Origin of the sequence: Pseudomonas putida (assembly GCF_028682635.1) — a bacterium.
In the GTDB taxonomy this organism is placed as follows: domain Bacteria; phylum Pseudomonadota; class Gammaproteobacteria; order Pseudomonadales; family Pseudomonadaceae; genus Aquipseudomonas; species Aquipseudomonas putida_AE.
Genome location: NZ_JANHLK010000009.1, coordinates 170,129 through 226,843 on the forward strand (window position 1 = coordinate 170,129; position 56,715 = coordinate 226,843).

The following is a 56,715-nucleotide window of genomic DNA, read 5'->3' on the forward strand; positions in this document are numbered from 1 at the left end:
CGCCCGCACCCACCACAGGCGCGAGGAACGCGCGATACCCAGGGGAATCGCCAGCAGCAGGCCGGCGATGACGGCAATGGCCACCAGTTCCAGGGTCAGGGTTGCGCCCTGAGCCAGTTTCGGCAGCCACTTGATGATGACTTCCCAGTTCATTGAGTGCTCCTCGCGAAGCCGCGAGCGGCGCGTTTTTCCAGGAAGTGCATGCCGGTCATGGCCAGGATGGTCAGGCTCAGGTACATGAACGCAGCAACCATATAGAAGGTGAACGGTTGCTTGGACACGGTCACGCCGATTTGCGCGTGACGCATGATTTCTTCCAGGCCGATCACCGAAACAAGCGCCGTATCTTTCATCAGGATCATGAACAGGTTGCCCAGGCCGGGCAGGGCGATACGCCACATCTGCGGCATGATCAACTTGGTGAAGATGCGAAATTTCGACAGGCCCAGGGCCACACCGGCTTCACGGTGGCCTTTGGGGATGGCAAGGATCGCGCCGCGAAACACTTCCGTGGCGTAGGCGCCAAAGCACAGGCCCAGTGCAATCACACCGGCAGCGAAGGCATTGAGCTCAAGGTCAGGGTTGCCGAAAAACTCGCCCAGGGCGCGCATCAGGTTGACCGTGCCGAAGTAGATCAACAGTACCCAGAGCAGTTCCGGGATGCCGCGAACCAGTGTCGAATAGGTGCCGCCAAGCCATTGCAACGGCTTGTACGGGGAAGTCTTGGCCAAGGCGCCGAGCAGACCGAGCACCAGCCCCAGGCACAGGGCCGAGAGTGCCAGTTTCACAGTCATCAGCGCGCCAGCGGCAAGCGCCGGGCCGAATCCGTAGAGGTCGATAATCATGGATTTCTTTTCAAATCGCGGCAGGCAATACCGTGAACCGGCGCCATCAGGCGCCGGTCAGGCAGGTCAGGATCAATAGATGCTGAACGGGAAGTACTTGTCGTTGATCTTCTTGTAGGTGCCGTCAGCAACGATTTCTTTCAGTGCGAGGTTCAGCTTCGCGCGGATCGGGTCGTTCTTGCGGACAGCAATACCGATCTTGTCGCTTTCTTCCACCGGGTCGCCTTTGAACTCGTAGGATTTGCCGGCGTCGCTCTTGAGCCACTCGTAGTTGACGTACTTGTCGGCCAGGATGCCGTCCAGACGACCGGAAGTCAGGTCCAGGTAAGCGTTTTCCTGGGTGTCGTAGAGTTTGACTTCAACGCCTTCCATGTTGTCTTCCAGCCAGGTACCCGCCAGCGTCGCGCGCTGTGCGCCGATCACTTTGCCTTTCAGCGAGTCCTTGTCGGTCTTGAAGTCGACGCTTTTAGGCGCGATGAATTGCAGTTTGTTGGAGTAGTACGGGTCGGTGAAGTCCACCGCTTGCTTGCGCTCGTCGGTGATCGACATCGAAGAGATCAGGAAGTCGAACTTCTTGGCGTTCAGGGCCGGGATGATGCCGTCCCAGTCGGAGGTCACGACGGTGCACTCGACTTTCATCTTGGCGCACAGGGCGTCGCCGATTTCCTTGTCGAAGCCGACGACATTGCCGCTGGCATCTTTGTTGTTGAACGGCGGGTAGGCCGCTTCGATGCCCATCTTCAGGGTTTCAGCCATGGCACCGGCGCTGAACGCCAGGGTAACGGCGGCGGCCAGGAAGACCTTCTTGAAATTCTGCATGCGGTTAGCTCCGTTAGCGGTTGCTGGACATGAATTGTTTGCAGCGCGCCGAAAGCGGGTTTTCAAATACCTGCTGTGGCGATCCTTGCTCTTCTACCAGGCCCTGGTGGAGGAACACCACTTCGCTGGAGACCTGACGGGCAAAGCCCATCTCATGGGTGACCAGCAGCATGGTGCGGCCTTCTTCGGCCAGTGCGCGGATGACATTAAGTACTTCCTGGACCATTTCCGGGTCAAGCGCGGAGGTGGGCTCGTCGAACAGGATGACCTTGGGCTGCATGGCCAGGGTGCGGGCGATAGCCGCGCGCTGTTGCTGGCCGCCGGACAACTGCGCCGGGTAGGCGTGGCGCTTGTCGGCGATGCCGACCTTGGCCAGCAGGGCTTCGGCGACTTCGATGGCTTCGGCCTTGCTCTGGCCGAGCACGCGGCGCGGGGCCTCGATGATGTTGTCGAGCACGCTCATGTGCGGCCACAGGTTAAAGTTTTGAAACACAAAACCTATTTCGCTGCGCAGGCGGTTGATCTGCTTGCCGTCGGCAGCGACCAGTTCGCCGTTCTTCGCGGCCTTGAGCTTGAGTTCTTCGCCGGCCACCAGGATCTGGCCCTGGTGCGGGTTTTCCAGCAGGTTGATGCAGCGCAGGAACGTGGACTTGCCGGAGCCGGAGGAGCCGAGGATCGAGATCACGTCGCCGTCGCGGGCGGTCAGCGAGATGCCCTTGAGCACCTCCAGCGAGCCGTAGCGTTTGTGCAAGTTGCGGATTTCAAGCGCGGGCGTGGCCTCAGCCATGTGCGTTCCTCATTGTGTATTCGCTCCTGCTGTTGGTCGCCTTCCTGGCGAGGCGGCCAAGCTAGCATAGCGTTTCAAAGGCAGCCAACAGCGCTACGGGCAGTAAACGGGTGGCATGTGGCAGGTTGTCGCATCGGCGCAGCAGACTGTCGCCCCATCAACAACCGAACAGCCGTTTGAACCCTGCTTTCAGATAAAAGCGTGGTGGCTGTCGCGTAAAAAAGGGCGCGATGTTGCCAGCTTTGGCGGGGGGTTGGAAGCGCTAACCGGCCAAAGGTGGCGGATCTGCCCTTTTATTGTGCGTCGAGGGATTTTGGGGTGTGTTTCCGGTGCGCTGGTTCGTCCATAAAGTGAGTCGCAGGGTAACGTTCTGGCAAAGTGCCATTAATATCAATGGCTTGCGATGACTGTCCGGTCCGGGCGAAATTCCCGGGTTAGAAGGGTTTGAAACATTTTGGCGCAAATATTGCGTGCAGATTCCGGAACGCCCCGTTTGTTTCTTTTTACAAGAAGGAACACAAGCGGGATGCACGCATTCGCTTTTCCTTACAAAGGTAGTTTCAATGAGCAGTACCCAAAGCTCTAACGGCCTCGAACAGGGGCTCAAACCGCGGCATGTCACCATGCTGTCGATTGCCGGGGTTATCGGTGCCGGCCTGTTCGTTGGCTCGGGCCACGCCATCGCTGCAGCAGGCCCGGCCGTGCTCCTGGCTTACGCGGCCGCCGGCATGCTGGTGGTGTTGGTGATGCGCATGCTCGGTGAAATGGCTGTCGCCTCGCCGGACACGGGCTCCTTCTCGACATATGCCGATCGCGCGATCGGTCACTGGGCCGGCTTCACTATCGGCTGGCTGTACTGGTGGTTCTGGGTGCTCGTCATCCCGTTGGAAGCCAACGCTGCCGCCACCATCCTGCATGCCTGGTTCCCTGGCGTGGACATCTGGGCCTTCGCCCTGGTCATCACCATGCTGCTGACCGTGACCAACCTGTTCAGCGTGAAGAACTACGGCGAGTTCGAGTTCTGGTTCGCCCTGATCAAGGTTCTGGCGATCATCGGTTTCATTGTGCTCGGCGTCATGGCGATCTTCGGTTTTCTGCCTGGCAGCCAGGTTAGCGGCGTTTCCCACCTGTTCGATACCCAAGGCTTCCTGCCAAACGGCATGGGCGCGGTGTTGGGTGCCATTTTGACCACCATGTTCTCCTTCATGGGTACCGAGATCGTGACCATCGCGGCCGCGGAATCGAAGAACCCAGGCAAGCAAATCTCCAAGGCCACCAACTCGGTGATCTGGCGGATCGGCTTGTTCTACCTCGTCTCGATCTTCATCGTGGTGGCCCTGGTGCCATGGAACGACCCGGTCCTGGCCAGCCTCGGCTCCTACCAGACCGTGCTTGAGCGCATGGGCATTCCGAACGCCAAGATGATTGTCGACATCGTGGTATTGGTCGCCGTGACCAGCTGCCTGAACTCGGCGCTCTACACCTCGTCGCGCATGCTGTTCTCCCTGGGCAAGCGCGGTGATGCACCGGCCATGTCAACCCGCACCAACAAGAGCGGCACGCCATACTGGGCAGTCATGCTGTCTACTGGCGCAGCGTTCCTGGCCACGTTCGCCAACTACGTGGCTCCGGCTGCAGTGTTCGAATTCCTGCTGGCCAGCTCCGGCGCCATTGCGCTGCTGGTGTACCTGGTGATTGCGATCTCGCAACTGCGCATGCGCAAGCAGCGCATGGCTCGCGGTGAGAAAATCGTGTTCAGCATGTGGCTGTTCCCGGGCCTGACCTACGCGGTGATCGTGTTCATCGTCGCGGCCCTGACCATCATGCTGTTCCAGGAAGCTCACCGCGTGGAGATCCTCGCGACCGGCCTGCTGGCCGTTATGGTCGTCGCTGCCGGCTTGCTGGTAGCGCGTCGTCGCAAACTGGAGAAGCGTGGCGCGGTAGTGCTGAGCTGATTCGTACCGCGTAATGCAAAACGGCCGCTGTCAGTGATGACAAGCGGCCGTTTTTGTTTGTGTCGATTGCTTTGTGTTCATTTGGCATGAACCCAGTCTTCTACGCGTAACCCCGAAACGCGCTCAAACTCCCGCAAGTTGTTGGTGACCACGATAAACCCGCGCGAGCGTGCGTGCCCGGCAATCATCTGGTCGTACGGACCTATGGGTTTGCCGGCCTTTGCAAGTTCGGATCGAATCATTCCATTGTGTGCTGCTGCTTCCTTGTCGAAGGGAAGGACTTCAAGTCGGGCGGCGAATCCCTCGATGACCGCCAGGTTTCTTTCGGGGGCTGCCGATTTTTCCGCGCCGTAAATCAGCTCCATCAACGTGACCGCACTGATGCACAGTTGGCCGTGATGACGGTTGAAGGCCTCCCGTACCATTTGTGGCTTGTTCTTGATGGTGAAGATGCAAATGTTGGTATCGAGCATGTACTTGATCATCAGAACGAATCACGCTCCTGATCGGCGGGTTGCTCGCGATCGGCCATGAAGTCTGCCGTAATGCTTTCGCCATCGAACCAACTGTCCCAGGTTTCACCAGCGGGCGTGATGATGCGGCTTCGACCGACGGCGACGACGTCGACTCGTTTCACGTCGTTCGGCATGGCTACAGCTTTCGGCAGGCGAACCGCCTGGCTTCGATTGCTCATGAAAAGAGTTGTCTGTTCCATCTGGGCCTCCTGCGCTTTTGCTGGCGCAATAAGTCCAAAGGATAGGTTTTGTTTTGGATATGTCAATGGGATATACGTTGTGGCTGACGGAAGGAGTGCGCTCGATTCAGGACCAAAAACGGCCGCTGTCAGTGATGACAGGCGGCCGTTTTTGTTTGAGTCGTAACCTTTACTCGGCTTTTTCTTCCGGCGCTTCCAGCGACTCGCGGTAGACATCCAGTGCAGCGCTGAAATCGGTGATGAACTGTGGCTCGCTCAACCATGCCTGGGCGGTCTCGCGGTCCATGCCGTCGGCCCACATGCGGTAGTCGATCAGCATGTCGGCGGCCAGGTGGGTGGCGGCCATGCCTTCGTCGTCGGCGTTTTCCATGTCCAGCAGTTCTGGATGGTCGATGATGATAAAGGCCAGGTTCGTCAGCAACACCGAGAGCATTTCGCTGCGGCTGACGGCTTCCGCGTCGCGCATTTTGCTGAACATCGCCAGGGTGTATTCCGGGATCGGCTCGGCGAGGTGGCCAAGGTCATCGTCCAGCGCGGCGGGTTTGCGGCCGTGGATGTTGATCTGCTTGGCTTTGGCTTTTGCGCGCTTGGCGCGTTTCTGTTGCTTGTTCAGGGAGGCCATGGGAACTCAGTTCGGTTTCTGTTGGGTTTGCGCAGCAATGGCGTCGGACGCCGCCACGTAGTCAGCCTGGAAGGCTGGGGATTCGATCCACGCCAAAGCGCCGGCTTCGTCGGTTTCGGTGGACCATTGGCGATATTCGATCAGCGCGGCGAGGATGAAGTCCATCGCGCCTTCTTCACCTTCCTGCTCGTACACCAGCTCCAGCAGCGGGTCTTCGAGGAAAGCCGTGCACATGGCCTGCTGGCTGAGCTTCTCGGCGTCGATCATTTTCTTGAACAGTTCGGTCAGGTCCACCGACTCGAAGTCGATGCGATCGTCGTTCGGGTCCAGCTCGACCGGCGCAGCAGCTCGCTGGGTGCGGTTCTGCTTGGCCTTGGCCTTGGCGCGGGAGGCGCGTTTATGTTGCTTGTTGGCGGAGGCCATGGGCGTCGTTCCGTAATTCGATTAAAAGGGCAGGTGACTCAGCGGCGAGGCACTGTCCGCCCGGGTGTGTCGGGGGCCAGCTCGCCGTTTTGCAGCCAGGACAGTGCAATGGGCCATAGTGTGGCTTGGTATGCGCTGCGAAAAAAGGCGAAATGACCAACTTCCTGCTCGCCGATGTCTTGGGGGGTAATGCGCAGGTGAGTGTTGGTGCTGGCGGTGAAGTAGCCGAGCAGGCGTTCGATGGCCGGGATTGTGCCGTAGGGATCGTCGCTGAGGCTGATCGCCAGGTTTTTCGCGGTGACGGCAGCGAAGTGTCTGACATGAATGTCCTGGCCGCTGGGACGCTTCTCGTAACGCGCGGTGGGCGTGCTCCAGTCGCGCACTACACCGGCTGGCGTGTCTTCCAGCCAGCCGAGGCGTTTGCCGGGAAAGTAGCCGCAGAGCATCGTCACCAGCGGCATCACCACATGCCACTTGCCAAACATCCGCCAGCGATGAGCGGGTTCATAGTCGCGCCAGTAAGCGAATTGCGCGCCGACCGTCACCAGGCGACGGATTAGCTGTCCGGACGCTCCCAGCCCCGCTGCACAGCCACCAAAGCTGTGACCGACCACATCGATCGGCTGACCTGGAAACTCACGCTGTGCGCGCTTGAGCATCGCCTCGAAGTCCAGGGCCCCCCAGTCGGACCAGGACGCCTTCAGTCCTTTCATCGATGCGGGCCGTGATTCGCCGATGCCGCGGTAGTCGTAGGTGATGACATCGAAGCCGTTGGCAAACAGGTAATCGGCGAAGCGCGAGTAGTGTCGGCAGCGCACCGATGTGGCGGCGTTGATGATGACGACTGCCCGGGAAGCGTCCGGCTCCGCATGCCGCCAGGTGAAGCCGCCAAGGACGAAACCGTCGGCGGCGGGTTGCTTGAACGGTTCGCCCGAAGCGCCAGTCGTTAGCGGCAGCTCGATTTGAGTGGGGGCGAGGGATGCCATGTCCTGCACATTCATTGGCGTCGGACCTTTGCGGGTAGCTGACAACAATAGTCTTCACGCCGCGTATGAACAATCCATCACGGTTCCTGATGAAGTCGCTCTTCAAGCACTGCCCGCTCTCGATCCAGTTCCGCGCGTAACTCTTCCTCGCTCGGCAGTACCAGTTGGTATTTGCTGGCAAATAATTGTTCGTTGCCCTCCAGCACTGAGTAGCGCACTACGGACTCATCCTTTTGCGCGCAGAGAATGATGCCTACAGTGGGGCCGTCTTCTTCTCCCCGCTTGAGGTCGTCGTACATGCGCACGTACATGTCCATCTGGCCTACATCCTGATGGGTCAGTTCACCACGCTTGATATCGAAGATGACGAAGCACTTGAGCAGGTAGTTGTAAAAAACCAGATCGATGTAGAAGTCCTTGCTCTCGGTGCTGATGCGCTGTTGCCGGGCGATGAAAGCAAAGCCTTTGCCCAGTTCGAGCAGGAAATCCTGCAACTGTTCGATCAGAGCCTGTTCGATCTCGCTTTCCTGAAGCCTGCCGGCACTGGGCAGGCCAAGGAATTCCAGCACAACCGGATCGCGGATGAAGTCCCGAGGGCTGGCCTTCATTTGCTGAATATTGGTGGTTGCTTCCTGAATGACGGGGCAGCGATCGCGGCTCGCCAAAAGACGTTCGTAGTACAGGGTATTGATCTGGCGCTCCAGCGCTCGGCTTGACCAGTTTTGGGTGGCAGACTCGTTCATGTACCAGAGGCGGGCGTTTTCGTTGTCGACTCTTAGCAGCCTGCGGTAGTGGGTCCAGCTCAATTCGTGACGCAGTGCGTCACAAATTGGGAACGCTTGGTAGAACAGGCGCATATACCGAAGGTTGGAGGCGTCGAAGCCCTTGCCGAATTCCGCTGTAAGTACCTTGGCCAAGGTCGAAAGCAATTGTTTTCCATACCCCGCCCGCCGGGCTCCTTCCTGCTCGAATTCGACAATATGCCGACCGATTTGCCAGCAGCTTTGCACTTGAATGGTATCGACCGCGCGCAATACCTTCTGTCGTGCCTGGCGGATCAGCTCACCAAGATTGCCAAGCAGTGAGGTGATTTGTGGGTCTTGTGTGTCATCGGGTACGAGGGCGCTCATGGAGTCTTCCGCAATAAGCTGAACAGGCAGAAGAGAATGGCAAGAGAGCATGGGTCGATGCTGCAGGGCGCAGCTGAAAAGACCGAAGGACCGGACTGATAGGCGTGAAGGGTGACGGAGCGATTCACGTAGTACGTTTCGTAGTGGCTCCAAGTACAAATCGTTCTAGAACACGACGACGGCGCCGGAAATCAAAATTGAGTAACGATTGGGTTCCATGGAGCCCGGGAGTCGTCATCATGAAATCTGTGAAGTCACTGTTCCTTCCCTTTGTCGCCATCGGTGTGTTGATGTTTCCGATTGCACCGCACGCTGCCAGCCTCGAGCCGATCGACAGTTCGGGCGTGCAGGTTCAACGGCAGGAACAAAACGGAATTACCTACCTGTCTGGCGGTATCGGTGAGGATGAGGCGAAAGCGATCCAGCAAACCACCGGTTACAACCTGCATATGACGTTCTCTGTCGGCGTCGAGAACAAATACATTCCGGACGTCGATGTAGTCATTCATAACGCGCAGGGACAGAGCGTGTTGACCCTGACTCAAGCGGGTCCGCTGGTTTACGTCCAGCTGCCTCCTGGCAAGTACACGGTGGTTGCGACCCGTGCTGGCGAACAGCGGCGTGATACCACGGATGTTGGCACGGGAACCGCGCGCAATCTGGTATTTCACTGGAATGGTGATGTCTAGCCGAGTGTAGGCGTGAGGCGATTTCGTCAGCGTTCAAATCCGCAAACAGCAGCTTTCACTGCTGTTTGCGGAACATCGCGCGCTAGAGTTTTCGGTTTGCCGGCGTGCGATGGATGGTTTGCTGAACAAACACCTGGGGGATGGAGTTAGCGGATACTGCGGATGTTGCCTTTGTTGCCTTTTACGGTGACGGATACTTTCTTGAAGATGAAGTAGTTTTCTTCGTTCACTTCATAGCGAGGGGCGACGATCAGGTCGGCGCCGGAAGATTTGACCGCTTTGTAGGCCGCAGCAGATTTAACCGCGCTGACGGGATCCAGACCAAGGCCGCTCAAGGCGCCGCTCTGACCGCCATAGCTGACGCCGTCGGCAAATTGGGAATCGCCGCCGAATTTGAGGAAACCGAACAGAACGTTGACCGAAGACTGGCCGGAGATCGCGTCACCGACAGCGATGTCCGCTTTCAGGTCGGCTTTGACGGTGCTGTCGATTGGCGAGGACGGCTGGCTGTTGTTGTAGCTGACGCAGCCGCTGGCGGTGGCAATGATTGTCGATAGGGCGAGGAACTTCAAAAGCGTGTTCAATAGCTGCTTCCTTACGTTTAAACGTGAATGCATGCAGGCAGATTGGCTGCTGCAGTATTTTCACCGGGTAAGCGTGTGCCCTCTATGAGAGGGATCCTAGAGCGCTGTATGAAGAGTTGGCACAAATCTAGGGAAGTAGTGCCTTGTAGGCGTAGGAATTTTCGTTTGCGATGAATTTGGTTAAATCCCGGGCATAAAAAACCCTGAATCTCGCAATTCAGGGTTTCGTTCACTCAGTGAAGGCCGGCGATCAGAGCGAGGCTACCAAGTGCGTGAAGGCAACGCGCAAGGGATTGGTTTCCACGCTCAGAAGCTTGATAGCCAGCGCACAGCAGACCACGATCAACATGGGCTTGATTAGCCGTGGGCCGACCCGAACAGCGGCGCGCGCACCCAATTGCGCGCCGATAAAGGCCGCCAGGGCCATGGCGATTGCGATCGGCCAGATGATCACCCCTTTGGTAATGAACACCGACAGCGAACCCAAGTTGCAGGAGGCATTGGCAAGTTTGGTAAAGCTCATGGCTCGCATCATGCCCAAGCCGCAGAGAAGAACGAACCCGACGATAAAGAACGAGCCCACGCCGGGACCAAATATGCCGTCGTAAAAGCCCAGTATCGGCGCCACGGTAAACGAAAAAAGCAGAATGCCAATTCTCTTGCGTCGATCTTCGTTGGCCAGCTTTGGAGATAGCGCAAAATAGATGGCCACCAGAATCAGCATGATCGGTACGCAAACTTCCAGATAGCGCTTATCGATAGAGCTGACGAGCAAGGCACCACTGGCACCGCCAACGAATCCGCAGATAACCAGGAAGCGGCCTTCTCTCCATTCGATCATTCCCTTGCGGGCAAAGGTAACTGTTGCCGATATGGTCGCCGAAGCCGCCTGGAATTTGTTGGTGGCTATCGCACTGATGGGATCGACACTGGCTAAAAGCAAGGCAGGCAAAGTAATCAGCCCGCCACCGCCGGCAATTGCATCAAAAAAGCCGGCGCAAAAAGCAACGAGCGCCAACATGTCAATTACATCCCAAGACATTACATTCCCTCCTTGTAGTTATTGCCCATTAATCCCATGACTGTTCGTTCAGGCAGCTCCGCTTCCGATTCTGCTCAGCTTCATGATCAGGGTATGTCGTCCATTTCCGTTAAATCAGACGGAGAGTTCAGACAGACTCGTGAGGCTGGCAAAAATGGCCGATGACCACACCTGAAACTTCTCGGCCTCGCAAGCGTTAAGGCGCTTGCTGGCGTGGCGATAGGGAGGTGGGGGGTTACTGACTTATGAGTTTCGTTCGGACGCTACGACGCGTGGCCTACTGCTCCACACCCCCCGGCACTACCGAGCTTTTTCTTGGGAACCGAGCATATTTTTACTATTTTTCCTCGCCGCCAGAGTCGAGCATGATCCAGCGAAACCAATAATAACTGACCGTTTCAGCGGTCGGCATGGGAGTAGCGTGTGCTCGATCTCAACTACTGGCAGCAGCGGGCTGCCCGGCAAACATTCATTTCAAATGCCTTGATCGCAGGGCAGCAGGTTGCGTGCGCTTCGGGTGCGACTTTCGAGGTGATCAACCCGGCGACCAACCAGCTGTTGGCCTGTGTCACCGCCTGCGGCGAGGACGAAGTGAACCTTGCCGTGCGCTCGGCTCGCCGGGCGTTCGAAGAGGGGCCGTGGGCCCGTATGGCCCCGGTGGAACGCAAGAAGATCCTGATCCGGCTCTCCGAACTGCTGCTGGCCAACCGCGAGGAGCTGGCACTGCTCGACTCGCTGAGCATGGGCAAGCCGGTCATGGATGCCTACAACATCGATGTACCTGGCGCGGCCCATGTGTTCGCCTGGTACGGTGAAGCCCTGGACAAGCTCTACGACCAGGTTGCGCCGACCGCGCGCAATGCCCTCGCCACCATCACTCGCGAGGCCCTGGGGGTGGTTGCTGCCGTGGTGCCATGGAATTTCCCGCTGGACATGGCGGCCTGGAAGCTCGCCCCGGCATTGGCCGCCGGTAACAGCGTGGTCCTCAAACCCGCCGAGCAGTCACCATTCTCCGCCTTGCGCCTGGGTCAGTTGGCGCTCGAGGCCGGCATACCGGAAGGGGTATTGAATGTTGTCCCGGGCCTGGGCGAAAGCGCCGGCAAGGCCCTGGGGCTGCATCCTGATGTGGACTGCCTGGTGTTCACCGGCTCGACCCAGGTTGGCAAGTACTTCATGCAGTACTCGGCGCAGTCCAACCTCAAGCAGGTCTGGCTGGAGTGCGGCGGCAAGAGCCCGAACCTGGTCTTCGAAGACTGCCAGGACCTGGATCTGGCCGCGGAAAAAGCCGCGTTCGGCATTTTCTTCAATCAGGGCGAAGTCTGCTCGGCCAACTCCCGGCTTTACGTGCAACGCTCTATCTACGATGAGTTCGTCGAGCGCCTGATCGCCAAGGCTCGGACCTGGATGCCCGGTGATCCGTTGGACCCACAAAGCAGGGCAGGTGCGATCGTCGATAGCGAGCAAGCCACCCGCATCATGAAGGCGATCGAGCAGGCACGGGGTGAAGGTGCGAAGCTCCTGGCAGGCGGCGATCGCCTGACGATCAATGGGTCTTCGAACTTCATCCAGCCGACGATCTTCGCTGACGTGGGTAGAAACATGAGCCTGGCGCGTGATGAAGTGTTCGGTCCGGTGCTGGCCATCAGTGCCTTCGACTCCGAAGAAGAGGCGATTGAGTTGGCCAACGACAGCATCTACGGGCTGGCCGCTTCAGTCTGGAGCGATGACCTGAACCGCGCTCATCGGGTGGCCCGGGCATTGAAGGCCGGGACTGTTTCGGTCAACACCATGGATGCACTGGATGTCGCCATTCCTTTTGGTGGCGGCAAGCAGTCCGGTTTCGGGCGCGATCTTTCCCTCCATTCGTTCGACAAGTACACGCAACTCAAAACCACCTGGTTCCAGCTTCGTTGAGACCGACCACGTCGCAAGGCGTGGCAGGGAAAACCCATCTGCACGCACCCCTCGGGGTGGCGTGCTTTTCATGCTTGTGGGGCCGCTGGAGCGGTCATTCAGCACCCATTGGTCGACTCACCCTAACGGGTGATATCGGCAGTTTTGCGAGCGTGGGAACATCATTTCAACCCCGGCACCAGTCACCTCGTGTCGCTCCCAATCGTACTTTCGGCGAGTCTTTGAAGTGGAAAACGATCGGTTTTTTTCTGCGCAATGGTTCGAACAGATGGCCAAGGTGACCGAGAGTATCGGCCAACCGGGATTCGCCGCGACGCTGTTCGAAACCCTGGGCTGTATCTGGCCCATTCAGGCGACGACGCTGTACCTGTATCCCCATGGCGGTATGCCCAGCGCGCTGTTCGAACTGGACGGTCCCTGGCTGCCGCAAGGCAATGTGCGCCAGTACCTGTCCGGATTCTATCTGCTTGATCCGTTCTACGGTGCCTGTGTGGAAGGCGTCAGCTCCGGTTGCTACGACCTCGCTGACGTCGCTCCCGACCACTTCGAACTCAGCGAGTACTACCAGTCGTTCTATCGGCACTCGCACCTGCAGGATGAGTTGAACTACATCCTGCAGTCTGCTCCCGGGCTGAGCCTGGCTGTCTCACTGGCGTTCACGGAAAAGCTCGACGCGGCTACGACGCAGCAGTTCAAGTGCATTACGCCCTGGATCCTGACCTTGCTGGGCAAGCATTTTGTCGGCCTGGACACGCGCGGCGCTCGATTTGAAAACCAATTGGAGCAGCGCATCCACTCGGCACTGAACAACTTCGGTTCGTCGATCCTGACCGAGCGCGAATGCCGCATCGCCCAACTGATCCTGCGTGGCCATTCGACCCGCTCCCTGGCCGAGCGCCTCGGGGTGTCGGAGGACACCATCAAGTCTCATCGCAAGAACGTCTACTGCAAGCTCGACATCGGCACGCAATCGGAGCTGTTTTCACTGTTTATCGATTCGTTGGCCGAAGCCCAGGGCGTGCTCAGCAAAGACCCTCTTGAAAGCTACATGAGCAAGACCCGCTGAGCGGACTTGCTACCCCTCGCGTGACTACCAACAAAAGAGAAAAAAGCCATGAATGCACCCTTCGAACCGAAACGGCAGACTGAGGATTACCAGAAGTCCGATGCCGCCCACCACATCCATGCGTTTGTGGATCAAAAGGCGCTCAATGCCGAAGGTCCTCGGGTGATGGTCCGCGGCGAGGGCCTGTATCTCTGGGACAACGACGACAAGCGTTACCTGGACGGCATGTCGGGCCTGTGGTGCACCCAGCTCGGTTATGGTCGCAAGGACCTGAGCGCTGCGGCGGCTGCGCAGATGAACCAGTTGCCGTACTACAACATGTTCTTCCACACCACCCACCCAGCGGTGATCGAGCTGTCCGAGCTGCTGTTCAGCCTCCTGCCGGGCCACTACAGCCACGTCATCTACACCAACTCCGGCTCCGAAGCGAACGAGGTGCTGATCCGTACCGTTCGCCGTTACTGGCAGGTGGTCGGCAAGCCGCAGAAGAAGATCATGATCGGCCGCTGGAACGGTTATCACGGCTCGACCCTGGCGGCCACTGCGCTGGGCGGGATGAAGTTCATGCACGAGATGGGCGGCCTGATTCCGGATATCGCGCACATCGATGAGCCTTACTGGTACGCCCAGGGCGGCGAGCTGACCCCGACCGAGTTCGGTCGTCGCTGTGCCTTGCAGCTGGAAGAGAAGATTCTTGAGCTGGGCGCCGAGAATGTCGCAGGCTTTATCGCCGAGCCTTTCCAGGGCGCTGGCGGCATGATCTTCCCGCCTGAGAGCTACTGGCCGGAAATCCAGCGCATCTGCCGTCAATACGATGTGCTGCTGTGTGCCGATGAAGTGATCGGTGGCTTTGGTCGCACGGGCGAGTGGTTCGCCCACGAGCACTTCGGTTTCGAGCCGGACACCCTGTCGATCGCCAAGGGCCTGACCTCCGGTTACGTGCCGATGGGTGGCCTGGTGCTGGGCAAGCGCATTGCCGACGCGCTGGTGGAGCAGGGCGGTGTCTTCGCCCACGGCCTGACCTATTCCGGACACCCGGTCGCGGCTGCGGTGGCGCTCGCCAACCTGAAAGCGCTGCGTGATGAAGGCATCGTTCGCCAGGTGAAGGAAGATACCGGGCCGTACTTGCAGCAGATTCTGCGCGAGGTGTTCGGCAACCACCCGATGGTCGGCGAGATCCAGGGCGCGGGCCTCGTCGCGGCCTTGCAGTTCGCCGAGGACAAGGCGACACGCAAGCGCTTCGCCAACGAAAACGACCTGGCCTGGCAATGTCGCACCTTTGGTTTTGAAGAGGGCGTGATCATTCGCTCGACGCTTGGCCGCATGATCATGGCGCCGGCACTCGTGGCAACGCGCACAGAGCTGGACGAGCTGGTGGAAAAGACCCGCATCGCGGTAGACCGCACCGCACGGATCGCGGGAAAGCTCTGAAGTCATCTGTGAGCGGGTTGGTGATCGACAGCGTTACATCAGCCTGCGTGCCTATCGATTGAACAAGAGGCTGCCCGACACTGGGCAGCCCACCCTTCAGCAGACCAATCACTCACGGTATCCGTTCTTCGGATACCGCAGCGTCCTGCATTCAAATTTTCAGGAGTCAGCAATGAATACAATAACAAGCGTGGCCGATACTCCTTCCCATCATTCCCCGTCGGAATCGGTTTCGCCCGGCAGGTTTCGACAATCCCTGGGTCTTACCGCCCTGGTCCTCTTCGGCTTGGCGTACATGGTCCCGCTGGCGGTGTTCACCACCTATGGCCTGGTGACCCAGATGACCAAGGGCCACTTGCCCACCGCCTACCTGCTGACCCTCGCCGCCATGCTGCTGACCGCCTACAGCTACGGACGCATGGTGCAGGCGCATCCGTATTCGGGGTCCGTGTACTCCTATACGCGCAAGGCGTTCGGCAGCTACTTTGGCTTCATGGCCGGCTGGACCTTGTTGCTGGACTACATCTTTCTGCCGTTGCTCAGTTATCTGCTGATCGGCATCTACATGTCCGAATACTTCCCCGCGGTTCCCGCTGCGGTGTGGGTGCTCGGCTCCATTGCCCTGGTGACCTTCCTCAACCTGATCGGCATCGAATCCATCACCCGGGTCAACCTGTTGCTCGTGGTTGTCCAGTTGGTCTTCATCGTGGTGTTCGTTGCGTTGTCGATCCACAACCTGGGGGATCAAACAGAGCCGGTTTCGCTGCTCGCACCCTTCCATCATGAAGGCTTCAGCGTTCCGTTGATCATGACCGGCGCAGCGGTCCTGTGCCTGTCCTTTCTCGGCTTCGACGCCGTGTCGACAATGGCCGAGGAGACACCCAACCCACGGCGCCTGATCCCCCTCGCGATCATGGTGGTGAGCCTGCTCGGTGGCCTGCTGTTTGTCCTGGTTTCGTATTTCGCGCAAATGGTCTATCCGCAATGGAACACCTTTGCCGACCCGGACTCGGCGTCGCTGGACGTCATGCGCCGCGTGGGTGGAGAACTGCTGGTGACCGCCTTTACCGCCACCTATGTGGCCGGCTGTTTTGCCTCGGCGATGGTCTCCCAGGCCAGCGTCTCCCGGGTGCTGTTCGCCATGGGCCGCGATGGCGCGCTGCCTCGGGTGTTCGGCAGGCTGGTCTCGAAGAAGCGCGTGCCGGCCACCGCGATCATGCTGGTCAGCCTGTTCTCCCTGATTGCCCTGTTCATCACCCTCGATACCGTGGCCAACATGATCAGCTTCGGCGCGCTCTTCGCGTTCTCGGCGGTGAACCTGGCGGTCATCAAGCATTATCTGGTCGACCAGAAGCTGCGCGGCACCCGCAACTGCCTGCTATACGGCGTAGTACCGGCCCTGGGGTTCCTCAGCACTATTTGGCTGTGGACCAGCCTGTCCAGCATGTCGTTCGTGATTGGGCTGTGCTGGATGGGGTTGGGGCTGCTTTGTTTGCTGGGCGTAACGCGTGGGTTCCGGGTGAAGCTGCCGGAGTTGCAGATGGCGGAGTGATCGGAGCGCAGAGGCCGGACTGCGCCCGCCGTCCCTCGTGATCGCCGACCAGGCTTTCACGGGGGGCTTACAGGGGAGCAAACCATAGAAAGCAAAAAACCCGCACCAGGCGGGTTTTTTGTGTGCTTTCAGGTGTGCTTGGCATCACCTGAAAACGGAAGGTGGTGCCCAGAGACGGAATCGAACCGCCGACACGGGGATTTTCAATCCCCTGCTCTACCGACTGAGCTATCTGGGCAACGGGGCGCATTAAACTGGTTTTTCAGGGGGTCGTCAAGCAAGTTATCAAGAAATATTTAATTATTACCGTCGCTTACGATCCGGCCCCCGATTTCAAGGGCTTACTCCGCAGGCGGAACGTAGCCTTCGGCCTTGGCGTATTCCTCGCCGGAGAAGTACTTGTCCATCTCGCCCTGAAGATATTTGCGGTCTTCGGCGTTCATCATGTTCAGGCGCTTTTCGTTGATCAGCAGGGTCTGGTGTTTTTGCCAGTCGGCCCAGGCCTTGGCCGAGACGTGGTCAAAAATGTCCTGGCCTTTGGCACCCGGGAATGGAGCACGCTCCAGGGCGGGCAATTCTTCTTTGTACTTGCGGCACATGATGGTGCGGGTCATGACGACTCTCCTGCGTTCAATACGACGGCCGCGCGTTCGAGCAAGGTCTTGACCGGGGCGGCAAGGCCCAGGCGCGGCGGGGTGGCGAGGTTATACCAGAGCCAGTCGGCCTCGGCCACGTGATGGCCGGCCTCCTGGACCTGAACCAGCCAGGGTTCGATGGATAACTGGAAATGGCTGAAGGTGTGCACCAGGTTCGGCAGTGCCTGCTGGTTGCCCAGCGCCAGCGAGTGCTGCGTGGCGAGGTGTTGCAGGTCGTCGAGGTCATCGAGTTCCGGCAAGCTCCATAAACCGCCCCACAGGCCCGTGGAGGGGCGACGGTAAAGCAGGATCGCACCTTCGGCATTGGCGAGCATCGGCATCAGCGTGCGTTTCTGCGGGATGGCTTTGCGTGGTTTGGGAATCGGGTAGCGGGTTTCCAGGCCGAGCATGTGCGCTTCACAACCCTTTTCCAGCGGGCAGAGCAGGCAGCTCGGCTTGCTGCGAGTGCAGAGCGTGGCGCCCAGGTCCATCATCGCCTGAGTGTAGGCGTTGACCCGATCGTGCGGCGTAAAGCGCTCAGCGTTTGCCCAGAGCTGTTTAGCCACCTTGGGCTCGCCCGGGTAGCCCTCTTGTGCGGTAAAGCGTGCCAGCACGCGCTTGACGTTGCCGTCGAGGATGGGCGCGCGCAGGCCCATGCTGATGCTGGCGATCGCGCCGGCCGTGGACAGGCCGATGCCGGGCAGGTCGGTGAGTTTTTCAACATCACGTGGAAACTCACCGCCGTACTGCTCGACGACGATCTTCGCGGTCTTCTGCAGATTGCGCGCGCGGGTGTAATAACCAAGACCCGTCCACAGGTGCAGCACTTCGTCCTCGGGCGCCGCGGCCAAGGCCTCGACCGTCGGCAGCGACGCCATGAACCGGTCGAAGTAATTCAGCACGGTGCTGACCTGGGTTTGCTGCAACATGATTTCCGAGACCCACACCCGATACGGGGTGATGCCCTGTTGCCAGGGCAAGTCGTGACGGCCGTGGCGGTCGAACCATTCCAGTACCGCCGATGAAAACTGCTCGGCTCTCATCGCTTGAACAGCCCCTTGAGTGCGTCCTTGAGTTCCGGGCTGACCTTGTCGCCCAGTTTCTCGTCGATTTTTTCGCCAATGCGCTCGCCCGCCAGTTTGCTCGCGACCTGACCCATGCGTTCGTTGTCCAGGCGACAGGCCTTGGCGCCAAGCTCCAGCGGGCCGCGGCAACGCAGCGGCCACTGGATGCCGACAAATTTCTCGTTCACCTGGCAAGCCGGGTCCGGCATGTCGCTCTTGTCGCCTTCGACGATGATGCCCACGCGGTAATCCATGCCCAGGACGCGCAGGTCGACGTCGCCGTCGCCGTTGACGGTCATGCCCGGGATACGCACTTTCAGGTCCGGGTTGCTGGCGACGCCGTTACGGAAGGTCAGGTTGCCCTTGAGCTCCTGGAACGGTGTGTCCTTGCCCCGCGGCTCGCCGCTAAGGGACTTGCGGTTGAGTGTGGCGATGCCTTTGCACAACTGCTGTTCGAGGTTGGCATTGAGCAGCACGCCGTTGTTGATGACGAAACTGGCGTTGCCGTTGAGGGTTTCGATCAACGCTTTCTGGCTGTTGCCGCTACCGGTGAGGGTGCTGTTGAGCGTTACCAGGCCCTTGACCGGTGGTTCCTTGCCCTGGCTTTCGAGGATTTTTTCCGCGGGCACCCGGCTGATTTGCGTCTGCATGTTCAACACAGGTGCCTGCTGGCGCACATCGAGGGTGCCTTTGGCGTCGAAGTTGCCCTCGTACAGGTCACCGCGCAGGCTCGTCAGGGTCAACAGTCCGTCCTGGCCGTTGGCCTTGAGTACGGCGTTTTTGATCGGCAGCTTTTCCAGTGTCAACTGGCCGAAGGTCAGGTCGGCGTCTACATCCAGCTTGGCCAGGCGTTCCACCGGCAACAGGCGTTCGTTACTCCATGCTTCCTTGGTCGGGGATTGCGGCAGCGGTGTGCTGCCGGCCCCGGCCATGGCATCGGCTTCGGTGCTCGCGACTTCGGCCTGGCGCACTTGCTTGGCGCTGTTGGCCTCGGCCGATTTCGGCGGCAGGTAACGGTCGACGTTGAAGGTGTCGGCCTTGAGGGTCGCGCGCAGGGATTGTTTGGCAAAGTCTTCGACGGCGATGCGACCACTGAGGGTGCTGTCGTCGACTTTCAGGTTGAGGTCATCCAGCGTGAGGCTGGAAGGCGTGCCGGCCAGGCGCGTGGCCACTTCGACCTTGCTCAGGCTGCCTTCAGCCATGGCCGGGAGTTTCTGGCCGATGCTGTCGACGAATTTCGCCAGGTCGAACTGGGCAATCGACAGCCCGCCGCTGACCTGTGGGGTCTTGTCCAGGTCATTGACCTTCAGCTCACCCAGCGCTCGCAGCTGGTTGGCGGAGACCTTGATCCCGGTCCATTCGGCGACGTTGGCGGCCTTGTCCAGCAGCAACTGCCCCTGGGCGGCGAAGGTCATGGTCTTGCCTTGCAGCGGATCGCCGGCGACTTCGCCGGACAGCTTCATGTCTTCGAGCTTGTAGCGCTGCAGCGCACGCTCGAAACGCAGTTCGCCGGCGAGCTCGGTGCGCACCCGCAGAACCGGCTGGTTGGTGCCCAGGAATGCCGTGAGCTTGACCGGTATATTGGTGGAATCGTGCACCGGGCCGGTACTGAGCTGGATGCTTTCGGCGCTGAATTGCTTGCCGGTTTTTTCGTCGCTGTATTCAACGCGGGCGTTGTTGACGGTCAGGCTGTCGATGTCCAGGCGAATCGGCTGGGCCGGTTTTTCCACCTGGGCGGTGGTAGGCGATTCAGGTTCGCCGGTGGTCTCGGCAGGTGTGCCCGTGGTTGCAGGCTTGGGCACCTTGCCGATGTCTTCCCAGTTGCCGTGGCCATCCTTGTCGCGGTTCAGGCGCAGGTTCAAGCCTTCAACGCGCACGTCGCTCATCTGCACCTCACGGCGCAGCAACGGCAGCACACGGACCGACAGGCCGAGCATCTGCAGGTCGGCGAACGGATCGGCGGGCTTGGCCAGGGTGGCGACCGCCGCATCGTGCAGCTCCAGGCCCAGCCACGGGAACAGGCTCCAGCCGATATCGCCATTGAGCGTCAGCTCGATGTGGGCCTTGTCGCGGGCTATCTGGCGTATCTCGTCTTTGTAGTCGTTGGGATCGAAGAGGTGGGTCAGGGCAAAGCCCAGCGCCACTACGATCAGCAACAGCCCGAGAAGTACCAGACCCAGGATTTTGCCGAACGCTTTCATGGGCGAGTCCTTGTAGTTAGTCGAATTCGAAATTTAGCCGGGGAGTATAGCGCTCCGCCGCAAGCGACCGGGCAGATCACATGACAGAGCGTCGAGCATCCAGGCAAAAAGTAATTTTTTCCTACAAATTCGGCGCAGTACCGAAGAAGTTGTTCAGCCGTTCGACAATGCCCGGAAGGGAGGTTCCTTCAGTGGCAGGAAAACAGACAACATAGAAGTCATGATGTCAGTTTGGTTTTTCGCTCGCTGGCAAATGCTACTCTTCACCCGTTCGTCCGTCCCTGCGCGGCATGATGTCGCACAAAAAAACAGCTTTTCCCTGAAGAACGGTCATGTCTGCGTGCATTGAGGCTGAGGGAGAAGAGTGGCTGGCGAACCTGAATAATAATTGGGGGATACACAATGACCACGAGCATCACGGCGGACGGCCTTCAAGTCGGCCAGCCCGCGTTCCTGTCCAAGGAACGCATCATCGCCAAGCCCGGTTTCAACCGGTGGCTGGTGCCACCGGCCGCGCTGGCCATCCACCTGTGCATCGGCATGGCCTATGGCTTCTCGGTGTTCTGGTTGCCGCTGTCCAAGGCGCTGGGCATCACCGCGCCAGTGGCTTGTGCACCGGACATGGGCTTCATCGCCCAGGTCTTTTCTTCGCAATGCGACTGGCCGATTTCGATGCTCGGCTGGATCTACACCCTGTTCTTCATCTTCCTGGGCTGCTCGGCAGCCATCTGGGGTGGCTGGCTGGAACACGCCGGGCCACGCAAGGCGGGTGTTGTCTCGGCGCTGTGCTGGTGCGGCGGTCTGCTGATTTCCGCGCTGGGGGTCTATACCCACCAGATCTGGCTGATGTGGATCGGCTCGGGGGTCATTGGCGGTATCGGCCTGGGCCTGGGTTACATCTCGCCGGTGTCGACCCTGATAAAGTGGTTCCCGGACAAACGCGGCATGGCGACCGGCATGGCGATCATGGGCTTCGGCGGTGGCGCGATGGTCGGTGCCCCCCTGGCGGCGGCGTTGATGAGCCATTTCGCTTCACCGACCAGTGTCGGCGTGTGGCAGAGCTTCCTGGTCATGGCCGCGATCTATTTCGTGTTCATGATCGGCGGTGCGCTGTCCTATCGTGTACCGCCTACCGGCTGGAAACCTGAAGGCTGGACGGCACCTGTGAAAAAAGCCTCGAACGCGATGATCACCCACCGTCATGTGCATGTGAATGTGGCGTGGAAAACGCCACAATTCCGCCTGGTATGGCTGGTGCTGTGCCTGAACGTATCGGCGGGCATCGGAATCCTCGGCATGGCTTCGCCTCTGTTGCAGGAGGTGTTTGCCGGCAAGTTGCTGGGTAACGGCCTGGCATTTGGCCAGCTGGATGCCTCGCAATTGGCCTCGATTGCGGCGATCGCCGCTGGTTTCACCGGTTTGCTGAGCCTGTTCAACATCGGTGGCCGGTTCTTCTGGGCATCGTTCTCGGATTACCTGGGCCGTAAAAACACCTATTTCGTGTTCTTTGCCCTGGGTTTCGGGCTGTATGCATTGATCCCGAACCTCGGTCATCTGGGCAACGTTGCGCTGTTCGTGGCGGCGTTCTGCATCATCCTGTCGATGTACGGCGGTGGTTTCGCGACTGTCCCGGCGTACCTCGCGGACCTGTTCGGTACGCAAATGGTCGGCGCGATCCATGGTCGTCTGCTGACGGCCTGGGCTGCTGCCGGCGTGCTGGGTCCGGTGCTGGTGAACTACCTGCGTGAGTATCAGCTGAGCATCGGCGTTGAACGGGCCGCGGCTTACGACATCACCCTGTACATCCTCGCGGGCCTGCTGGTGTTGGGCTTCCTGTGCAACCTGCTGGTTCGTCCGGTGGCCGACAAGTACTTCATGACCGACGCCGAACTGGCTGCCGAACAGGCGCTGGGTCACGACAAAGGGGCTGACAGCAGTACGTCGCTGGAGTGGAAAGCGGCGGCGGGTACCAAGCCTCTGGCGCTTGCTGCGTGGTTGGTGGTGGGCATTCCGTTGGCGTGGGGTGTTTGGGTGACGCTGCAGAAGACGGCGGTACTCTTCCACTAACACCCAACCATGTGGGAGCGGGCTTGCTCGCGAAAGCGGTGTGTCAGTCAACATTCATGTGTCTGAAAATCCGCTTTCGCGAGCAAGCCCGCTCCCACATTTGATCCCCACTGGACGCAAATACCGCGTTTCGACTGCTTGTACTGACATGTACACCATTGGCCGTAGTGGATTCACTCCGTCAGCGATATCACCTCCCGTGTTTCTGTTTCGCGCCCGCGCCCCTATAATGGTTGCCTTTTTCGCCCAATGATTTTGCGGAGCTGGTGATGGCCGAACGTATGGCGTCAGTCGAGCGCGACACTCTGGAAACCCAGATCAAAGCCTCGATCAACCTGGATGGCACCGGAAAGGCCCGATTTGATATCGGTGTCCCTTTTCTTGAGCACATGCTGGACCAGATCGCCCGTCACGGGCTGATCGACCTGGATATCGTCAGCAAAGGCGACCTGCATATCGATGACCACCACACCGTGGAAGACGTCGGTATCACCCTGGGCCAGGCATTCACCAAAGCCATCGGCGACAAGAAAGGCATCCGTCGCTACGGCCACGCCTACGTGCCGCTCGATGAAGCGCTGTCGCGCGTGGTGATCGACTTCTCCGGCCGCCCAGGCCTGCAGATGCATGTTCCGTACACCCGTGCCACCGTCGGCGGCTTCGACGTTGACCTGTTCCAGGAATTCTTCCAGGGCTTCGTCAACCACGCCAACGTCACCCTGCACATCGACAACCTGCGTGGCCACAACACCCACCACCAGATCGAAACCGTGTTCAAGGCTTTCGGCCGCGCGCTGCGCATGGCTGTGGAGCTCGATGACCGCATGGCCGGGCAAATGCCTTCGACCAAGGGCGTCCTGTAATGCAGACAGTCGCGGTTATCGATTACGGCATGGGCAACCTGCACTCGGTGGCCAAGGCCCTCGAGCACGTCGGTGCCGGCAAGGTCCTGATCACCAGCGATGCCAACGTGATTCGCGAAGCCGACCGGGTGGTTTTCCCCGGCGTTGGCGCGATTCGCGACTGCATGGCGGAGATCCGTCGCCTGGGTTTCGATTCGCTGGTGCGTGAAGTCAGCCAGGACCGTCCGTTCCTCGGCATCTGCGTGGGCATGCAAGCCTTGCTCGAGCGCAGTGAAGAGAACGACGGCGTCGACTGCATTGGCTTGTTCCCGGGCCAGGTGAAGTTCTTCGGCAAGGATCTGGTCGAGGATGGCGAGCACCTGAAAGTCCCGCACATGGGCTGGAACGAAGTGAAGCAGAAGGTCAGTCATCCGCTGTGGCATGACATTCCGGACCTGGCGCGTTTCTACTTCGTGCACAGCTACTACATCGCCGCCGGCAATGCCCGGCAGGTGGTCGGTGGCGGTCACTACGGGGTCGACTTTGCCGCAGCGCTGGCCGAAGGCTCGCGTTTCGCCGTGCAGTTCCACCCGGAGAAAAGCCATACCCATGGCCTGCAGTTGCTGCAGAACTTCGCCGCGTGGGACGGTCGCTGGTAAATGGCCGTCAAGAAGAAGCCGCCGATCCTGACCCTCACTCCCGAGCAGGAGAGCGAGGCCAATCGCAAGATCAAGCGTTTCATGGAAGATCGCTTCGAGCTCGACCTCGGTTCGTTCGAGGCGGCCGAGATTCTTGAGCTGTTTACCCGTGAAATTGCTCCGCACTATTACAACAGGGCGATTTTCGATGTGCAGACGCACCTCAAAGAGAGGTTCGAAAGCATCGAAAGCGACCTGTGGGCGCTCGAAAAGGGCAGCTGAAAGCTACAAGCTTCAAGCTGCAAGAATTAGTACGCGTGCCTGCTTGCAGCTTATAGCTTGCAGCTTGCAGCTCTTTTGACGAAGGAAAAAGCATGCTCATTATTCCCGCTATCGATCTCAAAGACGGTGCCTGTGTTCGTCTGCGCCAGGGCCGCATGGAAGATTCCACAGTGTTCTCCGATGACCCGGTGAGCATGGCTGCCAAGTGGGTGGAGGGCGGTTGCCGTCGTCTGCATCTGGTCGACCTGAACGGCGCGTTCGAAGGCCAGCCGGTCAACGGCGAAGTGGTCACGGCGATTGCCAAGCGCTACCCGAACCTGCCGATCCAGATCGGCGGCGGTATCCGCTCCCTGGAAACCATCGAGCACTACGTGAAAGCGGGCGTGAGCTACGTGATCATCGGCACCAAAGCCGTGAAGGATCCGGCCTTCGTTGCCGAAGCCTGCCGTGCGTTCCCGGGCAAAATCATCGTGGGTCTGGATGCCAAGGACGGTTTCGTCGCCACTGACGGCTGGGCCGAAATCAGCACCATCCAGGTGATCGATCTGGCCAAGCAGTTCGAAGCCGACGGCGTGTCCTCGATCGTTTATACCGACATCGCCAAAGACGGCATGATGCAGGGTTGCAACGTGCCGTTCACCGCCGCGCTGGCCGCTGCCACGAAGATTCCGGTGATCGCTTCCGGCGGCATCCACAACCTGGGTGACATCAAGACCCTGCTCGACGCCAAGGCGCCAGGCATCATCGGCGCGATCACCGGCCGCGCGATTTATGAGGGCACTCTGGATGTTGCTGAGGCTCAAGCTTTTTGTGATGGCTACGCGGCCAGCTCCAAGCCATGAGCTGCAAGCTGCAAGTTAAAAGCGCGATCGTGATCCGCTCTTTCTTGCAGCTTGAAGCTTGAAGCTTCTTGATCGGAGATTAAGTCTATGGCGTTAGCCAAGCGCATCATCCCTTGCCTGGACGTGGACAACGGCCGGGTCGTCAAAGGTGTGAAGTTCGAGAACATCCGCGATGCCGGTGACCCGGTGGAAATCGCCCGTCGCTATGACGAGCAGGGTGCCGACGAGATTACCTTTCTCGACATCACCGCCAGCGTTGACGGTCGAGACACCACGCTGCATACCGTCGAGCGCATGGCCAGCCAGGTGTTCATTCCGCTGACCGTGGGCGGTGGCGTGCGCACCGTGCAGGACATTCGCAACCTGCTCAATGCCGGTGCGGACAAGGTCTCGATCAACACGGCGGCCGTTTTCAACCCGGAATTCGTCGGCGAAGCGGCGCAGCATTTTGGTTCGCAATGCATCGTGGTCGCGATCGATGCGAAGAAGGTCTCGGGACCTGGCGAAACCCCGCGCTGGGAAATCTTCACCCATGGCGGTCGCAAGCCAACCGGCCTCGACGCCGTTGAGTGGGCGAAGAAGATGGAAGGCCTGGGGGCCGGTGAGATCCTGCTGACCAGCATGGACCAGGACGGTATGAAAAATGGCTTCGATCTGGGCGTCACCCGCGCCATCAGCGATGCGTTGGGCATTCCGGTGATCGCTTCCGGTGGCGTCGGCAACCTGCAGCACCTGGCCGACGGCATTCTCGAAGGCCACGCCAGCGCAGTATTGGCAGCGAGCATTTTCCACTTCGGTGAATACACCGTTCAGGAAGCCAAGGCATACATGGCCCACCGCGGGATTGTGATGCGCTGAACAAACCGCTGCAGGCCAGTGGACATCATGGCGGGCTCAGGGCACTCTTGAGCACGCCATGGATTTCGGTAGCCAGACATGTTTAAAACCATTCTTCTTGTCCTCGCCAGCGCTTCCTTGTTGCTCCTAGGTAGTGCGCGCGCGGCAGACAGCTCCGCCACAGAGCTGGTGTTGCTGACGGAAAACTTCCCGCCCTACAACATGGCCAGGAACGGCAAAAACTTCGCTCAGGACGAGAACATCAATGGCATCGCCGTGGACATCGTCCGTGAGATTTTCAAGCGCGCCGATATCAGCTATAGCCTGACCCTGCGTTTTCCGTGGGAGCGGGTCTACAAGCTGGCACTGGAAAATCCCGGCTACGGTGCATTCGTGATGGCGCGTTTGCCGGACCGCGAGCGGCTCTTCAAGTGGGTCGGGCCGATCGGTCCGGATGACTGGATCATGCTGGCCAAGGCCGACAGCAAAATCTCCCTCGAAACGCTGGAAGACGCGCGCAAGTACAGGATTGGCGCGTACAAGGGCGACGCCATTGCCATGACACTGGCCAAACAAGGCTTGAAGCCGGTGGTGGTGCTGCGCGACCAGGACAACGCGAAGAAACTGGTCAACGGCCAGATCGACCTGTGGGCCACCGGTGATCCGGCCGGACGCTACCTGGCGCGTCTGGAAGGCGTGAGCGGGCTAAAGACAGTGCTGCGCTTCAACAGCGCCGAGCTCTATCTGGCGTTGAACAAGGATGTGCCGGACGATACGGTGGCCAAACTGCAGGCGGCGCTGGACCAGATGCGCAAGGAAGGCAAGGTGGACGAGATCATGGCGCAGTATCTGTAAGGTAGATCAAAAGATCGCCGCCTGTTGTAGCTGCGGCAGGCTGCGATCTTTTCAGCGGTAAACCCCATCCTTTCCATGCGCAGCCGTCGCGCGATTACCGCGCACGCTGATCATCTGCTTGATATCAATCCACTCGATCCCCTGGGCTTTCAACTTCGGCAACTCGCGCTCCAGCACCGCCAGGGTCTGCGGATACGGATGCCCGATCATCACCGCTGATCCCTGCTTGTGAGCCAGGCTGATCGCTGTCTGCAACTGGGTGAAAATTGCCGCTTCAGTGCGCTCATCATCCAGGAACACATCACGCGAAACGCTCGCCAATCCGATCTTCTGCGCCTCGGCGGCGGCCACCGTCTGTGCGCTGGTGCGGCTATCCAGGAATAGCTTGTGTCGACGCTGCAAGTCAGCCATCAACCAGGCCATGGCCGGTCGTTGGGCGGTCATGCGGCTGCCCATATGGTTATTGATGCCGGCGGTGTAGGGCACCACCTCAAGGGCGGCGTTCAGGCGTTTCTCAAGCTCGTCGATGGGCAAGTCAGGACGCCAGGCGAACGGCCCGGTGGCCGGGTCCATGGGCATGTGCAGGATGACGATCTTGCCGGCGCGATGGGCCTCGCGGGCGAATTCGGTGGCGTGGGGGGTGTCAGGCATGATCGCCGCAGTCACAGGGCCCGGCAGGGCCAGTACCTGGCGATCCCGGGGCAGGCTCTGCCCCAGGTCATCGATGATCAGCGTGATATAGGCCTTTTGCGGGGCGGGCGCTGCGTGAGCAACACTCGCCAGGCAACACAACAGCCCCAAGGCTAACCGCAATAGCATCTCAGCGGCCGGACGTGATGCTCAGCCCTTTGAGCAGGCTCAGGGCCTGGGCCAGTTGGTAATCGTCGTCCTGCGGCATCGGCTTGGCCTTGCCGCCGGAACTGCTCGGCTTGTCGGCGCCGCCGTTGCCATTGCCCAGGTGACCCTGCAGATCGGCTTCCTTGAAGTAGTCGCCGTCTTGCTCGTTGGTGATCTTGGCCCTGCGCACTTCGATGTCCGGGATGATGCCCTGGGCCTGGATCGAGCGGCCGTTTGGCGTGTAGTACAGCGCCGTGGTGATCTTCAGGGCGCGCTCGTTGTTCAGAGGCAGCACGGTTTGCACCGAGCCTTTGCCGAAACTCGGCGTACCCATGACCACCGCACGTTTCTGGTCCTGCAGGGCGCCGGCGACGATTTCCGAGGCCGAGGCGCTGCCGCCGTTGATCAGCGTGACCATCGGCACGGCTTCGCTTTCGTCCTTGCCGGTGGCGGAGAAGCGCAGTTCGGAGTTGGCGATGCGGCCCTTGGTGTAGACGATCAGGCCCTTGGTGATGAAGTGGTCGACCACTTCCACCGCCGCTTGCAGCACGCCGCCCGGGTTGTTGCGCAGGTCGAGGATGATGCCGTTGAGTTTCTTGCCGTTGTCTTTGCGCAGCTTGGCCAGGGCCTTGGACACTTCTTCGCCGGTCTTGACCTGGAACTGGGTGATGCGGATGTAGCCATAGCCCGACTCGAGCAATTGGCTCTTCACGCTCTTCACCTGAATGATGGCGCGGGCCAGGGTCACATCGAACGGGGTGCCGCCGTCGCGGACCAGGGTCAGGGTGATTTTCTGGCCGATCTTGCCGCGCATCTTGTCCACGGCTTCGGTCATGGTCTGGCCGCGAGTGGGCTGGCCGTTGATCTTGACGATGAAGTCGCCCGCCTGGATGCCAGCCTTGGAGGCCGGCGTGTCATCGATCGGCGACACCACCTTGATGAAGCCGTCCTCGGCGCCGACTTCGATGCCCAGGCCGCCAAACTCGCCGCTGGTGCTTTCCTGCAGTTCAGCGAAGTCTTCAGGGCCCAGGTAGGCGGAGTGCGGGTCAAGGTTGCTGAGCATGCCCTTGATCGCGTTTTCCAGCAGGGTCTTGTCGTCTACCGGTTCGACATACGCGGCCTTGATCCGATCCATGACCTCGGCAAAGGTGCGCAACTCTTCCAGCGGCAATGGCGCCTTGGTGGTCGCGGCAGTGCCCGCAGGCGCGACTGCCGGGGCCGGCTGAGCGGCAAACGCCAGAGGCGCGCCGATCACCAGGGCGATCGTCAGGGCCAGCGAGGTAAGGCGGGACAAATACAGCATGTCGAACGAACTCCTAATGTAGGTGACTCAGCGCCTATCCTTGCGCGCGGCACCATTGCGCCGGATCACTCGGGTGACCCTGCTGACGAATCGCAAAATACAACGCTGGTGTGTCCTGCCCGCCACTGTTACCGACAGTGGAGATGGATTCACCGGCTTTTACCACGTCACCCGCAGACTTGAGCAGTGTCTGGTTGTGACCATAAAGACTCAAAAAACCGTTACCGTGGTCGAGAATCACCAGCAGCCCGGCACCGCGCAACCAGTCGGCGAACACCACGCGACCGCCATGCACCGCGTGCACGGTGCTGCCGGCAGAAGCGCCGATCATCACGCCGTCCCACTTGGTCCGGGTATCGTCGCCACGGCTTTCACCGAAGCGTGCCAACAGTCGACCATCAACCGGCCACGGAAGTTTGCCGCGGGTAGACGCAAATGCACCGCCAAAAGTTTCGCCTGAGCTTGAAACCAATGCGCCGGGTGTTGATTTAACGGGTTTGCGTGGGGCGTCATCGCTGGCATCTGCCTGCGCCTGGGCCTCACGTAAACGCTTTTTTTCGGCTTCCTGCTGGGCAATCAGCGCTTTCTGTCGCGCCTCTTCTGCCTCACGAGCCTGGCGGGCCAGGGTTTCCTCAATGGTTTTAAGGACTTTAGACAGGTCTGCATGATCCTGCTCACGGGCTGCCAGTTTCTGGTCGCGAGCCTTCACGTCGTCGTTGAGCTTGGCCAGGACTTGCTGGCGCTCCTGGCGAACCTTCTCGAGTTCGCCACGCTGGGTTTCGAGGCTGCTCTGTTGCACCAGCAACTGCGCTTGCTGCAGGCCGATGTCTTTTTCGACATTGGCCAGCTGGCGCAGGGTTTCGTTGAAATTCTTCAGCTGCTCCAGGCGGGCCTGGCTCAGGTAGTCGTAATAAGTGAGCGTGCGGGCGAACTTCTCGGGGTTCTGCTGGTTGAGCAGTAGTTTCAAGTACTCCTGGCGGCCGTTCTGATAAGCCGCGCGGGCCTGGATGGCGATCAGTCGCTGCTGTTCAGTGCGCGCGCTCTGGAGTTTTTTTTTCTCCGCATCGAGTCGCTGCAACTCGGATTCGCTTTTCTGCAGCTCTTTTTGCAGGGCTTCGACCTGCTTCTCGAGCTTGCCCATCTCGGTCTCGGTGCCCTTGAGGTCTTTTTGCACGCCGGACTTTTCTTGCTGCAGCTTGCCCAGCAGTTTTTTCAGCTCGGCAATGTCCTGACGCGTGGCGTCCAACTGTTGCTGGGTTTGCGCGCGCTCGTCGGCGAAGGCCGGTTGGAGCAGGCAAGTCAGGGCAAGGGCTATCAGGACGCGGAGCATAGAGGCGGGCGACACCAGGGAAAGGGACGTCCTAGTATGCCCGCCAAGCGCAGCAAAAAAAATGCCCATTTCTGACTGTGTGATGACTGGACCCAAAAACACCCTAAAACCAATGTGGGAGCGGGCTTGCTCGCGAATGCGATGGGTCAGGCGACGACGATGTCGACTGATACTGCGCATTCGCGAGCAAGCCCGCTCCCACAGGGTTTTATGGTGTTCGGGAAATCCTGGTCAGACCAGAATCGAAGTCCCGGTCATTTCCGCCGGTTGTTCCAGGCCCAGCAGTTTCAGCATGGTCGGTGCCACGTCCGCCAGCACGCCGCCTTCGCGGACTTTCAGGTCGCGCTTTCCGACATAGATGAAGGGCACCGGCTCGGTGGTGTGCGCGGTATGGGCCTGGCCGGTGGCCTCGTCGGACATTTGCTCGACGTTGCCATGGTCGGCGGTGATCAGGGCTTCGCCGCCGACTTTATCCAGCGCTTCGACGATGCGGCCGACGCAAAGGTCCAGGCACTCGACCGCCTTGACCGCCGCTTCGAACACGCCGCTGTGGCCAACCATGTCGCCGTTGGCGTAGTTGACCACGATCACGTCGTAACGCTGGTTTTCGATGGCGTCGACGATGCGGTCGGTGACTTCCGGAGCGCTCATCTCCGGCTGCAGGTCGTAGGTGGCGACTTTCGGCGACGGGATCAGGATGCGCTCTTCGCCCGGGAAAGGTTCTTCACGACCGCCGGAGAAGAAGAAGGTCACGTGGGCGTATTTTTCGGTTTCGGCGATGCGCAGCTGGGTCTTGCCGTTTTTCGCCAGGTAGTCGCCCAGCACGTTTTCCAGGCTGCCGGCAGCGAAGGCCGAAGGTGCAGGAATGCTGGCGGCGTATTGGGTCAGCATGACGAAGCCGGCCAGTTTTGGCTGACGGGCACGCTCGAATTCCTTGAAATCGTCTTCGACGAACACGCGGGTCAGTTCTCGGGCGCGGTCGGCGCGGAAGTTCATGAACACCACGGCGTCGCCGTCTTCGACCTTCACCGGCTCACCGATGGAGGTGGCTTTGACGAACTCGTCGCTCTCGCCACGCGCGTACGCGGCCTGCAGGCCTTCCTGGGCGGTGGCGGCGTTGAATTCGCCATGGCCGTCGACGATCAGGTTGTAGGCCTGGGATACACGGTCCCAGCGGTTGTCGCGATCCATGGCGAAATAACGGCCGATGAGGCTGGCGATGCGGCCTTTGCCCAGGGCCTGGAAGGTGGCGTCCAGCAGTTCGATCGACGATTGCGCGCTTTTCGGCGGGGTATCGCGGCCGTCGAGGAAGGCGTGCAGGTAGATTTTTTCAGCGCCGCGCTTGGCGGCCAGTTCGGCCATGGCGACCAGGTGATCCTGGTGGCTGTGCACGCCGCCATCGGACAGCAGGCCCATGAAGTGCACGGCTTTACCGGCGGCGACGGCTTTATCCACGGCGGCGCAGATGGTCGGGTTCTCGAAGAACTCGCCGTCGCGGATCGATTTGGTCACGCGGGTGAAGTCCTGGTACACCACGCGGCCGGCGCCGAGGTTCATGTGGCCAACTTCGGAGTTGCCCATCTGGCCATCCGGCAGGCCAACGTCCATGCCGCTGCCGGAAATCAGGCCGTTGGGCACGGTGGCCCACAAACGATCCAGTACCGGCTTCTTCGCCGCAAAGATGGCGTTGGATTCAGGGCTCTCACTGTGACCGAAGCCGTCGAGAATAATCAGGACCAAAGGTTTAGGCGTGGTAGTCATGGAGTCCGCTCGTGGCTAAATTAAAAGAGGGCGATGGAAAAGGGAGTGGCAGTTTAAAGCGAAGTTCCGGCCACGTCACCGCCGGACGGGGTTTGGCCCACCATAGTGGCTGTGTATACTGGCCGACATTTTAACGCCCTGGAACCTCCTTCGATGGTTGCTCACCTGATTGAATTTGCCACTAACCACTACATCCTCGTCGGTATCTTCGTCGTACTGCTGGCGTTGCTGATCGCCTATCAGATGCAGGGCGGCGGCCGTAGCCTGAGCACTGGCGAACTGACTGGCCTTGTCAACAAGGATGCCGGCGTGGTGATCGACATTCGTCCGACCAAGGACTTCGCCGCCGGTCATATTGTAGGCGCGCTGAGCATTCCTCACGACAAACTGGCTGCACGCGTCGGCGAGCTGGAAAAACACAAGGCCAAGACCATCATCCTGGTCGACGCCATGGGCCAGACGGCCGGTACCCACGCCCGCGAGCTGGTGAAGGCAGGTTTCACCGCCGCCAAGCTGTCCGGTGGTGTGTCCAGCTGGAAAGCCGACAATCTGCCGCTGGTGAAGTGATATGAGCAACGTCGTCGTCTATTCCAGCGATTACTGCCCTTATTGCTCCCGAGCCAAGTACCTGCTCGAGAACAAAGGCGTGGCCTTCGAAGAGATCAAGGTCGATGGCAAGCCGCAGGTGCGCGCCGCGATGGCTCAGAAAGCCGGACGCACGTCCGTGCCGCAGATCTGGATCGGCAGCACCCACGTTGGCGGTTGTGATGATTTGTTTGCCCTGGAGCGCGCCGGCAAGCTCGACGCGCTGCTCAAGGCCTGAAATTCCATACCCTATAAAAGCCCAAGATCAGAAAGGATCTGAGATGACTGACCAACAGAACACTGCAGCCAGCGAAGAAGAAACCGCACCGCAATTCTCCTTGCAGCGCATCTACGTACGTGACTTGTCCTTCGAAGCCCCGAAAAGCCCGGCGATCTTCCGCCAGCAGTGGGAGCCGAGTGTCGGTCTGGATCTCAATACCCGTCAAAAGGCTCTGGAAGGCGACTTCCACGAGGTCGTGCTGACCCTGTCGGTCACCGTGAAGAACGGTGACGAAGTGGCATTCATCGCCGAAGTGCAACAGGCGGGTATCTTCCTGATCAAGAACCTCGACGACGCTTCGATGAGCCACACCCTGGGTGCATTCTGCCCGAACATCCTGTTCCCGTACGCTCGCGAAGCGCTGGACAGCCTGGTGACCCGTGGTTCGTTCCCGGCCCTGATGCTGGCTCCGGTGAACTTCGACGCGCTGTACGCGCAAGAACTGCAACGCATGCAGGCAGCGGGCGAGACGCCGACCGTTCAATAAAAGCTTCGTTTGCTCCATGAAAAAAGCGCCTATTCAGAGGCGCTTTTTTCATGGAGCAAACGAAACCTTCGAGTAGGAGCTGGCTTGCCAGCGAAGGGCCATAACATTCAACCTTTGAGCTGGCCGATACACCGCTTTCGCTGCGATGCGGCGACCCGACAAGCCAGCTCCTACAAGGACGGTGGTGTTATTTGAAATCGTTTTGGCGCCAGGCCTCGTACACGGCCACCGCGACAGTGTTGGACAGGTTCAGGCTGCGGCAGCCTTCACGCATCGGCAGACGCAAGCGTTGTTCTGCGGGCAGGGCGTCGAGCACATCGGAGGGCAGGCCACGGCTTTCCGGGCCGAACAGGAACGCATCGCCCGGTTCGAAGCTGGCGTCGTGGAACGGTCGCGAGCCCTTGGTGGTGAAGGCAAACACCCGCGGATGACCGAGGCTTTCCAGGCAGCTGGCCAAGTCCGCGTGGCGTTGCAGGGTGGCATACTCGTGGTAATCGAGGCCGGCCCGGCGCAGGCGCTTGTCGTCCATCTCGAAGCCCAGCGGTTCGATCAAATGCAGGTGGCAGCCACTGTTGGCGCACAGCCTGATAACGTTGCCGGTGTTCGGCGGAATTTCTGGTTGGAAAAGGATGACGTGAAACATGCACGGCTCCGAAGGTAAAGATGAGCGGCATTCTACGCCGCAAGCCGACCCTCGTTCGAAACTATTCCCGCGTGTGATGGCTTCACTGGCAATCGTCGGGGTCATGGTGGGGCTGATGATCGGTCGCCTGACCACTCCCGACCCCAGTCAATTGCAGCAGGTCGAGGTCACCGGTGACGGGCTGGTGGTGTGGTTCAACAACGAACCCAAGACCCACGGTGAGATCGTCGATGGCAGCGTTGCGCTGCTGTTCGAGGCTGAGGGCAGGGCGCAGAAGGGCCAGCTCAAGCTCCATGACAAGGACGTGAACTGGCGCGTGCGTAAAAGTGATGGGGGATTGTTGCTGACGCTGGTGGCGGCCCGGCCCCTGCAGGGGGAGTGGACCGGTAGCGAGGTCGATGACCGCTGGCGGCTGGAGATCCATCTCCGGGAGCAATAAAAGAGGGGAATCCCCGGCCTGCCTGTACCAAGGTCCCCAAAACGGGAGGGTTCGCGCATCGCGCCTGAACCCGGTGTAAAGAGGGAATCCCCGGCCTGCCTGTACCAAGGACCCCAAAACTGGGGGGGGCTCGTCGCTTGTGCGGTGTGAGCCCGGTGTAAAGAGGGGAATCCCCGGCCTGCCTGTACCAAGGTCCCCGAAACTGGGTAGTGATCTGAATCACTGATGAGACTATTGCAGGGGGCGTGCCAGCTTTTAACAAGTTGAAACAGAAAGTTGCCCGCAAGCGTCAAAAGCCCCGCAATCCGAGGCTTTCGTGTTTTTTCGATAGGGGTTCGATTGCGAACGCAGGGGTGATTTCAGATCAGTTGCCGTGCGCGATTGCGGGTCACTGTGCATTCAGTCGGTGCGCGCGGATCTGAATGTGGGAGCGGGCTTGCTCGCGAAAGCGGTGTGTCAGTCCACATTGATGTTGAATCTGATGGCCCCTTCGCGAGCAAGCCCGCTCCCACATTGTTCGGTGTAAACCATCGGCCCTGCTTAACCCTCATCCCCCTCATCATCATCCCCACCATCAACCTTCATCCCCAGCTCCTTGATCTTGCGAGTCAGGGTGTTGCGCCCCCAGCCCAGCAGCACGGCGGCATCCCGGCGGCGGCCGGCGGTGTGCTTGAGGGCGGTTTCGATCATGATCCGCTCGAAGGTCGGCACCGCACTGTCCAGCAGGCTGGACTGACCGCGAGCCAGGGCCTGGTCGGCCCATTGGCGCAGCGCCTGTTCCCAGTTGGTCACCGGCGCCGAATCCTGCGGAAGGCTCAGCAGCTCCGGTGGCAGGTCGCCGATGTGCACTTCGCGACCCGAAGCCATCACGGTGATCCAGCGGCAGGTGTTCTCCAGCTGGCGCACGTTGCCCGGCCATGGCAGGTTCTTCAGGTATTCCTCTGTTTCGCTCTTCAGCAGTTTCGGCTCGACGGCCAGTTCCTGCGCGGCGCGGCTGAGGAAATGCTTGGCCAGGGTCGGGATGTCTTCGCGACGGTCCGACAGGCGCGGTATGTGGATGCGGATCACGTTGAGGCGGTGGAACAGGTCTTCACGGAATTTCCCTGCATGCACCAGGGTTTCCAGGTTCTGGTGCGTCGCGGCGATGATCCGCACATCGACTTTGACCGGGACGTGACCCCCGACACGGTAGAACTCGCCGTCGGCCAGTACGCGCAGCAAACGGGTCTGGGTGTCGGCCGGCATGTCGCCGATTTCATCAAGAAACAGCGTACCGCCATCGGCCTGCTCGAAACGCCCGCGACGCAGGTTGGCCGCGCCAGTGAAGGCGCCTTTCTCATGGCCGAACAGCTCGGATTCCATCAGGTCTTTTGGGATCGCCGCCATGTTCAGTGCAATGAACGGCGAAGCCGCGCGTGGGCTGTGGCGGTGCAGGGCGTGGGCCACCAGTTCTTTACCGGTACCCGATTCGCCGTTGATCAACACGGTGATGTTGGAATGGCTCAGGCGCCCGATGGCGCGAAACACTTCCTGCATCGCCGGCGCTTCGCCGATGATTTCCGGGGTGCGGGTCAATGCGACCGGGACTTCCAGGCCTTGCTGTTCCTGGGCGTGCTGGTTGGCGCGCTTGACCAGCGAGACCGCCTCGTCGACATCGAACGGCTTGGGCAGGTATTCGAATGCGCCGCCCTGATAGGACGCGACAGCGCTGTCCAGATCGGAGTGCGCGGTCATGATGATCACTGGCAGCCGTGGGTGTTGCTCGCGAATCCGCGCCAGGAGGTCCAGGCCGCTGGCACCGGGCATGCGGATGTCGGAGATGATCACGTCCGGCTGCTGGCGCGCCAGGCGGCTCATCACGCCATCGGCGCTGTCGAAGCTTTGCGTGGTCATGCCTTCCTGCTGCAAGGCTTTTTCCAGGACCCAACGGATAGAACGGTCGTCATCGACGATCCACACGGTTTCACTACGGCTCATGTCGATGTGGCTCCTTGTTCCAGTGGCAGAAAGATCGAGAACGTGGTGTGGCCGGGGTGGCTGTCACATTCGATCAAGCCCTGGTGCTGGCTGATGATGTTCTGGGTAATGGCCAGGCCCAGCCCGGTACCGTCCGGACGGCCGCTGACCATGGGGAAGAAGATGGTTTCCTGAAGATCCGCAGGAATGCCCGGACCGTTGTCGATAATTTCGATCTTGGTCACCAGGCGGTGGCGCACATGACCAATGGTGAACTGGCGCATGGCCCGGGTGCGCAGGGTGATGCGGCCCAGGCGCAACTCGTTCTGGCTGCTGATAGCCTGCATCGCGTTGCGCACGATATTCAGCACGGCCTGGATCATTTGTTCACGATCGATCAGGACGTCAGGAATGCTCGGGTCGTAGTCGCGCACCAGCGTGATGCAGCCCTGGCTTTCGGCCTCGACCAGATGGCAGACGCGCTCCAGCACTTCGTGAATGTTGCACATGGCCAGCGATGGCAACTTGTTCGAGCCGAGCATGCGATCGACCAGGTTGCGCAGGCGATCGGCCTCTTCAATGATGACATTGGTGTAGTCGCGCAGGCTTTCTTCCGGCAGCTCGCGTGCCAGCAGCTGCGCCGCGCCGCGGATACCACCCAGCGGATTCTTGATTTCATGGGCCAGGCCGCGGACCAGCATCTTGCTGGTTTCCTGCTTCGACAGCTGGGCCTCTTCCTTGGTGATGCGCAGCAAGCGGTCGCGGGGATGGACTTCGAGCAGGAGCAGGGTATCGCCATTGCTCAGGATCGGCGTTACCGCGTAATCGACCGTCAGGGTCTGGCCGGTGAGGGCGGTGAGCATGGCTTCGCGCTTGGTGAACGGATGCGCCTGCTGCACCGCCTGGCGCAATGAATTGAGCGCCTCGGTGGATTCGGTGAACAGCTCGCTGATGAACTGCCCATGGCTGCGCTGGCCGCTGATGGCCAGGAGCATTTCCGCCGCGGGGTTCATGTACTCAAGGCGCAGTTCGGCGTTGAGCAGAATGGTGGCGGTGGTCAGGTTGTCGAGAAGCAAGCGATGCAGTGCGTCACTGATGGTCATTCAGGACCTCTTTTGGAGCAGGGCGCGCGCATGAATAAAGCGCTGATACGAGGAAAATGCAAAAACCAAACCAAGGCTCCGAAAAGAAGCGTTTAACCCCTGAAACGGGTGTTTAACGCTCGATTGCGTGGCGTTCTGCCAGCTTCAGCGGGTAATTTCGAACCAAAATGGGCTGCAATGTGCGCGGGGTGCAACCATTCGCACCAATATAGTGCGCAAGCCGGGACAAGGTAAGAAGTCCTTCAACGCTTGTGCACCCGCTGTACGGTGAAGGTGACGGTAGGGCTTTGCTGCACGATGGTTTCGCCGCTGACGACCTGCACGGCGAGGCTGTGCAGGCCACGGTCGATGTTCACCAGTTGCAGGCTCGGTACGTTGCTGGGTTGGCCATAAGGCTGGTCATCCAGCAACAGCTGCAGTAGATGCGGGCCTTGCAGGCGCGGTTCGATCAGCACGTTGACGGTGAAGGTGCCGTTGTTGGCGCGCAGGGCTTCGGTGGTGGGCAGGCCCGTGAGTTCCAGTACGTTGTAGGCGATCTTCGGCTGATCTTGCGACTGGGTGGGGGTGGGAGGTGCTTGCGTGGGCTGGGGCTGAGCGCGATTGAGCGGTGGCAGTTCGACCGGCTGCGCGGTGACGCCATCGGGTGGTTGATTGCTATACGCCGTGTTGCCTTGGGCGTCGGTGTACTTGTAGATCTGCGCTGTGGCGGGCAGGGCGATCAGCAGCAGGATTAGGAGAAAGCCACGAGGCATGAAATCGACCGGAAGCGAAAGCGTTGGAGTGCAGCATAGGTCAGGGGGGGGGGGGTTGTCCCAAGTGAATCAAGATCAAAAGATCGCAGCCTTCGGCAGCTCCTACTATGGGAATGGCGTGCACCCTGTAGGAACTGCCGCAGGCTGCGATCTTTTGACTCATGAAAAAGGCCTCCCGAAGGAGGCCTCTTTTTTGTCACGCCGCGTGTCGCAGCGCTACCGGATCAGCAGCTGTAGTACAGCTCGTATTCCAGTGGGTGTACGAAGGTACGTACCTTGATTTCTTCTTCGCTTTTCAGGGCGATGTAAGCGTCGATGAAGTCGTCGCTGAAAACGCCGCCTTTGGTCAGGAACGCACGACCTTTGTCCAGCTCTTCCAGGGCTTCTTTCAGGCTGCCGCAAACTTGTGGGATCTCTTTCGCCTCTTCAGGCGGCAGGTCATACAGGTTTTTGTCAGCTGCATCGCCAGGGTGGATCTTGTTCTGGATGCCGTCCAGGCCGGCCATCAGCAGTGCGGCGAAGCACAGGTACGGGTTGGCAGCCGGATCCGGGAAGCGAGCTTCGATACGGCGGGCTTTCGGGCTCGACACGTAAGGAATACGGATCGAAGCGGAACGGTTGCGAGCCGAGTAGGCCAGCATTACCGGTGCTTCGAAGCCTGGAACCAGACGCTTGTAGGAGTTGGTAGCCGGGTTGGTGAAGCCGTTCAGGGCCTTACCGTGCTTGATGATGCCGCCAATGAAGTACAGGGCGGTATCGGACAGGCCGGCATAACCTTCGCCAGCGAAAGTGTTCTTGCCTTCTTTCCAGATGGACATGTGCACGTGCATGCCCGAGCCGTTGTCGCCGTACAGCGGCTTAGGCATGAAGGTAGCGGTGCGACCGTAGGCGTCGGCAACGTTGTGCACGACGTACTTCAGGGTTTGGGTTTCGTCGGCTTTCTTCACCAGGGTGTTGAATTTGACGCCGATTTCGTTCTGGCCGGCAGTTGCCACTTCGTGGTGGTGAACTTCGACGGTCAGGCCCATTTCTTCCAGTGCGTTGCACATGGAGGTACGGATTTCGTGGTCGTGGTCGAACGGTGGAACCGGGAAGTAGCCGCCTTTGACGCCTGGACGGTGGCCCTTGTTGCCGCCTTCGATGTCCTGGTCGGACATCCAGGAACCTTGTTCGGAGTAGATCTTGAACATGGAGCCGGAAATGTCGGACTTGAACTTCACCTGGTCAAAGATGAAGAACTCTGGCTCTGGACCGGCGAATACGGTGTCACCGATACCGGTGGATTTCAGGTGCTCTTCGGCGCGCTTGGCGATCGCGCGTGGGTCGCGGTCGTAGCCTTGCATGCTCGAAGGCTCGATGATGTCGCAGACCAGGATCAGGGTCGGCTCTTCGGTGAACGGGTCCAGGACAGCGGTGGAGTCGTCTGGCATCAGGATCATGTCGGAGGCTTCGATGCCTTTCCAGCCAGCGATGGACGAACCGTCGAACATCTTGCCGACTTCGAAGAAGTCATCATCCAGCGCGTCGCGAGCCGGCATGGTCACGTGGTGCTGAGTGCCTTTGGTGTCCGTGAAGCGCAGATCAATCCACTTGACGTCATGATCTTTAATGAGTTGAACCGACTTCGACATAGTGTCCTCCGGGTGGCTTAGGGCTGGTAGTGGATGCCCTTAATAGTTGGTGATGCCGGCGCGAATACTCTGCCAAGGCAACCTGCCTCACAAGGGAGCAAATTGCATGCCAGTGCCCCACCATGGGTTTTTTGCCCCAAATTCACGCCTGTCAGGCGGAAAAGCACATTAAAGCCTAATAATGCGCCCTACAATGTGGCGTTCATTTCAATAAATGACCTGTTTTGGTGCGCTAAAAACCTTCTGCACATTAACTGGTTAAACCTTGAGCAATTTCCGCTATAATCCGCGCCCCCCTTTTTCGGCAGGCCCTGCGCGCGCTGTTTCCATGAAATTAATCGTAAAAGTCTTTCCCGAGATCACCATCAAGAGCCGCCCGGTACGGATGCGTTTCATCCGTCAGTTGGCCAAGAACATCCGTGCCGTGCTCCGTGACCTGGACCCGGCTGTGGTGGTGAACGGTGTGTGGGACAATCTCGAGCTGGAAACCCGCGTCAGCGAGCCCAAGGCCCTGAAGGAGATGGGCGAGCGCCTGAGCTGCATGCCGGGCATCGCGCATTTCCTGCAGATCGACGAGTACCCGCTGGGTGACTTCGATGACATCGTCGAGAAGTGCAAGCAGCACTACGGCGATGCACTGGCTGGCAAGATTTTTTCGGTACGTTGCAAGCGCGCCGGCAAGCATCCGTTCAGCTCGATCGATATCGAGAAATATGTCGGCAGCCAGTTACGCCGCCAGTGCGGTGCCGCCGGAATCGACCTGAAAAAGCCTGAAATCGAAGTTCGTATCGAAGTTCGCGACCAACGGTTGTTCGTGATCCACAGCCAGCACAATGGCATCGGCGGTTATCCGCTGGGTGCGCTGGAGCAGACGCTGGTGCTGATGTCCGGTGGTTTCGACTCCACCGTCGCGGCCTACCAGATCATGCGCCGCGGCCTGATGGCGCATTTCTGCTTCTTCAACCTGGGTGGACGTGCCCACGAATTGGGCGTCATGGAAGTCGCGCATTTCATCTGGAAGAAGTACGGCAGCTCCCAACGCGTGTTATTTGTCAGTGTGCCGTTCGAGGAAGTGCTGGGAGAAATTCTCGGAAAAGTCGATAACAGTCATATGGGCGTAGTATTGAAGCGTATGATGTTGCGCGCTTCCTCCCAGATTGCCGATCGACTGCACATCGAAGCACTGGTCACCGGTGAGGCGATCTCCCAGGTATCGAGCCAGACGCTGCCGAACCTGTCCGTGATCGACTGCGTGACCGACAAGCTGGTCTTGCGTCCGCTGATCGCCAGTCACAAGCAGGACATCATCGACCTGGCCAACGAAATCGGCACTGCCGACTTCGCCAGGCACATGCCGGAGTACTGCGGGGTCATCTCGGTGAACCCCAAGACCGCTGCCAAGCGCTATCGCGTGGAGCACGAAGAGAAAGAGTTCGACATGGCAGTCCTCGAGCGTGCACTCGAGAACGCCAAACTGGTACCGATCGATCGCGTGATCGACGAATTGGGCCAGGATCTGCAAATTGAAGAAGTCAGCGAAGCGCTGGCCGGTCAGATCGTCATCGATATCCGTCACCCGGATGCCGCTGAAGACGACCCGCTGGACCTCGCTGGCATCGAGGTACAAACGATGCCGTTTTATGCACTGAACGCTCGTTTCAAGGAACTGGACCCTACTCGCCAGTACCTGCTTTATTGCGACAAAGGCGTGATGAGTCGCCTGCATGCCCACCATTTGCTCAGTGAGGGGCATGCCAATGTGCGCGTTTATCGACCGAGCTAAGTGCCCGGGGCTGTTTGCCTGTGGCTTGCGTCACCGGCCCCCCGACGCCGCCGTCAAGCTGTAACGGCAAGGCCTGACTCTACTGTAAATCGCTGCCAAGACTTGTCAGCGCACCGAATCCTCTGATCGAGATACACAAGTGATCGAAAATCTACGCAACATCGCCATCATTGCTCACGTTGACCATGGTAAAACCACCCTGGTAGACAAACTCCTGCGTCAATCCGGCACCCTGGAGCGCAACGAGCTCAACGACGAGCGCGTGATGGACTCCAACGACCAGGAAAAAGAGCGCGGTATTACCATTCTGGCGAAAAACACCGCCATCAACTGGAACGGCTACCACATCAACATCGTGGACACCCCGGGCCACGCCGACTTCGGCGGCGAAGTTGAACGCGTAATGTCGATGGTCGACTCCGTTCTGCTGCTGGTTGACGCTCAAGACGGCCCTATGCCGCAAACCCGTTTCGTGACCAAGAAGGCTTTCGAAGCCGGCCTGCGTCCAATCGTGGTCATCAACAAGGTTGACCGTCCAGGCGCGCGTCCGGACTGGGTTCTGGACCAGATCTTCGACCTGTTCGACAACCTGGGTGCCACCGAAGAACAGCTGGACTTCCAAGTCGTCTACGCCTCGGCCCTGAACGGTATTGCCGGTCTGGACCACACCGCAATGGCTGAAGACATGACCCCGCTGTACCAAGCGGTCGTCGACCACGTTCCGCCGCCGAAAGTCGACCGTGACGGTCCGTTCCAGATGCAGATCTCCGCACTGGACTACAACAGCTTCCTGGGTGTTATCGGTGTTGGCCGTATCGCTCGTGGTCGCGTCAAGCCGAACACCCCGGTTGTCGCTATCAGCGCCGACGGCAAGAAGCGTAACGGTCGCATCCTGAAGCTGATGGGTCACCACGGTTTGCACCGTATCGACGTTGAAGAAGCGGCTGCGGGCGACATCGTGTGCATCAGCGGTATGGACGAGTTGTTCATCTCCGACACCCTGTGCCAGCTGGACACCCCAGAAGCGATGAAGCCTCTGACCGTTGACGAGCCAACCGTTTCCATGACCTTCCAGGTAAACGACTCGCCATTCTGCGGTAAAGAAGGCAAGTTCGTGACCTCCCGTAACATCAAGGATCGTCTGGACAAAGAGCTGCTGTACAACGTTGCCCTGAAAGTTGAAGAAGGCGACACCGCTGACAAGTTCAAGGTTTCCGGCCGTGGTGAGCTGCACCTCTCGGTACTGATCGAAACCATGCGTCGCGAAGGCTTCGAGCTGGCCCTGGGCCGTCCGGAAGTGATCATCCGCGAAGTCGACGGCGTGAAGCAGGAACCGTTCGAAAACGTGACCATCGACATCCCTGAAGAATCCCAGGGCAAGGTCATGGAAGAGATGGGTCTGCGTAAGGGTGACCTGAGCAACATGGTGCCGGATGGCAAAGGCCGTGTTCGCCTGGAATACAACATCCCTGCTCGTGGTCTGATCGGTTTCCGTAACCAGTTCCTGACCCTGACCAACGGTGCCGGCATCCTGACCTCGATCTTCGATCGCTACGACACCGTCAAGTCGGGCCACATGTCCGGCCGTCAGAACGGCGTTCTGGTTTCGGTTGAAACCGGCAAGGCACTGACCTACTCGCTGGAAACCCTGCAGGCTCGTGGCAAGCTGTTCGTAGAACACGGCCAGGAGATCTACAACGGTCAAATCGTTGGTCAGAACAGCCGCGACAACGACCTGGGTGTAAACCCAACCAAAGGCAAGAAGCTCGACAACATGCGTGCTTCGGGTAAAGACGAAACCATCGCTCTGGTTCCACCTGTTCGCTTCACCCTGGAACAGGCTCTGGAATACATCCAGGAAGACGAGCTGTGCGAAGTAACGCCTAAGTCCATCCGTCTTCGCAAGAAGATCCTGGACGAAAGCGAGCGTACCCGCGCTGCCAAGAAAGCCAAGGCATAAGATTTAGCCCAGGCTGAACGAAAACGCCCCCGGTCGAGAGATCGGGGGCGTTTTTATTTGTCTGCAATTTAGGGGGTGTTTGTGCTGGCCCCTTCGCTGGCAAGCCAGCTCCTACAGGGTTTCGTGTCGTACGCTTTGTAGGAGCTGGCTTGCCAGCGAAGGCGGCCGATCAGCCACCGCCAAAATCAGAGATGATCAGAACCGCTCGATGCTCCGCGAATTGGTTTCACGCACCACTTCTTTCGGCTTGTAAGCGCAATACCCCGGCCGCGGGCCGATTTTCGGGTGGTTACGGCAAGTATCCGGGCGCTTATCATAAATAGTGCACAGACGACTCTTACGATCCAGGTACAGGCAATCGTTGTTGCTCATGCGCTGGAGGGTGAAGATTCCTGACTTCTGATTGAAGCGCTCGACCAGACCTTCCTTTTGCAGGCGTTTGGCGATGTTCTTCGGTGGATCACCCAGCTCGAACTCATCGACCACGCCGATGCGGATCAGATCCTTGATCTTGACCTCGACGGGCAGGGTGCAGCAGCTGGACATGCACGAGCCGCACATCGGGGCAGAGTACTTGGCCCAGGTATCGAGTCGGTCGATCTCCGCGGCGGCGATCAGGTTGGGCTTCATCATCGGTTGTTACCAGCGTGTGCATCAGGGCGCGCGATCATACCGGGACTGGTGGATTTTTGAACAACCTTTCGCCAGTTTTTTTCGCGAGCATCCAGTTGCACCGTTAATCCGGCACGGCCCCTGCATTGATTCAGGCACATGACAATGTATTGCCGGCTTGACGCGCATTAACAGGAAAAACTGCCGAACCAGAGTCTATACCGTCTGTCAGACCGTCTAGTCTCAGACAATTCCAAGCTCGCTCGAGGTCCTATCGATGACTCAAGAACCACTTGTTCGCGAAGCAGAGGTGGCCGCATTCCGCGACGCCGTCTTGACCAAACTCACCTACGCGGTGGGCAAAGACCCGGATCACGCCTTCGACCATGACTGGTTCGAAGCCATTGCCCTGGCAGCGCGTGATCACATGGTCGAGCACTGGATGGACCACACTCGGCAGATCTACCGCAAAGGACAGAAGCGGGTTTATTACCTCTCCCTGGAATTCCTCATCGGCCGGCTGCTCTACGACAGCCTGAGCAATCTCGGCCTGCTCGACGTCGCGCGCGAAGCCCTGACCGAACTCGGCGTCGACCTTGAACGCATTCGCTTGCTGGAGCCCGATGCGGCCTTGGGTAACGGTGGCCTCGGGCGACTGGCAGCGTGCTTCATGGAAAGCATGTCGACCCTGGGCATCGCCGGTCACGGTTACGGCATTCGTTACGAACACGGCTTGTTCCGTCAGGCCGTCGTCGACGGCTGGCAACAGGAGCAGACCGAACACTGGCTGGATTTCGGCAACCCCTGGGAGTTCGAGCGGCCGGAAGTGGTTTACACGATCGGCTTTGGCGGCGGTGTCGAGACCGTGACCGATGAAGCCGGCAAGTCCAAGCAGGTCTGGCACCCGGCGGAAACCGTGCGAGCCATTGCCTATGACACGCCGGTGGTCGGTTGGCGCGGGGCGAGCGTGAACACGTTGCGGCTGTGGCGCGCACGGGCCATGGAGGATTTGCACCTGGAACGCTTCAATGCCGGTGACCACCTGGGTGCGGTGGCCGAAGTGGCCCGGGCCGAAAGTATCTCGCGGGTACTCTACCCGGCGGACAGCACCGAGGCCGGGCAGGAACTGCGGTTGCGCCAGGAATACTTCTTCGTCGCCGCGTCCCTGCAGGATTTGCTGCGTCGCCATCGCAACATGCACACCTCGGTGCTGACCCTGGGCGATCACGCGGCGATCCAGCTCAACGACACCCACCCCTCGATCGCCGTGGCCGAGTTGATGCGCCAATTGGTCGATGTCTACGACGTGGCATGGGATGCGGCGTGGCAGGTCACGGTCGACACGCTGTCCTACACTAACCACACCTTGCTGCCCGAAGCGCTGGAAACCTGGCCGGTGGGCTTGATGGAGCGCATGCTGCCACGGCACATGCAGATCATTTACCTGATCAACGCCCAGCATATCGACTCGTTGCGGGCCAAGGGCATCCACGATTTCGACGTGCTGCGCGCGGTGAGTCTGATCGAGGAAGACAACGGCCGCCGCGTGCGCATGGGCAACCTGGCGTTCCTCGGCTCCCACAGTGTCAACGGCGTATCGGCCTTGCACACGCAACTGATGCGCAAGACGGTGTTCTCCGAGCTGCACAAGCTCTATCCGCAGCGGATCAACAACAAGACCAACGGCATCACGTTCCGCCGCTGGCTGTACCAGGCCAACCCGGAACTGACCTCGATGCTGGTCGATGCCCTCGGCCCGGACCTGCTGGACAATCCCGAGGAGCGCTTGCTCGAGCTGCAGCCGTTCGCCGACAAGCCGGCGTTCCGCAAGGCGTTTGCCGAACAGCGCTTGCACAGCAAAAAGGCCCTGGCCTACCTGATTCATGAACGCTTGGGGGTGGCGGTCAACCCGGCGGCGATGTTCGACGTGCAGGTCAAGCGGATCCACGAATACAAGCGCCAGCTGCTCAACCTGATGCACACCGTGGCGTTGTACCAGGCGATCCGTGCGGAACCGGAAATCGACTGGGTACCGCGGGTGAAGATCTTCGCCGGTAAAGCGGCGGCCAGTTATCACCAGGCCAAGCTGATCATCAAGCTGACCAACGACATCGCCCGGGTGGTGAACAACGACCCGACCGTACGCGGGTTGCTCAAGGTCGTGTTCCTGCCCAACTACAACGTCAGCCTGGCGGAGAGCATCATTCCGGCCGCTGACCTGTCCGAGCAGATATCTACCGCCGGCTTTGAGGCCTCGGGCACCAGCAACATGAAATTCGGCCTCAACGGTGCATTGACCATCGGCACGCTGGACGGTGCCAACGTGGAGATGTCCGAGCGTATCGGCGTCGAGAACATGTTCATCTTTGGTCTTAGCGCCCAGCAGGTTGAAGCGCGCAAGCAGAACCACGAATTCAGCGCGGTGCCGGACATTGCCGGGTCCCATCGACTCAACGATGTGCTGCAAGCCATTCGCGGCGGGGTGTTCTCGCCGGACGATCTGTCCCGTTACACCGGGTTGATCGATTCGCTGGTTGAGTATGACCGCTTCCTGGTCTGTGCCGATTTCGATTCCTACTGGAATGCGCAAATGCGCGTCGAAGCCCTTTGGCACGATTCCCAGGAATGGTGGCGCTCGGCGGTGTTGAACACCTCGCGCATGGGCTGGTTTTCGTCCGACCGGACGATTCGCGAGTACGCCACGGAAATCTGGAAGGCCTTGGAGTAACGCTGCCAGCGGTTCGATATACTGACGGCTGCAAAAGATCGCAGCCTTCGGCAGCTCCTACAGCTAGGGGTTGCCGGGGGCTGCGATCTTTTTTGGAGCTGGCTGCGCTAATCTTCCTGGATTGCGCTTAGGGATATCGACCATGCAATGGATGTTCATGCTTGTGGGCCTGGTGCTCGGCTGGATACTCGACGAGTCGTTCAGCGATGCGTTGCTGGGCGCGCTGCTCGGGCTGGGTATCGGCCAGGCCGTTCACATCGGCAGGCTGGGATCGCAGGCCAACGAGCAACGCCGTCTATTTGAGCAGGCGCAACTTGCACTGCAGGCGGTCGAGCAACGCTTGGCCATGCTGGAATCCACTGGGGTCAAGGCGCCTGAATCCAGCGCAGCCGTTCCAGCTCCCGACATTGTTGTCGCTCAAGCCCCCGCCGAAACCCCGGAGCTGATCTGGGAGCTGCCGCCTGACCTTGAACCGGTCGCGACAGCGCAGCCCTTCGACGCCTGGAAATCAGCGCCCGCCAAGCCCTCTGAACCCAACCTCATCGAGCGCGCCATCAACGCTACACGTGCGTGGCTGTTGGGCGGCAATACCGTGCTGCGGGTCGGTGTGCTGCTGTTGTTCCTCGGCCTGGCCTTCCTGCTGCGCTACGCCACCGAGGGCATGGTGGTGCCGATCGAGTTGCGCTACGCCGGTGTCGCGGCTGCTGCATTGGGCTTGCTCGGCCTCGGCTGGTGGCTGCGAACGCGTAACAGCGCTTACGCCCTGGTGCTGCAAGGAGCCGGCATCGCCGTGCTGTACCTGACGGTGTTTGCCGCCATGCGCCTGCATCCGTTGCTCGATCCCTCGGCGGCGTTTGGCCTGCTGGTGGCGGTGACGGTGTTTTCGGCGATTCTCGCCATTACCCAGGATGCCCTGGGCCTGGCTGCCGCCGCGGCGCTGGGTGGATTCGCCGCGCCCCTGCTGGTGTCCACGGGTGCCGGTAGCCACGTCGCGCTGTTCAGCTATTTCGCCTTGCTCAACGCCGGCATCCTCGTCATCGCCTGGTTCAAGGCCTGGCGCTTGCTGAATGTCATCGGCTTCACCGGCACCTTCAGTATCGGGGTCGCCTGGGGCTTGCGCTCTTATACGCCAGAGTTGCTGTGGAGCACCGAGCCGTTCCTGATTCTGTTCTTCGTGATGTACCTGGCCATCGGCTTGTTGTTCACTCGGCGAAAACTGCTGCAAATGAGCGACGCGCCCGAGGCTGACGGCCGTGAAGCGCTGTTGCTCTGGTCTGCGCGCAAGGGTGACTACGTTGACGGCACGCTGCTGTTCGGTCCGCCGTTGGTGGGCTTCGGGCTGCAGTTCGCCCTGGTTCAGCATCTGGAATTCGCCGCCGCGTTCAGCGCCTTGGCCTTGGGCATGATCTATATGGGCCTGGCACGACTGCTGATGCCTGGTCGAGCGTTGCTGCTGGGGGAAACCTGTCTGGCCCTGGGCGTGATTTTCACCAGCCTGGCGATTCCGTTGGGGCTCGATGCGCGCTGGACCACAGCCGCGTGGGCGGTGGAAGGCGCGGGCATCTGCTGGCTCGGCCTGCGTCAGCAACGGCCAGTGGCCCGGGCCTTTGCCTTGCTGCTGCAACTGGGTGCGGCGCTGGCATTTCTAAGCGAGTTGGGTCGCGCAGAAACCAGTCTGATCAGCGGCGTGCCTTTGGGCGCGTTGTTGCTCGGCGGCGCGCTGCTGTTCAGTTTCTACCAGTTGCGCAAAGCGTCGCCCGAGCAAACGCAGGCGTGGGAGCGCAAGGGCTTGCCGGTGCTCGCCTGTCTCGGCCTGACGTTCCTGTATCTGCTGGCGCCGCTGTTCTTCTTCAGTCATGGCACGACGATCAGTTGGGCTTTGGCCGGATTGGTGACGTTGTGGGTCGGCCTGCGCCTGCCATCACGCACGTTCCTGTTCACCGCGGTTGCCGTACAGCTGCTGGCAGGTGGGTTATTCCTGTTGGCCGGGCCACCCCTCAGTGATGAGCTGCGGCCGTTGGCCCATGGCGGATTCTGGGCGCCGCTGGTGTTGGGGCTGTCTGCGTTGGTCGGGGCCTGGCGATTACAGCTCGGTAACTCCACCAAGGCGCCAGATGGATTGAACGTGCAGCGTTTGTCCCAGGTCGGGCTAGCGTGGGGCGCGGGTTGGTGGGCGCTGGCGTGGCTCAGCGAAGTACTGCGCTTTGCACCCTTGCCGCTGCAAGCGACATTGCTGCTGGCTGTCGCGGCCACGAGTGTTGCGTTGTGGGCGGTGTTGGCATTGCGCCTGAAATGGCCGTCGCTCGGGCTGCTCTGCACCTTGCTGATGCCCGCTGCCGCGCTGGTGTTGCTGGCGGCCTGGCACTCGCGGTATCACCCGGCGGCCCATTTCGGTTGGCTGCTGTGGCCGACGGTGTTTGTGGTGCATTTCATTTCCCTGCGGCGCCTGGCGCCGATGCTGCCGGCGCTCGCGCTGGGTGCCGCGCATGTAGTCGGTTGCTGGTTGCTGATCGGTGTGCTGGCCCTGGAGTCGCGTTACGGCCTGCTGCTGTTGTCCGAGCAGTACAACGCCTGGCGCTGGTTGGGTTGGGCGATTCTGCCGGGCTTGTATCTGTTGTTGATGGCGTCCCCGCGTGCCTGGCCTTGGCCAGTATCGGCTTATCCGCGCGAGTACCGCGTGTATGCCGCTGCACCGTTGGCACTGTTGATGCTCGGCTGGTTCTGGCTAGCTAACAGCGTCAGTGACGGCACCGCCGAGCCGCTGCCTTACGTGCCACTGATCAACCCATTGGAGTTGGGTTTGTTGTTCGCGCTGTTCGGCGTTTATGTGTGGTCGCGTAGCGCCTTGACGCAACTGGCGATTCCCAAGGCCTACGCCGCATACGCCATGCAAGCGGTCACTGGCGTGTCCCTGTTCGCATTTTTCACCGCACTGGTGATGCGCGCGGCGCACCATTGGGGCGGTGTGCCGTTCGAGCTCGACGCGCTGCTCGAGTCCATGTTGGTCCAGGCCGGCCTGTCCATCGTCTGGACCCTGATGGCGCTGGGTTTGATGATCGGCGGCCATTTGCGTCATCGCCGTGAAGTCTGGTTGATCGGTGCGGCACTGATCGGCGTGGTGGTGGCGAAACTGTTCTTTGTGGAATTGAGCAACCGTGGCGGGCTGGCGCGGATCGTGTCGTTTATCGGCGTTGGCGTGTTGCTGCTGGTGGTGGGCTATTTCGCCCCGTTGCCGCCCAGGCGCGTCGAAACCGTGGCGGACACCGAGAAACCGGCACCGCAAACCGAAGGAGTGTCGTCTTGAGTCAGAAGTTGAGCCTGGTCTGGCTGGGCGTCGTTGCAATGGGCGTGGTACTGACGGCTACTGCTCAGGAAACACCGGCGGACTTCGCCACGCAAGTGCCGTTGTCCGTGAGTGGTGAAGGTCCATGGTATCGCCTTGAGCTGCCCCTGGCCGTGCAACTGAGCGCTCGGCAGACCGACCTCAGTGATGTGCGCGTGTTCAACGCCGCTGGCGAACCGCAAGCCTATGCCCTGTCACGGGCATCCGCGCAAGCTGACGACGACCCCATGCTGACCGACGTCAAATGGTTCCCGCTGTACGACTCGGCGGACGCCACCGGGCATGCCCCGAGCGTTAAGGTGCAATCGAGCGCCAATGGCACTTTGGTCCAGGTGCAGCCCTCCACTGAGCTGGAGGTGGGCGAAGAAGCTTTGCGTGGCTGGCTTCTGGATGCCAGCGCCATCAAGGCCCCGTTGCAGCAGCTGATTCTCGACTGGACCAGTGAGCGTGATGGCTTCCAGCGGTTCAGCATCGAAGCCAGCGACGATTTGCAGCATTGGCAGTCGTGGGGCGAGGGGCAACTGGCGCGATTGACGTTTGCCGATGAGCGGGTCGAGCAGCATGAGGTCAGCCTCCCGGGGCAGTCGGCACGCTATCTGCGTTTACTGTGGGATATTCCGCAATCGGCGCCGATACTGACATCGGCGCAACTGCAAAGTGTGCGCAACTTGCCGCTGCCGTTGGTCTGGTCATACGCGTTGGCCGGCAGCAGCGTGAAAGCGGGCGAATACACCTGGCAACTGCCGAGGGTGCTGAACGTCGAGCGTTTGCAGATCGAACTGAGCCAACCCAACAGCCTGGCGCCGGTCATCCTTTCCGGGCGTCGCGACAGCACCTTGCCGTGGCAACCGTTGAGCAGTGGCCTGCTTTATCGCCTGAACCAGAGTGGCGAGGACGTGGTGCAAAACGAATTGCAGTTGCCGGGGCAGGCCGTGCAGCTGTTGAAACTGACGGTGGACGAGCGCGGCGGTGGCCTCGGCGCGCAGGCGCCAACGGTGAAGTTCGCCGTGCGCGCGACGCAATTGGTGTTTCTGGCGCGCGGACCTGGGCCCTATACGCTGGTGCTGGGCAATGCGACGGTGAAGGCGGCGAGTCTGCCGTTGTCGACGTTGATCCCCGATTACAGCCCGGCAAAGCTGGCGACGTTGGGCCGGGCGTCGGTGGATGGCGGGGTGTCGGTTACCCCTGTGTCTACAGGGCCGGTATCGACGGGCTCCGACTGGAAGAAATTCGGCCTGTGGGCGGTGCTGCTGCTCAGTGTTTTGTTTCTGGCGACGATGGCCTTCAGTCTGCTGCGCAAGCCGCCCGCCAATCCCTGAGAATGGCTGGCGCTGCGCGCCAGTTCGCGAGCAAGCCCGCTCCCACACGGGATCTGCTTCATGACATGGATTATGTGTGCGCTACAGATCAAATGTGGGAGCGGGCTTGCTCGCGAATGCGGTCTGCCAGCAGCCAAAAAATAGCGAAACCTGTGACCCATCAAAGGCTCACATTCATCCCATTTCCTACTACGCTGAACCCCGCGCATGAACTCTCTTCGGTCGATCACGTCTGATAGGAGGAAATGCGCCCCGACTCGCGTTAAACTGCGCGGGTTTTTAGTCCCCCATTCCACCGGAGCCTTCCATGTCCCGCGTTACCTTGAGTCGCTATTTGATTGAGCAGACCCGCAGCAACAACACTCCTGCCGATCTGCGCTTCCTGATCGAAGTGGTGGCGCGTGCCTGCAAGGAGATCAACCACGCCGTGTCCAAAGGCGCCCTGGGTGGCGTTCTGGGCAGCATGGGCACCGAAAACGTCCAGGGCGAAGTGCAGAAGAAGCTCGACGTGATCTCCAACGAGATCCTGCTCGAAGCCAACGAATGGGGAGGTCACCTGGCCGGCATGGCGTCCGAAGAAATGGATAATGCCTACCAGATCCCGGGCAAATACCCGAAAGGCGCCTACCTGCTGGTATTCGACCCGCTGGACGGTTCGTCGAACATCGACATCAACGCCCCGGTCGGCACCATCTTCTCAGTACTGCGTTGCCCGAACGAATACCTGAGCCAGAACGAGCCCTTGAATGAAAAGGCTTTCCTGCAGCCAGGCACCCAGCAAGTGGCCGCCGGTTACGCGATCTACGGTCCACAGACCATGTTGATCCTGACCCTGGGCGACGGTGTGAAAGGTTTCACCCTGGACCGTGAAATGGGCAGTTTCGTCCTGACCCACGAGAACATCACCATTCCTGAAGCCACCCAGGAATTCGCCATCAACGCCTCCAACCAGCGTCACTGGGAAGCCCCGGTACAGCGCTATGTCGGCGAATTGCTGGCAGGCGATGAAGGCCCGCTGAAAAAGAACTACAACATGCGCTGGGTCGCCGCGATGGTTGCGGACGTGCACCGCATCCTGACCCGTGGCGGTCTGTTCATGTACCCGCGCGACAGCCGCGAGCCCTCCAAGCCGGGCAAACTGCGCCTGATGTACGAGGCTAACCCGATGTCGTTCCTGGTGGAACAAGCGGGCGGCGCGTCCACCGACGGCCACCAGCGCATTCTCGACATCCAGCCTGAAGGCCTGCACCAGCGCGTAGCGGTGTTCCTCGGCTCGAAAGAAGAAGTCGCACGCGTGACGGCCTACCACAAGGAATAAACCATGGACGCGCCCTGGCAGCCGTTGCTCGATTGGTGGTTCGGTACAGCCGAAACAGCCAGGGCAATCGCGGCTGACAAGGGCAAGTTGTGGTTCGGCAAGCGTGACAGCCAGGACCTCGAGGCGCGTGAGCGTTTCGGGGCCCAGGTCGAGCAGGCACTGACCGGCGGATTGACCGAGTGGATGCAACGTCCCGAAGGTTGGCTGGCACTGGTGCTGTTGCTCGATCAACTCCCGCGCATGATCTTTCGCGACTCTCCCAAAGCCTTTTCCGGTGATCTGCGGGCCCAGAAACTGGTCGCCCAAGGCATTGCCGCGGATTTTGATCGGCAGTTAACACCCATTCAGCGAGTGTTCATCTACCTGGTGTTCGAGCACAGCGAGAACCTCGCGGTGCAGAACGAAGGCGTCTCGCGCTACATCGACCTGGTGGCGCAGCAGCCGGAGACTGATCGGGCCTTGTTTGCCGATTACCTGGATTTTGCCGAGCGGCATCAGAAGGTGATTGCGCAGTTTGGACGGTTTCCCCATCGCAATGCGGTGTTGGGGCGCGAGAGTACGGCTGAGGAATTGGTGTTTCTTTCGAAACCCGGGTCGCGCTTCTAAACGCTGCCTACGGATTGTCTTGAAGCAGCCGCTTCATCAGTAATGCTGACAGACTTTTTCGCCTATCGGCAATGATATGGACGAAGACTGTCTGTTCGCGAACCTCATAAATGACTCTTTTCATTCCTGAGAGGATCTGTCGATACTGGCTGAGATTCAGCTTCTCGATTTCTTCCGGTATTGACTGTTGCCTTCGCTGGCAAGCCAGCTCCTACAGGGATCTTTGTCGCACCGCCGATCACTGTAGGAGCTGGCTTGCCAGCGAAGGGGCCGGAAATTGCGACTTAGATCCTGAAACTACCCACCAACTGCTTTAACCGGGCCGCCTGCTGCTCAAGATCGGCACACGCGCGCAAGGTCGACTGCAGGTTTTCCACGCCTTCCTGGTTCAGCGTATTGATCTCGGTAATGTCGACGTTGATCGACTCCACCACGGCCGTCTGCTCTTCCGTCGCCGTCGCCACGGATTGGTTCATGCCATCGATCTCGCCGATGCGCTGGGTCACGCTGCCCAGGCGCTCGCCAGCCTGGTTGGCGATGCCGACGCTGTTTTCGCTCTGGCGCTGGCTGTCGGTCATGATGATGACCGCTTCCCGGGCGCCGACTTGCAGTTCCTCGATCATCTTCTGCACTTGCTGTGCCGAGTCCTGGGTGCGGTGGGCGAGGTTGCGCACTTCGTCGGCAACCACCGCAAATCCACGTCCGGCCTCACCGGCACGAGCGGCTTCGATCGCCGCATTGAGCGCCAGCAGGTTGGTCTGCTGGGAGATGCTGGTGATTACTTCCAGAATCTGCCCGATGTTGACGGTGTTGCTGTTGAGCGTCTCGATGTTGCCGCACGAGTCGCTGATCTTGGCCGACAGCTGGTGCATGGCCGAAATGGTTTTATCCACAACCTGCTGACCCTCTTCGGCCAACGCGCGCGCATCGCTCGAATGCTGCGAGGCGAGGGCGGCGTTCTGGGCGATTTCCTGGGCGGCGGCACCGAGCTCGTTGATCGCCGCAGCCACACTACTGGTGCGCGAGGCTTGCTGGTCGGAGTTGAACATCGACGAGTTGGAGGCGGCGACAACGCGCAGGGCCACTTCGTTGACCTGGCCCGTGGCCGAAGACACTTCGCTGATCGAGGTGTGGATGCGTTCGACGAAACGGTTGAACGACAGACCCAGTGCGCCGAATTCGTCATGGCCATGGATGGCCAGGCGTTTGGTCAGGTCGCCTTCGCCTTCGGCGATGTCGTGCATGGCACGGCCCATGGTCAGCAGCGGCTGCATCAGGAAGCTGATCAGCATGCCCAGCAAGGTGATGATGATCAGCACTGCAATCACCATGGCGATGATCGCCGAGGTGCGGAATTCGCTCAGCATCGAGAACGCGGTGTCCTGATCCAGCACCAGCGCTACGTACCAATCCGCCGATGGCACACCGTTGACGTGGGTGAAGGAGATGAACTGGCTTTTGCCGTCGATCTCGACTTCTTTCATGCCCGGGCTGACTTTCGGCGCACCGTTGGGGTAAGCATCGCTCAGGTTCTTGAGCACCCATTTGCTGTCCGGGTGAATCAGGATCTTGCCGTCGGCGCCCACGATGAAGGCATGGCCGTGGCCGCCGAAGTTCAGCGAGTTGATGATTGCACTGACGCTGGACAGGTCGATGTCGGCGCCAGCAACGCCGATCATCTGGCCCTGGCGCTGGACCGGCGTTGCCACCGTGATCACCAGTTTGCCAGAGGAGGCGGCGATGTAGGGTTCAGTGACGATGGTCTGTTGCGCGGTGTTGGCCGCTTTGTACCAGCCGCGGGTGCGCGGGTCGTAGTCTGACGCGCGATTGCCCGCAGGGACGGAGAACATCACGCCGTCGGCGCCACCGAAGTAGCTCAGCTGGAAGTTGCCGGTGTAGGCGGGCAGGTCGATGACCCGTTTCAGGCTGGCGGGGGCATTGCCGTCGGCGCTGACCTGCTGGGCCATTGATTGCAGCAACTGCATGCGGCTTTCCAGCCAGGTCTGGATGTTGCTGGTGGTCAGGCTGCCCAGTTCCTGCATCGAAGCTTCGGTGCTGCTACGCAAGGTCTGGCGCTGGCGATAGTCGTTGAACAGGATGAAACAAGCGAATGCGACGGCCACCACGAGGGCGGCAGCCAACAGGATCTTGTGGCTGAATTTCATGTTTCTGGTCATGGGATGGGCTACCGCAGGAGATCGGGTCGACAAAAGGGGGGCAAAGGCCACGGACGTGGCTTTGCGTTGCTTGTATGTCGACTGAGCGGCGCCAAAGATTAGGCACTATGAGCAAAAAACGACGAAATACCCGACAGCCATACGAAGCGGCTGATAATTCGCGCAAAGGTAGACGAGTGGCCTGACAAATAGCCCGTCGGGCAGGGAACCAGATAGGGGTTTTCTCTTCTAAGGTTCAGCTTGGCAGTCATGCCAATCCCTTCGTCCGTGGAGTTTTACATGTCGCTGCGATCCATCGCCCTGCTGTCGTTTTGCGTGTTGCTGGCTGCGTGCAGCAAGGTCAATCAGGAAAACTACTCGAAGCTGTCGTCAGGAATGGCCAAGGCCGAGGTTGAGTCCCTGTTGGGTAAACCCGCCGATTGCTCAGGCGCGCTCGGCATGTCCAGTTGCACATGGGGCGACAAGAATAGCTTTATCAGCGTGCAGTTCGCCGGTGACAAAGTGTTGATGTTTTCCGGCCAAGGCCTGAAGTAAACCGGGGCCACGCGCCCACGGGAGAAAAACAATGAAGCGGTTATTGATCATGCTTTTTGCCGGCCTGGTGTTGGCCGGCTGTGCCAGTTCTGGCCAGGATCCGTTGGCGCCCAAGACCGTCAACAGTGTCAATCTCAAGCGCTACCAGGGTACCTGGTACGAGCTGGCGCGAATGCCGATGTACTTCCAGCGCGATTGCGCGCAATCCGAAGCCCATTACACGCTCAAGCCTGACGGTAACGTCGCGGTGTTGAATCGCTGCCTGACGGCGCAGTGGCAATGGGAAGAGGTCAAGGGCACGGCGTACCCGCAAGTACCAGGCAAGAGCGACAAGTTGTGGGTCGAGTTCGATACCTGGTTTTCCAGGCTGATTCCGGGCGTGGCGAAGGGTCAATACTGGGTGTT

Annotated in this window: 52 protein-coding genes, 1 tRNA gene and 1 pseudogene (2 of these 54 only partly in view); 26 read left to right on the forward strand and 28 right to left on the reverse strand. The window is 59.9% G+C overall.

Annotated features, from left to right (window positions below):
* The 4 genes from NPS56_RS13960 to NPS56_RS13975 form a co-directional block, all read right to left on the reverse strand.
* On the reverse strand, positions 1-153 hold the start of the coding sequence (locus tag NPS56_RS13960; RefSeq protein ID WP_274075128.1) for an ABC transporter permease. It extends 537 nt beyond the left edge of the window; only the first 153 of its 690 coding nucleotides appear in the window; the start codon lies at positions 151-153; the stop codon falls past the left edge of the window.
* A complete protein-coding gene (locus NPS56_RS13965; protein ID WP_046815302.1) occupies positions 150-845 on the reverse strand; it encodes an ABC transporter permease in 696 nt (231 codons plus the stop codon). Before NPS56_RS13965 ends, NPS56_RS13960 begins: the two co-directional genes overlap by 4 nt.
* Positions 846-917: 72 nt before the next feature.
* Entirely contained in the window at positions 918-1,664 is a 747-nt protein-coding gene (locus tag NPS56_RS13970) for an ABC transporter substrate-binding protein (protein WP_274075129.1), read from the reverse strand.
* Between the two features lie 13 nt (positions 1,665-1,677).
* Positions 1,678-2,451, reverse strand: coding sequence for an ABC transporter ATP-binding protein (locus NPS56_RS13975; RefSeq protein WP_007972784.1), 774 nt, complete (start codon positions 2,449-2,451; stop codon positions 1,678-1,680).
* 563 nt (positions 2,452-3,014) lie between these two features.
* Between NPS56_RS13975 and gabP the strand changes: the two genes are divergently transcribed.
* Positions 3,015-4,406, forward strand: coding sequence for a GABA permease (gene gabP, locus NPS56_RS13980; RefSeq protein ID WP_274075130.1), 1,392 nt, complete (start codon positions 3,015-3,017; stop codon positions 4,404-4,406).
* A 77-nt stretch (positions 4,407-4,483) separates the two neighbouring features.
* Here the strand turns inward: gabP and vapC are convergent, their stop codons facing one another.
* From vapC to NPS56_RS14010, 6 genes are all read right to left on the reverse strand, one after another.
* Positions 4,484-4,891 (reverse strand): type II toxin-antitoxin system tRNA(fMet)-specific endonuclease VapC, encoded by a 408-nt coding sequence (gene vapC / locus NPS56_RS13985; RefSeq protein ID WP_274075131.1) that lies wholly within the window; start codon positions 4,889-4,891, stop codon positions 4,484-4,486.
* Positions 4,891-5,121 carry a type II toxin-antitoxin system VapB family antitoxin gene (gene vapB / locus NPS56_RS13990; RefSeq protein WP_274075132.1) on the reverse strand — a complete coding sequence of 77 codons (231 nt, stop codon included), beginning with the start codon at positions 5,119-5,121 and terminating at the stop codon, positions 4,891-4,893. The genes vapC and vapB overlap by 1 nt, the downstream gene beginning before the upstream one ends.
* A 169-nt stretch (positions 5,122-5,290) precedes the next feature.
* Positions 5,291-5,743, reverse strand: a complete 453-nt coding sequence (locus tag NPS56_RS13995; protein WP_274075133.1) for a hypothetical protein — start codon at positions 5,741-5,743, stop codon at positions 5,291-5,293.
* Between the two features lie 6 nt (positions 5,744-5,749).
* Positions 5,750-6,166, reverse strand: coding sequence for a hypothetical protein (locus NPS56_RS14000; RefSeq protein ID WP_274075134.1), 417 nt, complete (start codon positions 6,164-6,166; stop codon positions 5,750-5,752).
* Positions 6,167-6,204: 38 nt separating this feature from the next.
* Entirely contained in the window at positions 6,205-7,167 is a 963-nt protein-coding gene (locus NPS56_RS14005; protein WP_274075135.1) for an alpha/beta hydrolase family protein, read from the reverse strand.
* A 62-nt stretch (positions 7,168-7,229) separates the two neighbouring features.
* Positions 7,230-8,282 carry a PDDEXK nuclease domain-containing protein gene (locus tag NPS56_RS14010; protein WP_274075136.1) on the reverse strand — a complete coding sequence of 351 codons (1,053 nt, stop codon included), beginning with the start codon at positions 8,280-8,282 and terminating at the stop codon, positions 7,230-7,232.
* A gap of 239 nt (positions 8,283-8,521) precedes the next feature.
* Between NPS56_RS14010 and NPS56_RS14015 the strand changes: the two genes are divergently transcribed.
* Entirely contained in the window at positions 8,522-8,971 is a 450-nt protein-coding gene (locus tag NPS56_RS14015; RefSeq protein ID WP_274075137.1) for a carboxypeptidase regulatory-like domain-containing protein, read from the forward strand.
* A gap of 146 nt (positions 8,972-9,117) precedes the next feature.
* On the opposite strand, the gene NPS56_RS14020 is transcribed toward NPS56_RS14015, so the two are convergent.
* Together NPS56_RS14020 and NPS56_RS14025 are read right to left on the reverse strand one after the other, a co-directional pair.
* A complete protein-coding gene (locus tag NPS56_RS14020) occupies positions 9,118-9,555 on the reverse strand; it encodes a hypothetical protein (protein ID WP_425313629.1) in 438 nt (145 codons plus the stop codon).
* Positions 9,556-9,805: 250 nt separating this feature from the next.
* Positions 9,806-10,597 carry a TSUP family transporter gene (locus tag NPS56_RS14025; RefSeq protein WP_274075139.1) on the reverse strand — a complete coding sequence of 264 codons (792 nt, stop codon included), beginning with the start codon at positions 10,595-10,597 and terminating at the stop codon, positions 9,806-9,808.
* 423 nt (positions 10,598-11,020) lie between these two features.
* Between NPS56_RS14025 and NPS56_RS14030 the strand changes: the two genes are divergently transcribed.
* The 4 genes from NPS56_RS14030 (at position 11,021) to NPS56_RS14045 (ending at position 16,560) form a co-directional block, all read left to right on the forward strand.
* Positions 11,021-12,511 carry an aldehyde dehydrogenase gene (locus tag NPS56_RS14030; RefSeq protein WP_274075140.1) on the forward strand — a complete coding sequence of 497 codons (1,491 nt, stop codon included), beginning with the start codon at positions 11,021-11,023 and terminating at the stop codon, positions 12,509-12,511.
* 268 nt (positions 12,512-12,779) lie between these two features.
* Positions 12,780-13,577 (forward strand): helix-turn-helix transcriptional regulator, encoded by a 798-nt coding sequence (locus NPS56_RS14035; RefSeq protein WP_274075141.1) that lies wholly within the window; start codon positions 12,780-12,782, stop codon positions 13,575-13,577.
* A 48-nt stretch (positions 13,578-13,625) separates the two neighbouring features.
* Positions 13,626-15,008, forward strand: a complete 1,383-nt coding sequence (locus NPS56_RS14040; protein WP_274075142.1) for an aspartate aminotransferase family protein — start codon at positions 13,626-13,628, stop codon at positions 15,006-15,008.
* Positions 15,009-15,180: 172 nt separating this feature from the next.
* Positions 15,181-16,560: an APC family permease gene (locus tag NPS56_RS14045; RefSeq protein ID WP_274075143.1), complete on the forward strand. Its 1,380-nt coding sequence runs from the start codon at positions 15,181-15,183 to the stop codon at positions 16,558-16,560.
* Between the two features lie 162 nt (positions 16,561-16,722).
* Here NPS56_RS14045 and NPS56_RS14050 read toward each other — a convergent pair.
* The 4 genes from NPS56_RS14050 to NPS56_RS14065 all read right to left on the reverse strand — a co-directional run bounded on the left by NPS56_RS14050 (position 16,723) and on the right by NPS56_RS14065 (position 20,460).
* Positions 16,723-16,798 (reverse strand) — tRNA-Phe (locus tag NPS56_RS14050).
* Between the two features lie 103 nt (positions 16,799-16,901).
* Positions 16,902-17,174 carry an oxidative damage protection protein gene (locus NPS56_RS14055; protein ID WP_008024947.1) on the reverse strand — a complete coding sequence of 91 codons (273 nt, stop codon included), beginning with the start codon at positions 17,172-17,174 and terminating at the stop codon, positions 16,902-16,904.
* The gene (gene mutY / locus NPS56_RS14060; protein WP_274075144.1) at positions 17,171-18,238 is read right to left on the reverse strand and encodes an A/G-specific adenine glycosylase; all 1,068 of its coding nucleotides are present in this window, start codon (positions 18,236-18,238) and stop codon (positions 17,171-17,173) included. Before mutY ends, NPS56_RS14055 begins: the two co-directional genes overlap by 4 nt.
* Complete coding sequence (locus tag NPS56_RS14065) at positions 18,235-20,460, reverse strand: AsmA family protein (RefSeq protein ID WP_274075145.1); 2,226 nt, start codon at positions 20,458-20,460, stop codon at positions 18,235-18,237. Before NPS56_RS14065 ends, mutY begins: the two co-directional genes overlap by 4 nt.
* A gap of 402 nt (positions 20,461-20,862) precedes the next feature.
* Here NPS56_RS14065 and NPS56_RS14070 point away from each other — a divergent pair, with 402 nt between their 5' ends.
* The 7 genes from NPS56_RS14070 (at position 20,863) to NPS56_RS14100 (ending at position 26,823) form a co-directional block, all read left to right on the forward strand.
* Complete coding sequence (locus NPS56_RS14070; protein ID WP_274075146.1) at positions 20,863-22,527, forward strand: OFA family MFS transporter; 1,665 nt, start codon at positions 20,863-20,865, stop codon at positions 22,525-22,527.
* 269 nt (positions 22,528-22,796) lie between these two features.
* Entirely contained in the window at positions 22,797-23,390 is a 594-nt protein-coding gene (gene hisB, locus NPS56_RS14075) for an imidazoleglycerol-phosphate dehydratase HisB (RefSeq protein WP_007939452.1), read from the forward strand.
* Entirely contained in the window at positions 23,390-24,028 is a 639-nt protein-coding gene (gene hisH, locus NPS56_RS14080; protein WP_077186145.1) for an imidazole glycerol phosphate synthase subunit HisH, read from the forward strand. Before hisB ends, hisH begins: the two co-directional genes overlap by 1 nt.
* Complete coding sequence (locus tag NPS56_RS14085) at positions 24,029-24,289, forward strand: DUF2164 domain-containing protein (RefSeq protein WP_274075147.1); 261 nt, start codon at positions 24,029-24,031, stop codon at positions 24,287-24,289. It abuts the gene before it with no gap.
* Positions 24,290-24,381: 92 nt separating this feature from the next.
* Positions 24,382-25,131: a 1-(5-phosphoribosyl)-5-[(5-phosphoribosylamino)methylideneamino]imidazole-4-carboxamide isomerase gene (gene hisA, locus NPS56_RS14090; protein ID WP_274075148.1), complete on the forward strand. Its 750-nt coding sequence runs from the start codon at positions 24,382-24,384 to the stop codon at positions 25,129-25,131.
* An 87-nt stretch (positions 25,132-25,218) separates the two neighbouring features.
* A complete protein-coding gene (hisF, locus tag NPS56_RS14095; protein WP_007897430.1) occupies positions 25,219-25,989 on the forward strand; it encodes an imidazole glycerol phosphate synthase subunit HisF in 771 nt (256 codons plus the stop codon).
* A 78-nt stretch (positions 25,990-26,067) separates the two neighbouring features.
* Positions 26,068-26,823: a substrate-binding periplasmic protein gene (locus NPS56_RS14100; protein ID WP_274075149.1), complete on the forward strand. Its 756-nt coding sequence runs from the start codon at positions 26,068-26,070 to the stop codon at positions 26,821-26,823.
* A gap of 51 nt (positions 26,824-26,874) precedes the next feature.
* Here NPS56_RS14100 and NPS56_RS14105 read toward each other — a convergent pair whose 3' ends face one another.
* The 4 genes from NPS56_RS14105 to gpmI form a co-directional block, all read right to left on the reverse strand.
* Positions 26,875-27,642 (reverse strand): divergent polysaccharide deacetylase family protein, encoded by a 768-nt coding sequence (locus NPS56_RS14105; RefSeq protein WP_274075150.1) that lies wholly within the window; start codon positions 27,640-27,642, stop codon positions 26,875-26,877.
* Position 27,643: 1 nt separating this feature from the next.
* On the reverse strand, positions 27,644-28,963 hold the full coding sequence (locus NPS56_RS14110) for a S41 family peptidase (protein WP_274075151.1): 1,320 nt from the start codon (positions 28,961-28,963) through the stop codon (positions 27,644-27,646).
* A 34-nt stretch (positions 28,964-28,997) separates the two neighbouring features.
* Entirely contained in the window at positions 28,998-30,293 is a 1,296-nt protein-coding gene (locus NPS56_RS14115) for a murein hydrolase activator EnvC family protein (protein ID WP_274075152.1), read from the reverse strand.
* A gap of 231 nt (positions 30,294-30,524) precedes the next feature.
* Complete coding sequence (gene gpmI, locus NPS56_RS14120) at positions 30,525-32,054, reverse strand: 2,3-bisphosphoglycerate-independent phosphoglycerate mutase (protein ID WP_274075153.1); 1,530 nt, start codon at positions 32,052-32,054, stop codon at positions 30,525-30,527.
* Positions 32,055-32,207: 153 nt separating this feature from the next.
* Between gpmI and NPS56_RS14125 the strand changes: the two genes are divergently transcribed.
* From NPS56_RS14125 to secB, 3 genes are read left to right on the forward strand one after another with little or no spacing between them, the layout of a single operon-like run.
* The gene (locus NPS56_RS14125; RefSeq protein ID WP_274075154.1) at positions 32,208-32,621 is read left to right on the forward strand and encodes a rhodanese-like domain-containing protein; all 414 of its coding nucleotides are present in this window, start codon (positions 32,208-32,210) and stop codon (positions 32,619-32,621) included.
* A gap of 1 nt (position 32,622) precedes the next feature.
* Positions 32,623-32,877, forward strand: a complete 255-nt coding sequence (gene grxC / locus NPS56_RS14130) for a glutaredoxin 3 (protein ID WP_008058538.1) — start codon at positions 32,623-32,625, stop codon at positions 32,875-32,877.
* A 43-nt stretch (positions 32,878-32,920) separates the two neighbouring features.
* A complete protein-coding gene (gene secB, locus NPS56_RS14135; protein WP_274075155.1) occupies positions 32,921-33,406 on the forward strand; it encodes a protein-export chaperone SecB in 486 nt (161 codons plus the stop codon).
* 187 nt (positions 33,407-33,593) lie between these two features.
* Here the strand turns inward: secB and trmL are convergent, their stop codons facing one another.
* Positions 33,594-34,049: a tRNA (uridine(34)/cytosine(34)/5-carboxymethylaminomethyluridine(34)-2'-O)-methyltransferase TrmL gene (gene trmL / locus NPS56_RS14140; protein ID WP_274075156.1), complete on the reverse strand. Its 456-nt coding sequence runs from the start codon at positions 34,047-34,049 to the stop codon at positions 33,594-33,596.
* On the opposite strand from trmL, the gene NPS56_RS14145 reads away from it, so the two are divergent.
* The gene (locus tag NPS56_RS14145; RefSeq protein WP_274075157.1) at positions 34,048-34,488 is read left to right on the forward strand and encodes a hypothetical protein; all 441 of its coding nucleotides are present in this window, start codon (positions 34,048-34,050) and stop codon (positions 34,486-34,488) included. The genes trmL and NPS56_RS14145 overlap by 2 nt on opposite strands.
* A 540-nt stretch (positions 34,489-35,028) precedes the next feature.
* Here the strand turns inward: NPS56_RS14145 and ntrC are convergent.
* The 4 genes from ntrC to glnA form a co-directional block, all read right to left on the reverse strand.
* Entirely contained in the window at positions 35,029-36,465 is a 1,437-nt protein-coding gene (ntrC, locus tag NPS56_RS14150; RefSeq protein ID WP_274075158.1) for a nitrogen regulation protein NR(I), read from the reverse strand.
* Positions 36,462-37,547 carry a nitrogen regulation protein NR(II) gene (gene glnL / locus NPS56_RS14155; protein WP_274075159.1) on the reverse strand — a complete coding sequence of 362 codons (1,086 nt, stop codon included), beginning with the start codon at positions 37,545-37,547 and terminating at the stop codon, positions 36,462-36,464. Before glnL ends, ntrC begins: the two co-directional genes overlap by 4 nt.
* Before the next feature lie 242 nt (positions 37,548-37,789).
* Positions 37,790-38,299 (reverse strand): DUF4124 domain-containing protein, encoded by a 510-nt coding sequence (locus tag NPS56_RS14160; RefSeq protein WP_274075160.1) that lies wholly within the window; start codon positions 38,297-38,299, stop codon positions 37,790-37,792.
* Between the two features lie 224 nt (positions 38,300-38,523).
* Positions 38,524-39,930: a glutamate--ammonia ligase gene (gene glnA, locus NPS56_RS14165; protein ID WP_274075161.1), complete on the reverse strand. Its 1,407-nt coding sequence runs from the start codon at positions 39,928-39,930 to the stop codon at positions 38,524-38,526.
* Between the two features lie 328 nt (positions 39,931-40,258).
* Between glnA and thiI the strand changes: the two genes are divergently transcribed.
* Positions 40,259-41,713 carry a tRNA uracil 4-sulfurtransferase ThiI gene (gene thiI, locus NPS56_RS14170; RefSeq protein WP_274075162.1) on the forward strand — a complete coding sequence of 485 codons (1,455 nt, stop codon included), beginning with the start codon at positions 40,259-40,261 and terminating at the stop codon, positions 41,711-41,713.
* Positions 41,714-41,852: 139 nt separating this feature from the next.
* The gene (typA, locus tag NPS56_RS14175) at positions 41,853-43,673 is read left to right on the forward strand and encodes a translational GTPase TypA (protein ID WP_274075163.1); all 1,821 of its coding nucleotides are present in this window, start codon (positions 41,853-41,855) and stop codon (positions 43,671-43,673) included.
* A gap of 195 nt (positions 43,674-43,868) precedes the next feature.
* On the opposite strand, the gene NPS56_RS14180 is transcribed toward typA, so the two are convergent.
* Positions 43,869-44,306 (reverse strand): YkgJ family cysteine cluster protein, encoded by a 438-nt coding sequence (locus NPS56_RS14180; protein ID WP_274075164.1) that lies wholly within the window; start codon positions 44,304-44,306, stop codon positions 43,869-43,871.
* 256 nt (positions 44,307-44,562) lie between these two features.
* Between NPS56_RS14180 and NPS56_RS14185 the strand changes: the two genes are divergently transcribed.
* From NPS56_RS14185 to NPS56_RS14205, 5 genes are all read left to right on the forward strand, one after another.
* Positions 44,563-47,013: a glycogen/starch/alpha-glucan phosphorylase gene (locus NPS56_RS14185; RefSeq protein ID WP_274075165.1), complete on the forward strand. Its 2,451-nt coding sequence runs from the start codon at positions 44,563-44,565 to the stop codon at positions 47,011-47,013.
* A 142-nt stretch (positions 47,014-47,155) separates the two neighbouring features.
* Entirely contained in the window at positions 47,156-50,317 is a 3,162-nt protein-coding gene (locus NPS56_RS14190; protein ID WP_274075166.1) for a DUF2339 domain-containing protein, read from the forward strand.
* Positions 50,314-51,675, forward strand: a complete 1,362-nt coding sequence (locus NPS56_RS14195; RefSeq protein ID WP_274075167.1) for a DUF3999 domain-containing protein — start codon at positions 50,314-50,316, stop codon at positions 51,673-51,675. The genes NPS56_RS14190 and NPS56_RS14195 overlap by 4 nt, the downstream gene beginning before the upstream one ends.
* A gap of 307 nt (positions 51,676-51,982) precedes the next feature.
* Positions 51,983-52,993, forward strand: coding sequence for a class 1 fructose-bisphosphatase (locus NPS56_RS14200; RefSeq protein WP_015093094.1), 1,011 nt, complete (start codon positions 51,983-51,985; stop codon positions 52,991-52,993).
* A 3-nt stretch (positions 52,994-52,996) separates the two neighbouring features.
* Entirely contained in the window at positions 52,997-53,599 is a 603-nt protein-coding gene (locus NPS56_RS14205; protein ID WP_274075168.1) for a DUF924 family protein, read from the forward strand.
* Between the two features lie 7 nt (positions 53,600-53,606).
* Here the strand turns inward: NPS56_RS14205 and NPS56_RS14210 are convergent.
* Together NPS56_RS14210 and NPS56_RS14215 are read right to left on the reverse strand one after the other, a co-directional pair.
* A pseudogene (locus tag NPS56_RS14210) lies at positions 53,607-53,783 on the reverse strand (type II toxin-antitoxin system RelE/ParE family toxin); the annotation flags it as partial.
* 100 nt (positions 53,784-53,883) lie between these two features.
* The gene (locus NPS56_RS14215) at positions 53,884-55,776 is read right to left on the reverse strand and encodes a methyl-accepting chemotaxis protein (protein ID WP_274075169.1); all 1,893 of its coding nucleotides are present in this window, start codon (positions 55,774-55,776) and stop codon (positions 53,884-53,886) included.
* Positions 55,777-56,055: 279 nt separating this feature from the next.
* On the opposite strand from NPS56_RS14215, the gene NPS56_RS14220 reads away from it, so the two are divergent.
* Entirely contained in the window at positions 56,056-56,310 is a 255-nt protein-coding gene (locus NPS56_RS14220; RefSeq protein WP_046815262.1) for a lipoprotein, read from the forward strand.
* A 31-nt stretch (positions 56,311-56,341) separates the two neighbouring features.
* Positions 56,342-56,715, forward strand: partial view of a lipocalin family protein gene (locus tag NPS56_RS14225; protein WP_274075170.1) — the 5' portion only. Its footprint extends 196 nt past the window's final position; 374 of the gene's 570 nt are visible here — the first part of the coding sequence; its start codon is at positions 56,342-56,344; its stop codon lies beyond the right edge, outside the window.

Coding starts and splice junctions, on each gene's coding strand:
- NPS56_RS13965 (WP_046815302.1), bottom strand. CDS start 845: ATGATTATCGACCTCTACGGATTCGGCCCGGCGCTTGCCGCTGGCGCG.
- NPS56_RS13970 (WP_274075129.1), bottom strand. CDS start 1,664: ATGCAGAATTTCAAGAAGGTCTTCCTGGCCGCCGCCGTTACCCTGGCG.
- NPS56_RS13975 (WP_007972784.1), bottom strand. CDS start 2,451: ATGGCTGAGGCCACGCCCGCGCTTGAAATCCGCAACTTGCACAAACGC.
- gabP (WP_274075130.1), top strand. CDS start 3,015: ATGAGCAGTACCCAAAGCTCTAACGGCCTCGAACAGGGGCTCAAACCG.
- vapC (WP_274075131.1), bottom strand. CDS start 4,891: ATGATCAAGTACATGCTCGATACCAACATTTGCATCTTCACCATCAAG.
- vapB (WP_274075132.1), bottom strand. CDS start 5,121: ATGGAACAGACAACTCTTTTCATGAGCAATCGAAGCCAGGCGGTTCGC.
- NPS56_RS13995 (WP_274075133.1), bottom strand. CDS start 5,743: ATGGCCTCCCTGAACAAGCAACAGAAACGCGCCAAGCGCGCAAAAGCC.
- NPS56_RS14000 (WP_274075134.1), bottom strand. CDS start 6,166: ATGGCCTCCGCCAACAAGCAACATAAACGCGCCTCCCGCGCCAAGGCC.
- NPS56_RS14005 (WP_274075135.1), bottom strand. CDS start 7,167: ATGAATGTGCAGGACATGGCATCCCTCGCCCCCACTCAAATCGAGCTG.
- NPS56_RS14010 (WP_274075136.1), bottom strand. CDS start 8,282: ATGAGCGCCCTCGTACCCGATGACACACAAGACCCACAAATCACCTCA.
- NPS56_RS14015 (WP_274075137.1), top strand. CDS start 8,522: ATGAAATCTGTGAAGTCACTGTTCCTTCCCTTTGTCGCCATCGGTGTG.
- NPS56_RS14025 (WP_274075139.1), bottom strand. CDS start 10,597: ATGTCTTGGGATGTAATTGACATGTTGGCGCTCGTTGCTTTTTGCGCC.
- NPS56_RS14035 (WP_274075141.1), top strand. CDS start 12,780: ATGGCCAAGGTGACCGAGAGTATCGGCCAACCGGGATTCGCCGCGACG.
- NPS56_RS14040 (WP_274075142.1), top strand. CDS start 13,626: ATGAATGCACCCTTCGAACCGAAACGGCAGACTGAGGATTACCAGAAG.
- NPS56_RS14045 (WP_274075143.1), top strand. CDS start 15,181: ATGAATACAATAACAAGCGTGGCCGATACTCCTTCCCATCATTCCCCG.
- NPS56_RS14055 (WP_008024947.1), bottom strand. CDS start 17,174: ATGACCCGCACCATCATGTGCCGCAAGTACAAAGAAGAATTGCCCGCC.
- mutY (WP_274075144.1), bottom strand. CDS start 18,238: ATGAGAGCCGAGCAGTTTTCATCGGCGGTACTGGAATGGTTCGACCGC.
- NPS56_RS14065 (WP_274075145.1), bottom strand. CDS start 20,460: ATGAAAGCGTTCGGCAAAATCCTGGGTCTGGTACTTCTCGGGCTGTTG.
- NPS56_RS14070 (WP_274075146.1), top strand. CDS start 20,863: ATGACCACGAGCATCACGGCGGACGGCCTTCAAGTCGGCCAGCCCGCG.
- hisB (WP_007939452.1), top strand. CDS start 22,797: ATGGCCGAACGTATGGCGTCAGTCGAGCGCGACACTCTGGAAACCCAG.
- hisH (WP_077186145.1), top strand. CDS start 23,390: ATGCAGACAGTCGCGGTTATCGATTACGGCATGGGCAACCTGCACTCG.
- NPS56_RS14085 (WP_274075147.1), top strand. CDS start 24,029: ATGGCCGTCAAGAAGAAGCCGCCGATCCTGACCCTCACTCCCGAGCAG.
- hisA (WP_274075148.1), top strand. CDS start 24,382: ATGCTCATTATTCCCGCTATCGATCTCAAAGACGGTGCCTGTGTTCGT.
- hisF (WP_007897430.1), top strand. CDS start 25,219: ATGGCGTTAGCCAAGCGCATCATCCCTTGCCTGGACGTGGACAACGGC.
- NPS56_RS14100 (WP_274075149.1), top strand. CDS start 26,068: ATGTTTAAAACCATTCTTCTTGTCCTCGCCAGCGCTTCCTTGTTGCTC.
- NPS56_RS14105 (WP_274075150.1), bottom strand. CDS start 27,642: ATGCTATTGCGGTTAGCCTTGGGGCTGTTGTGTTGCCTGGCGAGTGTT.
- NPS56_RS14110 (WP_274075151.1), bottom strand. CDS start 28,963: ATGCTGTATTTGTCCCGCCTTACCTCGCTGGCCCTGACGATCGCCCTG.
- NPS56_RS14115 (WP_274075152.1), bottom strand. CDS start 30,293: ATGCTCCGCGTCCTGATAGCCCTTGCCCTGACTTGCCTGCTCCAACCG.
- gpmI (WP_274075153.1), bottom strand. CDS start 32,054: ATGACTACCACGCCTAAACCTTTGGTCCTGATTATTCTCGACGGCTTC.
- NPS56_RS14125 (WP_274075154.1), top strand. CDS start 32,208: ATGGTTGCTCACCTGATTGAATTTGCCACTAACCACTACATCCTCGTC.
- grxC (WP_008058538.1), top strand. CDS start 32,623: ATGAGCAACGTCGTCGTCTATTCCAGCGATTACTGCCCTTATTGCTCC.
- secB (WP_274075155.1), top strand. CDS start 32,921: ATGACTGACCAACAGAACACTGCAGCCAGCGAAGAAGAAACCGCACCG.
- NPS56_RS14145 (WP_274075157.1), top strand. CDS start 34,048: ATGCACGGCTCCGAAGGTAAAGATGAGCGGCATTCTACGCCGCAAGCC.
- trmL (WP_274075156.1), bottom strand. CDS start 34,049: ATGTTTCACGTCATCCTTTTCCAACCAGAAATTCCGCCGAACACCGGC.
- ntrC (WP_274075158.1), bottom strand. CDS start 36,465: ATGAGCCGTAGTGAAACCGTGTGGATCGTCGATGACGACCGTTCTATC.
- glnL (WP_274075159.1), bottom strand. CDS start 37,547: ATGACCATCAGTGACGCACTGCATCGCTTGCTTCTCGACAACCTGACC.
- NPS56_RS14160 (WP_274075160.1), bottom strand. CDS start 38,299: ATGCCTCGTGGCTTTCTCCTAATCCTGCTGCTGATCGCCCTGCCCGCC.
- glnA (WP_274075161.1), bottom strand. CDS start 39,930: ATGTCGAAGTCGGTTCAACTCATTAAAGATCATGACGTCAAGTGGATT.
- thiI (WP_274075162.1), top strand. CDS start 40,259: ATGAAATTAATCGTAAAAGTCTTTCCCGAGATCACCATCAAGAGCCGC.
- NPS56_RS14180 (WP_274075164.1), bottom strand. CDS start 44,306: ATGATGAAGCCCAACCTGATCGCCGCCGCGGAGATCGACCGACTCGAT.
- NPS56_RS14185 (WP_274075165.1), top strand. CDS start 44,563: ATGACTCAAGAACCACTTGTTCGCGAAGCAGAGGTGGCCGCATTCCGC.
- NPS56_RS14190 (WP_274075166.1), top strand. CDS start 47,156: ATGCAATGGATGTTCATGCTTGTGGGCCTGGTGCTCGGCTGGATACTC.
- NPS56_RS14200 (WP_015093094.1), top strand. CDS start 51,983: ATGTCCCGCGTTACCTTGAGTCGCTATTTGATTGAGCAGACCCGCAGC.
- NPS56_RS14205 (WP_274075168.1), top strand. CDS start 52,997: ATGGACGCGCCCTGGCAGCCGTTGCTCGATTGGTGGTTCGGTACAGCC.
- NPS56_RS14215 (WP_274075169.1), bottom strand. CDS start 55,776: ATGACCAGAAACATGAAATTCAGCCACAAGATCCTGTTGGCTGCCGCC.
- NPS56_RS14220 (WP_046815262.1), top strand. CDS start 56,056: ATGTCGCTGCGATCCATCGCCCTGCTGTCGTTTTGCGTGTTGCTGGCT.